At 67.1% G+C, this 54898-nt stretch carries 57 protein-coding genes (2 of these 57 running past the window's edge); 41 read left to right on the top strand and 16 right to left on the bottom strand.

Annotated elements, in window-relative coordinates; translation table 11 throughout:
* The 23 genes from AC3FJ6_RS08790 to AC3FJ6_RS08680 form a co-directional block, all read left to right on the top strand.
* Positions 1-558, top strand: the end of a protein-coding gene (locus AC3FJ6_RS08790) for an isovaleryl-CoA dehydrogenase (RefSeq protein WP_153946144.1). 624 nt of this gene lie to the left of the window's left edge; 558 of the gene's 1182 nt are visible here — the last part of the coding sequence; its start codon lies off the left edge, out of view; the stop codon is at positions 556-558.
* 125 nt (positions 559-683) lie between these two features.
* Positions 684-2495: a bifunctional isocitrate dehydrogenase kinase/phosphatase gene (aceK, locus tag AC3FJ6_RS08785; protein ID WP_488771536.1), complete on the top strand. Its 1812-nt coding sequence runs from the start codon at positions 684-686 to the stop codon at positions 2493-2495.
* A complete protein-coding gene (can, locus tag AC3FJ6_RS08780) occupies positions 2492-3163 on the top strand; it encodes a carbonate dehydratase (RefSeq protein WP_092600310.1) in 672 nt (223 codons plus the stop codon). Before aceK ends, can begins: the two co-directional genes overlap by 4 nt.
* 42 nt (positions 3164-3205) lie before the next feature.
* A complete protein-coding gene (locus AC3FJ6_RS08775; protein WP_488771535.1) occupies positions 3206-4396 on the top strand; it encodes an acetyl-CoA C-acetyltransferase in 1191 nt (396 codons plus the stop codon).
* 43 nt (positions 4397-4439) lie between these two features.
* The gene (locus AC3FJ6_RS08770; protein WP_400392438.1) at positions 4440-5120 is read left to right on the top strand and encodes an SDR family oxidoreductase; all 681 of its coding nucleotides are present in this window, start codon (positions 4440-4442) and stop codon (positions 5118-5120) included.
* A 12-nt stretch (positions 5121-5132) separates the two neighbouring features.
* Complete coding sequence (locus tag AC3FJ6_RS08765; RefSeq protein ID WP_488771534.1) at positions 5133-6263, top strand: acyl-CoA dehydrogenase family protein; 1131 nt, start codon at positions 5133-5135, stop codon at positions 6261-6263.
* A 51-nt stretch (positions 6264-6314) separates the two neighbouring features.
* Positions 6315-6974, top strand: a complete 660-nt coding sequence (locus AC3FJ6_RS08760) for a 2-hydroxychromene-2-carboxylate isomerase (RefSeq protein WP_400392444.1) — start codon at positions 6315-6317, stop codon at positions 6972-6974.
* Positions 6971-7657, top strand: a complete 687-nt coding sequence (locus tag AC3FJ6_RS08755; protein ID WP_488771533.1) for an HAD family hydrolase — start codon at positions 6971-6973, stop codon at positions 7655-7657. Before AC3FJ6_RS08760 ends, AC3FJ6_RS08755 begins: the two co-directional genes overlap by 4 nt.
* The gene (locus AC3FJ6_RS08750) at positions 7654-8088 is read left to right on the top strand and encodes a YchJ family metal-binding protein (RefSeq protein ID WP_488771532.1); all 435 of its coding nucleotides are present in this window, start codon (positions 7654-7656) and stop codon (positions 8086-8088) included. The genes AC3FJ6_RS08755 and AC3FJ6_RS08750 overlap by 4 nt, the downstream gene beginning before the upstream one ends.
* A gap of 70 nt (positions 8089-8158) precedes the next feature.
* Positions 8159-9766: a carboxyl transferase domain-containing protein gene (locus tag AC3FJ6_RS08745; RefSeq protein WP_400392452.1), complete on the top strand. Its 1608-nt coding sequence runs from the start codon at positions 8159-8161 to the stop codon at positions 9764-9766.
* A gap of 46 nt (positions 9767-9812) precedes the next feature.
* Positions 9813-10739 (top strand): dienelactone hydrolase family protein, encoded by a 927-nt coding sequence (locus AC3FJ6_RS08740; protein ID WP_488771531.1) that lies wholly within the window; start codon positions 9813-9815, stop codon positions 10737-10739.
* A 23-nt stretch (positions 10740-10762) separates the two neighbouring features.
* Entirely contained in the window at positions 10763-11551 is a 789-nt protein-coding gene (locus tag AC3FJ6_RS08735) for an enoyl-CoA hydratase/isomerase family protein (protein WP_153946135.1), read from the top strand.
* Positions 11552-12014: 463 nt separating this feature from the next.
* Positions 12015-13385, top strand: coding sequence for an adenosylmethionine--8-amino-7-oxononanoate transaminase (gene bioA, locus AC3FJ6_RS08730; protein WP_488771850.1), 1371 nt, complete (start codon positions 12015-12017; stop codon positions 13383-13385).
* Positions 13375-14595, top strand: coding sequence for an 8-amino-7-oxononanoate synthase (gene bioF / locus AC3FJ6_RS08725; protein ID WP_488771530.1), 1221 nt, complete (start codon positions 13375-13377; stop codon positions 14593-14595). Before bioA ends, bioF begins: the two co-directional genes overlap by 11 nt.
* Positions 14592-15341, top strand: a complete 750-nt coding sequence (bioD, locus tag AC3FJ6_RS08720) for a dethiobiotin synthase (protein WP_488771529.1) — start codon at positions 14592-14594, stop codon at positions 15339-15341. Before bioF ends, bioD begins: the two co-directional genes overlap by 4 nt.
* A 37-nt stretch (positions 15342-15378) precedes the next feature.
* Positions 15379-16419, top strand: coding sequence for a biotin synthase BioB (gene bioB / locus AC3FJ6_RS08715; protein WP_153946131.1), 1041 nt, complete (start codon positions 15379-15381; stop codon positions 16417-16419).
* A gap of 66 nt (positions 16420-16485) precedes the next feature.
* Positions 16486-18537 carry an acetyl/propionyl/methylcrotonyl-CoA carboxylase subunit alpha gene (locus AC3FJ6_RS08710; protein WP_400394560.1) on the top strand — a complete coding sequence of 684 codons (2052 nt, stop codon included), beginning with the start codon at positions 16486-16488 and terminating at the stop codon, positions 18535-18537.
* Positions 18538-19073: 536 nt separating this feature from the next.
* On the top strand, positions 19074-20015 hold the full coding sequence (locus AC3FJ6_RS08705; RefSeq protein ID WP_488771528.1) for a 2-hydroxyacid dehydrogenase: 942 nt from the start codon (positions 19074-19076) through the stop codon (positions 20013-20015).
* A 65-nt stretch (positions 20016-20080) separates the two neighbouring features.
* Positions 20081-21013 (top strand): hydroxymethylglutaryl-CoA lyase, encoded by a 933-nt coding sequence (locus AC3FJ6_RS08700; protein ID WP_488771527.1) that lies wholly within the window; start codon positions 20081-20083, stop codon positions 21011-21013.
* Between the two features lie 18 nt (positions 21014-21031).
* The gene (locus tag AC3FJ6_RS08695) at positions 21032-21535 is read left to right on the top strand and encodes a YbaK/EbsC family protein (RefSeq protein ID WP_488771526.1); all 504 of its coding nucleotides are present in this window, start codon (positions 21032-21034) and stop codon (positions 21533-21535) included.
* A complete protein-coding gene (locus AC3FJ6_RS08690) occupies positions 21532-21783 on the top strand; it encodes a DUF1289 domain-containing protein (RefSeq protein ID WP_153946126.1) in 252 nt (83 codons plus the stop codon). Before AC3FJ6_RS08695 ends, AC3FJ6_RS08690 begins: the two co-directional genes overlap by 4 nt.
* Positions 21780-22724, top strand: coding sequence for an MBL fold metallo-hydrolase (locus tag AC3FJ6_RS08685; RefSeq protein WP_488771525.1), 945 nt, complete (start codon positions 21780-21782; stop codon positions 22722-22724). The genes AC3FJ6_RS08690 and AC3FJ6_RS08685 overlap by 4 nt, the downstream gene beginning before the upstream one ends.
* 2 nt (positions 22725-22726) lie before the next feature.
* Entirely contained in the window at positions 22727-23278 is a 552-nt protein-coding gene (locus tag AC3FJ6_RS08680) for a GNAT family N-acetyltransferase (RefSeq protein WP_488771524.1), read from the top strand.
* 354 nt (positions 23279-23632) lie between these two features.
* Here the strand turns inward: AC3FJ6_RS08680 and AC3FJ6_RS08675 are convergent, their stop codons facing one another.
* From AC3FJ6_RS08675 to AC3FJ6_RS08650, 6 genes are all read right to left on the bottom strand, one after another.
* Positions 23633-25816 (bottom strand): TonB-dependent receptor, encoded by a 2184-nt coding sequence (locus AC3FJ6_RS08675; RefSeq protein WP_488771523.1) that lies wholly within the window; start codon positions 25814-25816, stop codon positions 23633-23635.
* A gap of 108 nt (positions 25817-25924) precedes the next feature.
* Entirely contained in the window at positions 25925-26353 is a 429-nt protein-coding gene (locus tag AC3FJ6_RS08670; RefSeq protein ID WP_488771522.1) for a hypothetical protein, read from the bottom strand.
* The gene (locus AC3FJ6_RS08665; RefSeq protein ID WP_488771521.1) at positions 26343-27539 is read right to left on the bottom strand and encodes a GTP-binding protein; all 1197 of its coding nucleotides are present in this window, start codon (positions 27537-27539) and stop codon (positions 26343-26345) included. The genes AC3FJ6_RS08670 and AC3FJ6_RS08665 overlap by 11 nt, the downstream gene beginning before the upstream one ends.
* Before the next feature lie 217 nt (positions 27540-27756).
* Positions 27757-28443: an RNA polymerase-binding protein DksA gene (gene dksA, locus AC3FJ6_RS08660; RefSeq protein ID WP_228771094.1), complete on the bottom strand. Its 687-nt coding sequence runs from the start codon at positions 28441-28443 to the stop codon at positions 27757-27759.
* A gap of 354 nt (positions 28444-28797) precedes the next feature.
* A complete protein-coding gene (locus AC3FJ6_RS08655) occupies positions 28798-29889 on the bottom strand; it encodes a CobW family GTP-binding protein (protein ID WP_488771519.1) in 1092 nt (363 codons plus the stop codon).
* Between the two features lie 56 nt (positions 29890-29945).
* On the bottom strand, positions 29946-30479 hold the full coding sequence (locus tag AC3FJ6_RS08650; protein ID WP_488771517.1) for a Fur family transcriptional regulator: 534 nt from the start codon (positions 30477-30479) through the stop codon (positions 29946-29948).
* Positions 30480-30675: 196 nt separating this feature from the next.
* Here AC3FJ6_RS08650 and AC3FJ6_RS08645 point away from each other — a divergent pair, with 196 nt between their 5' ends.
* The 4 genes from AC3FJ6_RS08645 (at position 30676) to hslU (ending at position 34952) form a co-directional block, all read left to right on the top strand.
* Entirely contained in the window at positions 30676-31587 is a 912-nt protein-coding gene (locus AC3FJ6_RS08645; RefSeq protein WP_488771515.1) for an alpha/beta fold hydrolase, read from the top strand.
* Between the two features lie 240 nt (positions 31588-31827).
* Positions 31828-32814, top strand: a complete 987-nt coding sequence (locus tag AC3FJ6_RS08640) for a tripartite tricarboxylate transporter substrate-binding protein (protein ID WP_488771513.1) — start codon at positions 31828-31830, stop codon at positions 32812-32814.
* A 250-nt stretch (positions 32815-33064) separates the two neighbouring features.
* Positions 33065-33601, top strand: a complete 537-nt coding sequence (gene hslV, locus AC3FJ6_RS08635; RefSeq protein WP_092602898.1) for an ATP-dependent protease subunit HslV — start codon at positions 33065-33067, stop codon at positions 33599-33601.
* Positions 33602-33620: 19 nt separating this feature from the next.
* Complete coding sequence (hslU, locus tag AC3FJ6_RS08630) at positions 33621-34952, top strand: ATP-dependent protease ATPase subunit HslU (RefSeq protein WP_153949916.1); 1332 nt, start codon at positions 33621-33623, stop codon at positions 34950-34952.
* Positions 34953-35040: 88 nt separating this feature from the next.
* Here hslU and AC3FJ6_RS08625 read toward each other — a convergent pair whose 3' ends face one another.
* A complete protein-coding gene (locus AC3FJ6_RS08625; protein ID WP_488771510.1) occupies positions 35041-35610 on the bottom strand; it encodes a YcnI family copper-binding membrane protein in 570 nt (189 codons plus the stop codon).
* 299 nt (positions 35611-35909) lie between these two features.
* Between AC3FJ6_RS08625 and AC3FJ6_RS08620 the strand changes: the two genes are divergently transcribed.
* Positions 35910-36236, top strand: a complete 327-nt coding sequence (locus tag AC3FJ6_RS08620; RefSeq protein WP_488771508.1) for a hypothetical protein — start codon at positions 35910-35912, stop codon at positions 36234-36236.
* A gap of 37 nt (positions 36237-36273) precedes the next feature.
* Here the strand turns inward: AC3FJ6_RS08620 and AC3FJ6_RS08615 are convergent, their stop codons facing one another.
* Both AC3FJ6_RS08615 and AC3FJ6_RS08610 read right to left on the bottom strand, forming a co-directional pair.
* On the bottom strand, positions 36274-36888 hold the full coding sequence (locus tag AC3FJ6_RS08615; protein WP_092602904.1) for a response regulator transcription factor: 615 nt from the start codon (positions 36886-36888) through the stop codon (positions 36274-36276).
* Complete coding sequence (locus tag AC3FJ6_RS08610; RefSeq protein ID WP_488771506.1) at positions 36888-38261, bottom strand: ATP-binding protein; 1374 nt, start codon at positions 38259-38261, stop codon at positions 36888-36890. Before AC3FJ6_RS08610 ends, AC3FJ6_RS08615 begins: the two co-directional genes overlap by 1 nt.
* Before the next feature lie 192 nt (positions 38262-38453).
* On the opposite strand from AC3FJ6_RS08610, the gene AC3FJ6_RS08605 reads away from it, so the two are divergent.
* Complete coding sequence (locus AC3FJ6_RS08605; protein ID WP_488771504.1) at positions 38454-38951, top strand: copper chaperone PCu(A)C; 498 nt, start codon at positions 38454-38456, stop codon at positions 38949-38951.
* 57 nt (positions 38952-39008) lie between these two features.
* Here AC3FJ6_RS08605 and AC3FJ6_RS08600 read toward each other — a convergent pair whose 3' ends face one another.
* Positions 39009-39950 (bottom strand): LysR family transcriptional regulator, encoded by a 942-nt coding sequence (locus AC3FJ6_RS08600; protein WP_153949911.1) that lies wholly within the window; start codon positions 39948-39950, stop codon positions 39009-39011.
* 63 nt (positions 39951-40013) lie between these two features.
* Positions 40014-40235 (bottom strand): cysteine-rich CWC family protein, encoded by a 222-nt coding sequence (locus tag AC3FJ6_RS08595; RefSeq protein ID WP_400392873.1) that lies wholly within the window; start codon positions 40233-40235, stop codon positions 40014-40016.
* Positions 40236-40392: 157 nt separating this feature from the next.
* Here AC3FJ6_RS08595 and argB point away from each other — a divergent pair, with 157 nt between their 5' ends.
* The 6 genes from argB to AC3FJ6_RS08565 all read left to right on the top strand — a co-directional run bounded on the left by argB (position 40393) and on the right by AC3FJ6_RS08565 (position 46081).
* On the top strand, positions 40393-41310 hold the full coding sequence (gene argB, locus AC3FJ6_RS08590) for an acetylglutamate kinase (protein WP_066735077.1): 918 nt from the start codon (positions 40393-40395) through the stop codon (positions 41308-41310).
* A 71-nt stretch (positions 41311-41381) separates the two neighbouring features.
* Entirely contained in the window at positions 41382-42416 is a 1035-nt protein-coding gene (locus AC3FJ6_RS08585; protein ID WP_488771501.1) for a pyrimidine 5'-nucleotidase, read from the top strand.
* Positions 42413-43069, top strand: coding sequence for a nucleoid occlusion factor SlmA (slmA, locus tag AC3FJ6_RS08580; protein ID WP_153949909.1), 657 nt, complete (start codon positions 42413-42415; stop codon positions 43067-43069). The genes AC3FJ6_RS08585 and slmA overlap by 4 nt, the downstream gene beginning before the upstream one ends.
* A gap of 286 nt (positions 43070-43355) precedes the next feature.
* Entirely contained in the window at positions 43356-44528 is a 1173-nt protein-coding gene (gene metX / locus AC3FJ6_RS08575) for a homoserine O-succinyltransferase MetX (RefSeq protein ID WP_488771498.1), read from the top strand.
* Positions 44525-45133, top strand: coding sequence for a methionine biosynthesis protein MetW (gene metW, locus AC3FJ6_RS08570; RefSeq protein ID WP_488771497.1), 609 nt, complete (start codon positions 44525-44527; stop codon positions 45131-45133). Before metX ends, metW begins: the two co-directional genes overlap by 4 nt.
* Before the next feature lie 129 nt (positions 45134-45262).
* Positions 45263-46081, top strand: coding sequence for an acyl-CoA thioesterase (locus AC3FJ6_RS08565; RefSeq protein WP_488771496.1), 819 nt, complete (start codon positions 45263-45265; stop codon positions 46079-46081).
* Between the two features lie 50 nt (positions 46082-46131).
* Here AC3FJ6_RS08565 and AC3FJ6_RS08560 read toward each other — a convergent pair whose 3' ends face one another.
* On the bottom strand, positions 46132-47412 hold the full coding sequence (locus AC3FJ6_RS08560; RefSeq protein ID WP_153949905.1) for a muropeptide transporter: 1281 nt from the start codon (positions 47410-47412) through the stop codon (positions 46132-46134).
* A gap of 117 nt (positions 47413-47529) precedes the next feature.
* On the opposite strand from AC3FJ6_RS08560, the gene AC3FJ6_RS08555 reads away from it, so the two are divergent.
* Together AC3FJ6_RS08555 and AC3FJ6_RS08550 are read left to right on the top strand one after the other, a co-directional pair.
* Positions 47530-48465, top strand: a complete 936-nt coding sequence (locus tag AC3FJ6_RS08555) for a M48 family metallopeptidase (protein WP_488771849.1) — start codon at positions 47530-47532, stop codon at positions 48463-48465.
* 110 nt (positions 48466-48575) lie between these two features.
* Positions 48576-49040 carry an excinuclease ATPase gene (locus tag AC3FJ6_RS08550; RefSeq protein WP_488771495.1) on the top strand — a complete coding sequence of 155 codons (465 nt, stop codon included), beginning with the start codon at positions 48576-48578 and terminating at the stop codon, positions 49038-49040.
* Positions 49041-49136: 96 nt separating this feature from the next.
* On the opposite strand, the gene argC is transcribed toward AC3FJ6_RS08550, so the two are convergent.
* A complete protein-coding gene (gene argC, locus AC3FJ6_RS08545) occupies positions 49137-50084 on the bottom strand; it encodes an N-acetyl-gamma-glutamyl-phosphate reductase (RefSeq protein WP_488771494.1) in 948 nt (315 codons plus the stop codon).
* A gap of 200 nt (positions 50085-50284) precedes the next feature.
* Here argC and AC3FJ6_RS08540 point away from each other — a divergent pair, with 200 nt between their 5' ends.
* Together AC3FJ6_RS08540 and AC3FJ6_RS08535 are read left to right on the top strand one after the other, a co-directional pair.
* Positions 50285-50545, top strand: a complete 261-nt coding sequence (locus tag AC3FJ6_RS08540) for a type II toxin-antitoxin system MqsR family toxin (protein WP_488771492.1) — start codon at positions 50285-50287, stop codon at positions 50543-50545.
* Positions 50546-50580: 35 nt separating this feature from the next.
* A complete protein-coding gene (locus AC3FJ6_RS08535; RefSeq protein WP_487523332.1) occupies positions 50581-50982 on the top strand; it encodes a type II TA system antitoxin MqsA family protein in 402 nt (133 codons plus the stop codon).
* 45 nt (positions 50983-51027) lie between these two features.
* Here the strand turns inward: AC3FJ6_RS08535 and AC3FJ6_RS08530 are convergent, their stop codons facing one another.
* Complete coding sequence (locus AC3FJ6_RS08530) at positions 51028-51804, bottom strand: exodeoxyribonuclease III (RefSeq protein WP_488771491.1); 777 nt, start codon at positions 51802-51804, stop codon at positions 51028-51030.
* Positions 51805-51834: 30 nt separating this feature from the next.
* Here AC3FJ6_RS08530 and pyrE point away from each other — a divergent pair, with 30 nt between their 5' ends.
* On the top strand, positions 51835-52512 hold the full coding sequence (pyrE, locus tag AC3FJ6_RS08525; protein ID WP_066730642.1) for an orotate phosphoribosyltransferase: 678 nt from the start codon (positions 51835-51837) through the stop codon (positions 52510-52512).
* 58 nt (positions 52513-52570) lie between these two features.
* Entirely contained in the window at positions 52571-53902 is a 1332-nt protein-coding gene (locus AC3FJ6_RS08520) for a DUF3734 domain-containing protein (protein WP_400391759.1), read from the top strand.
* A gap of 43 nt (positions 53903-53945) precedes the next feature.
* On the opposite strand, the gene AC3FJ6_RS08515 is transcribed toward AC3FJ6_RS08520, so the two are convergent.
* Positions 53946-54755: a polyphosphate kinase 2 family protein gene (locus AC3FJ6_RS08515; RefSeq protein WP_488771490.1), complete on the bottom strand. Its 810-nt coding sequence runs from the start codon at positions 54753-54755 to the stop codon at positions 53946-53948.
* Between the two features lie 77 nt (positions 54756-54832).
* Positions 54833-54898, bottom strand: partial view of a diaminopimelate epimerase gene (dapF, locus tag AC3FJ6_RS08510; RefSeq protein ID WP_488771489.1) — the final stretch only. 801 nt of this gene lie beyond the right edge of the window; only the last 66 of its 867 coding nucleotides appear in the window; the start codon falls outside the window, past its right edge — the gene reads right to left on this strand; its stop codon occupies positions 54833-54835.

Genomic DNA, 54898 nt, shown 5'->3' with positions numbered 1-54898 from the left:
GGCATGCGCGGGTCGCACACCGGCGAACTGGTGTTCCAGGACGTGGAGGTGCCGGTGGAGAACATCCTCGGGGCTGAAAACGGCGGCGCCAAGGTGCTGATGAGCGGGCTGGACTACGAGCGCGCGGTGCTGTCGGGCGGGCCCGTCGGCATCATGCAGGCCTGCATGGACGTGGTCACGCCGTATATCCACGACCGCAAGCAGTTCGGCCAGAGCATCGGCGAATTCCAGCTAATCCAGGGCAAGGTGGCCGACATGTACACGACGCTGCAGGCCGCCCGCAGCTACCTGTACACGGTGGGCAAGAACCTGGACGCCCTGGGCACCGACCACGTGCGCCAGGTGCGCAAGGACTGCGCGGCCGTCATCCTGTACACGGCCGAGAAGGCGACCTGGATGGCCGGCGAATCGGTGCAGATCCTGGGCGGCAACGGCTATATCAACGAATATCCGGTGGGCCGCCTGTGGCGCGATGCCAAGCTGTACGAGATCGGCGCGGGTACATCGGAAATCCGCCGCATGCTGATTGGGCGCGAACTGTTCGCGGAGACGATGTAAACCGCGGTAGAACGCAGAAAGTGCTTCATAAGGCGTTCGTGGATGCCCCCCCGGGGGACGCACCCGAACGCCGTTACAATTTCGACTGCCAGCCGTCTCTCGCGCCCGTCCGGAACCTTCGCGTCATGTCCCACTTCCCCAAGCTGCTCGCCTCGCAGATTGCCTACGATGTGGCGCGGACCCTGCTTGACGGATTCGACAAGCACTACCGGCTGTACCGCGAGGCCGGCGTCACGGCCAAGGCGCGTTTCGAGGCCCGCGACTGGCACGGCCTGCAGGCGCTGCAGCGCGACCGCATCGCGTTCTACAACGACCGGGTGCACGAGGCCGTGGTGACGCTGCAGGATGAATACGACGCCGAGCAACTCGACGACGACATCTGGCAGCAGGTCAAGCTGCACTACATCGGCCTGCTGACCAACCACCACCAGCCCGAACTGGCCGAGACGTTCTTCAACTCGGTCTGCACGCGCATCCTGCACCGGTCGTACTTCAACAACGACTTCATCTTCGTGCGTCCGGCCGTCTCCACCGAGTACATCGAAAACGAGGAATCGCCCACCCGGCCGACCTACCGGGCCTACTACCCGGGCAGCCGCGAGGGCATGGCCGCCTGCTTCGAGCGGATCGTCCACAATTTCCAGCTCGATACGCCGTTCGAGGACCTGAAGCGCGACGTCGGCTATGTCCTGCGCGCGCTCGACGAGCATGCCGGCGAATTCCGCGTGGCGCCGAATTTCCAGGTGCATACGCTGTCGTCGCTGTTCTTCCGCAACAAGACTGCGTTCATCATCGGCCGGGTGCTGAATGGCGACCAGACCTATCCGATGGCGATTCCGGTGATCCACGGGCCGTCCGGCAAGCTGGTCCTCGACACCGTGCTGCTGCGCCCGGAACAGCTGCTGGTGCTGTTCTCGTTCGCGCATGCCTATTTCCTGGTCGACATGGAAATCCCGTCGGCCTACGTGACCTTCCTGGCCGACCTGCTGCCGCGCAAGTCGCGCGCCGAGATCTACACGTCGCTGGGCCTGCAGAAGCAAGGCAAGAACCTGTTCTACCGCGACTTCCTGCACCATCTGCAGCATTCGTCGGACAAGTTCGTCGTGGCGCCCGGCATCCAGGGGCTGGTGATGCTGGTGTTCACGCTGCCGTCGTTCCCCTATGTGTTCAAGGTGATTCGTGATGCATTTCCGCCGCCCAAGGAAACCACGCGCGCGCTCGTGAAATCGAAGTACCAGCTCGTGAAGCAGCACGACCGCGTGGGCCGCATGGCGGATACGCTCGAATACTCGAACGTGGCGTTCCCGCTGTCGCGCTTTGACGATGCGCTGCTGCGCGAGCTGACCCGGCACGTGCCGTCGATGCTCGAATACCAGCGCAGCACCGACGGCAGCGACGAAATCGTGGTGCGCCACCTGTATATCGAACGGCGCATGACCCCGCTGAACATCTGGCTGCAGGAAGGCACCAACGCCCAGGTGGACCACGGCATCCGCGAGTATGGCGACGCCATCAAGGAGTTGATCGCCGCGAACATCTTCCCGGGCGACATGCTCTACAAGAACTTCGGCGTCACCCGGCACGGCCGCGTGGTGTTCTACGACTACGACGAAATCGAGTACCTGACCGACTGCAATATCCGCCGCGTGCCCGAGCCGCGCAACGAGGAAGAGGAAATGTCCGGCGAGGTGTGGTACACCGTACATCCGCACGACATCTTCCCGGAGACCTATCGCACGTTCCTGCTGGGGGACCCGCGCGTGCGGGCCGCGTTCCTGCGGCACCATTCCGACTTCTTTGACGCTGCCATGTGGCAGCAACACAAGGACCGGCTGCTGGCCGGCCATGTACATGACTTCTTTGCCTATCCACAACAAGAACGCTTCATCCATCGCTACGGCGCAGCAACAACCGACGACGCAAGGAGGGCAGCATGAGTGATGCCATCGCCCAATTGTTCCGCAACAATCGCGAGTGGGTTGATCGCGTCAACGCGGAAGACCCCACATTCTTCACGCGCCTGGCCAACCAGCAGGCGCCCGAATACCTGTGGATCGGCTGCTCCGATTCACGCGTGCCCGCCAACCAGATCCTGGGCCTGGCACCGGGCGAGGTGTTCGTACATCGCAATATCGCCAATGTGATCTCGCACAGCGACCTGAATGCGCTGTCGGTGATCCAGTTCGCCGTGGAAGTGCTGAAGGTGCGCCACATCACCGTGGTGGGCCACTATGGCTGCGGCGGCGTGAAGGTGGCGCTCAAGCGCGAGCGCGTAGGCCTGTGCGACAACTGGCTGCGCCACGTGCAGGACGTGGCCGACAAGCATTCGGCCTACCTGGGCACCGTGCTGCGCGAGGACGATGCCCACACGCGCCTGTGCGAGCTCAACGTGATCGAGCAGGTCAACAACATCTGCCAGACCACCGTGCTGCAGGACGCCTGGGACCGGGGCCAGCAGGTGACGGTGCACGGCTGGATCTACGGCGTGTCCGACGGCCTGCTGCGCGACCTGGGCATGGCCGCCAGCAGCAACGAGGAACTGCAGACGCAGATTGCCGCGGCCCTGCAGCAATACGGCGATCCGCCACAAGCATCGATTCGCTGAATTACTACGACTGAAGCCTACCTGCTTCGAGGAGACACAGACATGCAACACCCGAACGACCCGATCGTCATCGTTTCCGCGGCGCGCACCCCGATGGGTGCGTTCCAGAGCGAACTGAGCAGTCTGACCGCGCCGCAGCTTGGCGCGGCCGCCATCCGCGCGGCGGTGGAGCGGGCCGGTATCAAGCCGGAGCAGGTGCAGGAAGTGGTGTTCGGCTGCGTGCTGCCGGCCGGGCAGGGGCAGGCGCCGGCCCGCCAGGCCGCGCTGGGCGCGGGTCTGCCGCTGGACGTCGCCTGTACCACGGTCAACAAGATGTGCGGCTCGGGCATGCGCGCGGCCATGTCGGTCTACGACGGCCTGCTGGCCGGCTCGTTCGACATCGCCGTGGCCGGCGGCATGGAAAGCATGACCAACGCGCCGTACCTGATTCCGAAGGGCCGGGGCGGCTATCGCATCGGCCACGGCATGATCTACGACCACATGATGCTGGACGGGCTCGAAGACGCCTACGACAAGGGCCGCGCCATGGGTACCTTCGGCGAGGACTGTGCCGCCAAGTACCAGTTCACGCGCGAGCAGCAGGATGCCTTCGCGATGGAATCGGTGCGCCGCGCCCAGCGTGCCACCGAGGGCGGCGATTTCCGCTGGGAGATCACCCCGGTCACGGTGTCGGGCAAGGGCGGCGACACGGTCATCGATACCGACGAAGGCCCGCGCCGCATCAAGGTGGACAAGATTCCGTCGCTGAAGCCGGCCTTTGCCAGGGACGGCACGATCACCGCCGCCTCGTCTTCGTCGATCAACGATGGCGCCGCCGCGCTGGTGATGATGCGCGAATCCACCGCGAAGCAGCAGGGCCTGGTGCCGGTCGCGCGCATGCTGGGCCATACCTCGCACGCACAGGCGCCGGGCTGGTTCACGACCGCGCCGGTGGAGGCCATCGCCAAGCTGTACCGCAAGCTGGACTGGACCACCGACAGCGTGGACTTGTTCGAGATCAACGAAGCGTTCGCCGTCGTACCGATGGCTGCCATGCACGACCTCAAGATTCCGCATGACAAGGTCAATATCCATGGCGGGGCCTGCGCATTGGGCCATCCGATCGGCGCCTCGGGCGCGCGCATCATGACCACGCTGATCGGCGCGCTGCGCAAGACCGGCGGCAAGCGCGGCGTGGCCAGCCTGTGCATCGGCGGGGGCGAGGCCACGGCCGTCGGCATCGAAATCGTCTGATCGACACACGCCACAGCAAACGACAACGAGAAGGAGTCTCGCCATGCCTGCCGCGCTCATCCTTGGTGCTTCCCGGGGTCTCGGCCTTGAATTCGTCCGGCAGTACCGTGCCGATGGCTGGCGCGTGGTGGCTGCCGCGCGCAGTGCCGACGGCGTGGCGGCGCTCAAGGCGCTGGGCGCCGAAGCCCACCAGCTTGACCTGACCGACGCCGGTGCGGTGGCGGGGCTGGGCTGGAAGCTCGATGGCGAGTCCTTCGACGTGGCGATCTACAACGCCGGCGTGATCGGCCCGCGCACCGAGGGCGCGCAGCCCATCGCGCAGCCGGAGTTCGATGCCGTGATGCACACCAACGTGCTGGGACCGATGATGGCGCTGCCGCTGCTGCTGCCGTTCGTCGAGACCGGCAACCACGGCCGGGGCGGCGTGCTGGCCGTCCTGTCGTCGAAGATGGGCAGTATCGGCGGCATGGACAGCAATGGCGCGTGGATGTACCGCGTCAGCAAGGCGGCGGCCAACGCGGTGCTCAAGGGCGTGTCGCTGGACGCCCGCCACGCGATCTGCGTGGCGCTGCATCCGGGCTGGGTGCAGACCGACATGGGCGGCCCGAACGCCGACCTGACCCCGCAGCAGAGCGTGGCTGGCATGCGCCGCACGCTGGCTGGCCTGACGCACAACGACAACGGCAGCTTCCACAACTACGATGGCACGACCATCCCCTGGTAAGGACCGACGCTCATGCTGCTGACCCCCGAGCAGGAAATGATCCGCGACGCCGTGCGGCAGTTCGCGCAGGAAGTCATCGCGCCGCAGGCGGCCCAGTGGGACCGCGACAAGACCTTCCCCAAGGACGTGCACAAGGAACTGGCCCGCCTGGGCGCCTACGGCGTGGCGGTGCCCGAGGAACTGGGCGGCGCGGGGCTCGACTACCTGTCGCTGGCGCTGATCCTGGAAGAGATCGCGGCCGGCGACGGCGGCACGTCCACCGTCATCAGCGTCAACAACTGCCCGGTCTGCAGCATGCTGATGGCCTTCGCCAACGACGCGCAGAAGCAGCGTTGGCTGGTGCCGCTGGCCCGTGGCGAGATGCTGGGCGCGTTCTGCCTGACCGAGCCGCATGTGGGCTCCGATGCCTCGGCGCTGCGCACCACGGCCACGCGCGATGGCGATCACTACGTGCTGAACGGCGTGAAGCAGTTCATCACCAGCGGCAAGCATGCCGACGTGGCGATCGTGATGGCCGTGACCGACAAGGCGGCCGGCAAGCGCGGCATCAGCGCCTTCCTGGTGCCGACCAGCACGCCGGGCTACATCGTCGCCCGTCTGGAAGACAAGCTCGGACAGCATTCGTCCGATACGGCGCAGATCGTGTTCGAGGACTGCCGCATTCCGGCCGACTGCCTGCTGGGCGAGGAAGGCGCCGGCTACAAGATGGCGCTGTCGGGGCTGGAAGGCGGCCGTATCGGCATCGCGTCGCAGAGCATCGGCATGGCGCGCGCCGCGTTCGACGCGGCACTGGCCTATGCCAAGGAGCGCGAGAGCTTCGGCCAGCCGCTGTTCCAGCACCAGGCCGTGCAGTTCCGCCTGGCCGACATGGCCACCCGGATCGACGTGGCACGGCAGATGGTGTGGCACGCGGCATCGCTCAAGGACGCCGGCCGGCCGTGCCTGAAGGAGGCCGCCATGGCCAAGCTGTTCGCCAGTGAAATGGCCGAGCGCGTCTGCTCGGATGCCATCCAGGTGTTCGGCGGCTACGGCTATGTGAACGATTTCCCGGTCGAACGGATCTATCGGGATGTGCGGGTGTGCCAGATCTACGAAGGCACCAGCGACATCCAGAAGATTCTGATCGCCCGCGCGCTTGGATGACAGACCAGCCGTTCCCCCAAACCGTCGCCCCCTGAACCGGAGCCACCCGCGATGACCGCACCGATCGATTTCTACTTCGACTTTTCCTCGCCCTACGGCTACTTCGCCAGCACCCGCATCGACGAACTGGCCCAGAAGTATGGCCGGGGCGTGATGTGGCATCCGGTGCTGCTGGGCGTGGTGTTCAAGACCACCGGCTCGTCGCCGCTGCCGTCGATTCCGCTCAAGGGCGAGTACTGCTGGCGCGATTTCGAGCGCACCGCGCAGTTCCACGGCATCGAGTACAAGCGCCCGACGCACTTCCCGCTACCGACGCAGCACGCCGCCCGCGCCATGCTGTGGCTGCAGAACCACCACGGCGCCGACCTGGCGGCCGCCTTTGCCAAGGCGGTGTACCGCGCGCTGTTCGTCGACGACCTGAACATCGCGGAGCCGGCCGAACTGGCAAAGCTGGCCGAGGCGCTGGGCGTCGATCCGGTGGCGATGAACGAAGGCGCCACGAGCTACCCGATCAAGGACCAGCTCAAGGCCGAGATCGACGTGGCGATGGCCAAGGGCGTGTTTGGCTCGCCGTTCGTGATCATCGACGGCGAACCGTTCTGGGGCTTCGACCGTTTCGACCAGATCGAGGCCCACCTGAAAAGCCGGCGGCAGACCGAACTGCGCGCCGTCGGCGGCAACGAACTCAACAAGGAAAAGAAACCCGCATGACCGCAGCAAACCAGGTCGCACGCTTCGATTGCGTGATCTTCGACTGTGACGGCGTGCTCGTCGACAGCGAGCCGATCGTCCATCGCGTGCTGAACCGCGTGCTCAACGAACTTGGCATCGAGATCACGCTGGAGGAATCGATGAAGTGGTTCCTCGGCCGCGCGGTGCGCGACGAGCTTGGCAATATCGAGGCGCGGCTCGGCAAGCCGCTGCCGCGCAACTTCCTGTCCGAATGGTTCGTCCGGCGCGATGCCGCGCTGATCGAGGAACTGGAAGCGGTGCCGCATATCCGCCAGACGATCGAGGCGATCAAGGCAAGCGGCCTGCCGGTGTGCGTGGCATCGGGCGCGGACCGCATCAAGGTCAAGCTCCAGCTGACGCATACCGACCTGCTGGGGCTGTTCGTCGATCCGCACGACCAGCGCGAGCACATCTTCTCGGCCACCGAAGTGGAGCACAGCAAGCCCGCGCCGGACGTCTACCTGCTGGCCGCACGCACGATGGGCGTGGAACCGTCGCGCTGCGCCGTGGTGGAAGACAGCCCCACCGGCGCCACCGCCGGCGTGGCCGCGGGCATGACCGTGTTCGGCTATGCCGCGCGCACCGACGCCGACGAACTCCGGGCGGCGGGCGTAAAGACCATCTTCACCGACATGCGCGACCTGCCGGAGCTGATCGCATGACAAGGAAACGCCAGTCCGGTGCCGGCGTGGAGCCTTGCCCCTGCGGCAACGGCGCCTACGCCACATGCTGTGGCCGCTTTCATCGCGGCGAGGCGGTGCCGCCCACGGCCGAGGCGCTGATGCGCTCGCGCTACAGCGCCTATGTGCTGGGCGACGAAAGCTGGCTGCGCCAGACCTGGCATGTGTCGACATGTCCGCAGGACCTGTCCGCCGATGCCGGCACGCGCTGGCTTGGGCTGACGGTGAAGTCCCACGCGCAGCAGGACGACACGCATGCCACGGTGGCCTTCGTGGCGCGCTACAAGGTGGGCGGGCGCGCGTACCGGCTGGAAGAGCTGAGCCGCTTCGTCTTCGAGCCGCGCGAGCCCGGCACCCCGGCCCGCTGGCTCTACGTGGATGGCGACCTGAAGGAACAGGAAGGAAAGGAATGACGTGCGGCGCCCGCGCGGCGCACGTTACCGGCTGAACTGGCACGACAAGCAAGAGAACACAGGAAGAGACATGCCCACGCTGGAAACCAAACTGAACGCACGCTCGGAATCGTTCAAGGCCAATGCCGAGGCCATGCAGGCGCTGGTGGCCGACCTCAGGCAGAAGATCGCCAGGCTGGCCGAAGGCGGCGGCGAGGATGCCCGCGCCAAGCACCTGGGGCGTGGCAAGCTGCTGCCGCGCGACCGCGTGCAGCAACTGCTCGATCCGGGCACGCCGTTCCTGGAGCTGTCGCAACTGGCCGCGTACGACATGTACGACAATGCCGCCCCGGGCGCGGGCGTCATCACCGGCATCGGCCGCGTGGCCGGGCAGGAGTGCGTGATCGTCTGCAACGACGCCACGGTCAAGGGCGGCACCTACTACCCGATGACGGTCAAGAAGCACGTGCGGGCGCAGGAGATCGCCGAGCAGAACAACCTGCCGTGCATCTACCTGGTGGACTCCGGCGGCGCGAACCTGCCGAACCAGGACGACGTGTTCCCCGACCGCGACCACTTCGGCCGCATCTTTTACAACCAGGCGAACCTGTCGGCCAAGGGCATCCCGCAGATCGCCGTGGTGATGGGCTCGTGCACGGCCGGCGGCGCCTACGTGCCGGCGATGAGCGACGAGTCGATCATCGTCAAGAACCAGGGCACGATCTTCCTGGGCGGCCCGCCGCTGGTGAAGGCCGCAACGGGAGAGGAAGTCAGCGCCGAAGACCTGGGCGGCGCCGACGTGCATACGCGGCTGTCCGGCGTGGCCGACTACTTTGCGCAGAATGACCACCATGCGCTGAGCCTGGCCCGCAATATCGTGCAGCACCTGAATCGCCGCAAGCCGGACCAGATCCGCCTGCACGAACCCCAGGAGCCGCTGTACCCGGTGGAAGAACTCTATGGCGTGATCCCCACCGACACGCGCAAGCCGTACGACGTGCGCGAGGTCATCGCGCGCATCGTCGACGCATCGGAATTCGACGAATTCAAGGCGCGCTACGGCACCACGCTGGTCTGCGGCTTCGCACGGATCTGGGGCTACCCGGTGGGCATCATCGCCAACAACGGCATCCTGTTCTCGGAGTCGGCGCTCAAGGGCGCGCACTTCATCGAACTGTGCTGCCAGCGCAAGATCCCGCTGGTGTTCCTGCAGAACATCACCGGCTTCATGGTAGGCCGCAAGTACGAGAACGAAGGCATCGCCCGCAACGGCGCCAAGATGGTGACGGCCGTGGCCACCGCCCAGGTGCCCAAGTTCACGGTCATCATCGGCGGCTCGTTCGGCGCCGGCAACTACGGCATGTGCGGCCGCGCCTATTCGCCACGCTTCCTGTGGATGTGGCCGAACGCGCGCATCTCGGTGATGGGCGGCGAGCAGGCGGCCAGCGTGCTGGCCACGGTGCGCCGCGACGGTATCGAAGCGAAGGGCGGCCAGTGGAGCGCCGACGACGAAGAAGCGTTCAAGGCGCCGATCCGCGACCAGTACGAGCGCCAGGGGCATCCGTACTACGCCAGCGCGCGGCTCTGGGACGATGGCGTCATCGACCCGGCGCAGACGCGCACCGTGCTGGGCCTTGGTCTTTCCGCCAGCCTCAATGCGCCGATCGGCGACATGAAGTTCGGCGTGTTCCGCATGTAGTTTTTTATTGGCTGATCGGTTTTTTTCTGGAAGGTTGGTTGTTGTCATGTCCCGAGTTGTCCCCACCACCTGCCGCGCAGTGGTTGCGCTGGTCGCGCTGGCCTTCACCGTCGGGTGCGGCCCGGCCATCGCGCAGGTGGCGATGCCGGCGCAGTCGGTCGAGCAGGTGGTGATGGTGCCGAAGGTGGGAATGGACGCCACCGTCGACCTGGAAACCACGATCTTCCGCCCGGCCGGCGAGGGTCCGTTTCCGATGGTGGTGATCAACCACGGCAAGGCGCCGGGCAAGCCCGTGTTCCAGGGCCGTGCGCGCTTTGCGGCGCAGACCGCCGAGTTCGTGCGGCGCGGCTATGTGGTGGCGCTGCCGATGCGGCAGGGGTTTTCCAAGTCGGGCGGCCAGTACGTGGGCGGCAGTTGCGACGTGCGCCGCAACGGCATGATGCAGGCCGAGGATGTGGTGGCCGCGCTGGACTACCTGGTGCAGCAGCCCTATGTTGATGCCACGCGCATCGTCGTTATCGGCCAGTCGCATGGCGGGCTGTCGACCATGGCGCTGTCGGCCATCGGCTACCCCGGCGTGGTGGGTGTGGTCAATTTCGCGGGCGGCCTGCGCAACGACAACTGCGTGGGCTGGGAGAACAACCTGATCGACGCGTTCGGGGATTACGGGCGCGGGGCGCGCTATCCGTCGCTGTGGATCTACGGCGACAACGACAGCTACTGGCCGTGGCCGCTGCCCGAGCGCATGTTCAACAGCTACAAGGCCAACGCGAGCGGGGCGGCAAAGGATGCGCGCTTCGTCGATGTGGGCGAGTTCGACGGCGATTCGCACCGCCTGTTCAGCAACCGCGCGGGCGTGGCGGTGTGGCTGCCCGAGGTGGACGCGTTCTTCCGGCAGCTGGGTTTGCCGTTCGACGAAATACCCGAACGGACCCAGCCCGCCAGATCGAAGACCGCCGGCCAGACATCCTGACAATCGAAGAACCCGGAGGAGACATGCAATTCACGACGCTTTCAGTGACCGCCGAGCGCCATATCGCCACGGTCACGCTGAACCGGCCCGATGTCCGCAATGCGTTCAACGAGACGGTCATCGCCGAACTGACCGGCGCCTTCCGGGCGCTGGGCGACACCCCCGAGGTGCGCGCAATCGTGCTGACCGGCAACGGCCCGGCCTTCTGCGCCGGCGCCGATCTGAACTGGATGAAGAAGATGGCCGGCTACTCGGACGACGAGAACCGTGCCGATGCGCTGACGCTGGCGCAGATGCTCCACACGGTCTGGGTCTGCCCCAAGCCGGTGATCGCGCGCGTGCAGGGTGACACCTACGCCGGCGGCATGGGCCTGGTGGCCGCCTGCGACATCGCGGTGGCGTCGGCCACGGCCAACTTCTGCCTGTCCGAGGCGAAGCTGGGCCTGCTGCCGGCCACGATCAGCCCGTATGTGATCCGCGCGATGGGCGAGCAGGCCGCGCGCCGCTACTTCATCACGGCCGAGCGGTTCGATGCCGCCGAGGCGCTGCGCCTGGGCTTCCTGCACGCGGTGGTGCCGCCGCAGGACCTGGACGAAAAAGTGGCCGAGATTGCCGCCACGCTTGCCGGCAACAGCCCCAACGCCGTGCGCGAAAGCAAACGACTGGTGCAGGAAGTGGCGGGGCGCGAGATCGACAGCGACCTGCTGGCCGACACCGCCAACCGCATCGCCGCCATCCGCGCGTCGGAAGAAGGGCGCGAAGGCGTACGGTCGTTCCTGGAAAAGCGCGCCCCATCGTGGAAGCCGCAGTAGGGGGATGGCGGATCTGCTCCCCTCTCCCACTTGTGGGAGAGGGGTTGGGGGAGAGGGTGAGCCGCGCAAGATTCGACGGTGGCAATTTGAACCGCAATGCCCTCTCCCCCGCCCCTCTCCCGCTGTGCGGGAGAGGGGAGAACGCCAGCAGCGTTTCATCGTCACATTTTTTAACCCCCATTTACCAGACGTTACCCGCGAGAAGCAGGATTCCAGGTGCCATGCGCGGCACGGCAGCCAGCAACATCGCGCTATTTCGCTCAACCTGACGCCAACGCGCTGACAGCGCCTGGTTTGCCAAGACAAGACGGACCTTCCTAACATGAGCCTCCCCAATCCGCCCGCAGCCCCAGCGCGTCCCGGCCTTGCCGTGACCGGCGCCGGCATGGGCGGACCTGGCAATCAAAGGAGGGTCCCCTTGACACATCCTGTCCCCAATCCCGCCGGCGTAGCAGCCGATGACATGACGCTCGCGGCACGCAGCCAGCGGGCTGTCTGGCATCCGTGCACGCGCCTGCGCCCCGATGCGGCCGCCAACGAGCCGCCGCTGGCCATCGCCCGTGGCGAAGGGCCGTGGCTGATCGATGCCAATGGCCGCCGCTATTTCGACGCCATCAGCTCGTGGTGGGTCAACCTGTTCGGCCACGCCAACCCGGCCATCAACGCCGCGCTGGTCGCGCAGCTGAACACGCTCGAACACGTGATGCTGGCCGGCTGCACCCACGCGCCGGCCGTGGAACTGGCCGAACGGCTCGAAGCATTGACCGGCGGCGTGCTGGGCAACGCGTTCTATGCGTCCGATGGCGCCTCCGCAGTGGAAATCGCGCTCAAGATGAGCTTCCACTACTGGCGCAACACGGGCCTGTCGGCCAAGCGCGAATTCGTGTGCCTGCGCCATGGCTACCACGGCGAAACCGTGGGCGCGCTGGCCGTGACCGACGTGGAGATCTTCCGCGACGCCTACGACCCGCTCACGCGCCGCGCCCATGTGGTGATGTCGCCCGATGCGCGGCAGGCCGGTCGTGGCGAATCGGCCGCCGACGTGGCCCGGCGCGCACTGGCCGAACTGGAAACCCTGCTGCGCGAGCGTGCCGGCCAGATTGCCGCGCTGATCGTCGAGCCGCTGGTGCAGGGCGCCGCCGGCATGGCGATGTACGACCCGTCGTACCTGGAAGGCGCCCGCGCGCTGTGCGACCGCTACCGCGTGCACCTGATCGCCGACGAGATCGCTGTAGGTTGCGGCCGCACCGGCACGTTCTTCGCCTGGGAGCAGGCCCGCGACGGCGATCCGGTTCCGGCGCATGCCTGGCCCGACTTCCTGTGCCTGTCCAAGGGCATTACGGGCGGCTACCTGCCGCTGTCGCTGGTGCTGTCGCGCCCGGAAATCCAGCGGGCCTTCGTGGCCGACGACATCGCGCGCAGCTTCCTGCATTCGCACTCGTACACGGGCAATCCGCTGGCCTGCCGCGCCGCGCTGGCCACGCTGGACCTGTTCGATGACGACGACGTGCTGGCCCGCAACCGCGAGCGCGCGCAATGGCTGGCTGACGCGATGGCCGGCATTGCCGCCGATCCCCGCGTGTCCCATGTGCGGCAGCGCGGCATGATCTGGGCCGCCGATATCGAACCGGAGGCGGCCGGCACCGACTTTGCCGCGCGCTTCCACCTGGCTGCGCGCGAACGCGGCGTGCTGGCGCGGCCCATCGGCAATACGCTGTACGTGATGCCGCCCTACGTGTTCGACGCCGCGCTGGCCAACTGGCTCGGCACGCAACTGCTGGACACGCTGCAGGCAGTGCTGGCACCCGCCGAGGAGGCCCGCCATGCTGCTTGAGCACCTGAAACGCGCCGCCGCCGAGCGCGAAGCGCAGTCGCTGACGCGCCGCCGCCGCATCGCGCATACGGCCTGCGCCCCGCACCAGTCGGTCGGGGCCGTCGGCGCCACGCCCACGCCGCTGCTGACCTTCTGCAGCAACGACTACCTGGGTCTGGCCAATCACGCGTCCATCGCCCACGCGCTGGCCGAAGGCGCGCACCGCTACGGCGCCGGCAGCGGCGCCTCGCACCTGGTCAGCGGCCACTCGCTGGCGCACGCCGCGCTGGAACACGTGCTCGCGCGCTGGCTGGCGCCCTATATCCCGCAGGCGCAGGCGCTGTACTTCTGCACCGGCTACATGGCCAACCTGGCGGTGCTGACGTCGCTGGGCACGGCCGAGGCCACGCTGTTCTGCGAGTCGCTCAACCATGCGTCGCTGATCGATGGCGCGCGGCTGGCCCGTGCCGACGTGCAGCGATATCCGCACGGCGACACCCAGGCACTCGATGCGCTGCTGCAGGCAAGCCAGAGCAAGCTGAAGCTGATCGTCACCGACAGCGTGTTCAGCATGGACGGCGACCTCGCGCCGCTGGCCGCGCTGCTGGCACTGGCCGAGCGCCACGACGCCTGGATCATCGTCGACGATGCGCACGGCTTCGGCGTGCTGGGCGACAACGGCCACGGCGTGCTGGAGCATCTTGGCCTGCGCTCGGAACGGCTGATCTATATCGGCACGCTGGGCAAGGCCGCCGGGGTGGGCGGTGCCTTCGTGGCGGCGCACGAGACCGTCATCGAACATCTGGTCAACACGGCGCGTCCGTACATCTATACGACGGCCGCGCCGCCGGCCGTGGCGCACGCGCTGCTGACCAGCCTGGAAATCATCGCCGGCGACGAAGGGCGCAGCCGCCGGGCGCACCTGGCCGGACTGATCGCGCAATTGCGCCAGGGGCTGGCGACGGTGGCCGCGCAGGCCGGCTGGACGCTGGGCGACAGCGATACCGCGATCCAGCCGCTGATCGTCGGCGACAACGCCGCATCCTTGGCGCTGTCGGCGGCGCTGGAAGCCGATGGCATCCGCGTGGGCGCGATCCGGCCGCCTACGGTGCCGGCCGGCACGGCACGGCTGCGCATCACGCTGTCGGCCTCGCATACGGCCGCCGACGTGACGCGCCTGCTCGACGCCATCGCGCGCGCCATGCCGCGCCGGCACAAGGAGGCCGCATGATCGCCAACAAGCCTGAACGCTTTGCCTGCTTCGTCACGGGCACCGATACCGGCGTGGGCAAGACCCACGCCACCGCCACGCTGCTGCACGCCCTGTACGGGGCCGGCTACAGCACGGTGGGCATGAAGCCCGTGGCGGCCGGCGGCGAGTGGCTCGACGACCGCTGGCAGAACGACGATGTCGATCAGCTGCGCGCGGCGGGCTCGGTGATCGTGCCGCAGGAAGAGATGTGCCCGTTCTTCTTCCGCACGCCGGCATCGCCGCACCTGGCCGCCGCGCTGGAAGGCGAGCGCATCACGCGCGGGCCGATCCGCGCCGCGTTCGATTCGCTGTGCACCAAGGCCGATGCGGTGGTGGTGGAGGGCGTGGGCGGCTTTGTCGTGCCGCTGGACGTGGGCGCGGTGCGGTGGAATACCGCCGACCTGGCCGTGATGCTGGACCTGCCCGTGATCCTGGTGGTGGGGGTGCGGCTGGGCTGCCTCAGCCACGCCATGCTGACCGCCGAGGCGGTGCGCGCACGTGGCCTGAAGCTGGCCGGCTGGATCGCCAACCGCATCGACCCCGACATGCTGCTGCTCACCGAGAACATCGTCACGCTGCAGGACGCGCTGGACGCACCGATGCTGGGCGAGCTGCCCTGGCAAGTGGCGCCGGCCGTCGCCGCCCAACACCTGGACCTTGCGCCGCTGCTGGCCAGCATGCCGCCGGTTGCACCGTCCAGCCTCGCCGCGCCGCGTCACGCCTGACCCGCGCATCGTGAAACCGAATACGTATTCCCAGAACATGACCCAAATCGCTGAAACCCAAACCGTCGCCACCATCTCCGCCGAAGCACTGCGCCAGTCGGCCCGCAACATCGCCGCCGCCGCGCCCCGGGAGGGCGACGCCTGGCGCGTGGACGACGTGGCCGCGCTGTTTGCGCTGCCGTTCAACGACCTGCTGTTCCGTGCGCAGCAGGTGCATCGCGAGAACTTCGACGCCAACACGGTCCAGCTGTCCACGCTGCTGTCGATCAAGACCGGCGGCTGCGAGGAAGATTGCGGCTACTGCCCGCAGAGCGCGCACCATGACGCCGGCGTGACGGCCGAGAAGCTGATGGACCTGGAGGCCGTGCTCGATGCTGCCAAGGCAGCCAAGGCCAACGGCGCCACGCGGTTCTGCATGGGCGCCGCCTGGCGCAGCCCGAAGGACCGCCATCTGGAGCCCGTGATCGACATGGTGCGCGAGGTGAAGGCAATGGGCCTGGAAACCTGCGTGACGCTGGGCATGCTCAAGGCCGAACAGGCGCAGCGCCTGAAGGACGCGGGCCTGGACTACTACAACCACAACCTCGATACGTCGCCCGAGTTCTACGGCAAGATCATCACCACGCGCACGTACCAGGACCGCCTGGACACCATCGGCCATGTGCGCGATGCGGGCATCAACGTCTGCTGCGGCGGCATCGTGGGCATGGGCGAAGCGCGCGAGGCGCGGGCCGGCCTGATCGCGCAGCTGGCCAACATGGACCCGTACCCCGAGTCGGTGCCCATCAACAACCTGGTGCAGGTGGAGGGCACGCCGCTGGCGGGCACCGAAGCCCTGGACCCGTTCGAGTTCGTACGCACGATCGCCGTGGCACGCATCACGATGCCGCGCGCGATGGTGCGCCTGTCCGCCGGCCGCGAGGCCATGGACGAAGCGTTGCAGGCGCTGTGCTTCATGGCCGGCGCCAATTCCATTTTCTATGGCGAGAAGCTGCTGACGACCGGCAACCCGCAAGCCGAGCGCGACCGCGCCCTGCTGGCACGTCTCGATATCCGCACCGAAGGTTACGCGGGGTAAGCGACGTACAACCTGCCGATCCGAAGGAGCCTGGCTCGCCTTGACCCGGAGACAAAGGGAGGAGCCATGTTCAACAAGATCCTGATCGCCAACCGTGGCGAGATTGCCTGCCGTGTGGCGGCCACGTGCCGCCGGCTCGGCATTCGTACGGTGGCCGTCTATTCCGACGCCGATGCCGACGCGCGTCACGTCGCGTTCTGCGACGAAGCGGTGCATATCGGCGGTGCGGCCGCGCGCGACAGCTACCTGCGCGCGGACCACATCATCGAGATGGCGAAGGAGACCGGCGCCCAGGCCATCCACCCGGGCTATGGCTTCCTGTCGGAGAACGAGGACTTCGCGCGCGCCTGCGCCGAGGCCGGGCTGGTGTTCATCGGCCCGCCGGCGGATGCCATCCATGCGATGGGCAGCAAGAGCGCGGCCAAGCAGCTGATGGAAAAGGCCGCGGTGCCGCTGGTGCCCGGCTATCACGGCGAAGACCAGGATGCGGCGCTGCTGCGGCGCGAGGCCGACCGCATCGGCTATCCGGTGCTGCTCAAGGCCAGCGCCGGCGGCGGTGGCAAGGGCATGCGCGTGGTGGAGGCGGGTGACGGCTTCGAGGCCGCGCTGGCGTCGGTCAAGCGCGAGGCGTCGGCCAGCTTTGGCGACGACAAGGTGCTGGTCGAGAAATACCTGACGCGCCCGCGCCATATCGAAATCCAGGTGTTCGCCGACACGCAGGGCAACTGCGTCTACCTGTTCGAGCGCGACTGCTCGGTGCAGCGCCGCCATCAGAAGGTGCTCGAAGAAGCGCCGGCCCCCGGCATGACCGAAGAACGCCGCCGCGCGATGGGCGAAGCCGCCGTGGCCGCCGCGCGCGCCGTGGGCTACGTGGGCGCCGGCACCGTGGAGTTCATCGCCAACCAGGACGGTTCGTTCTACTTCATGGAGATGAACACGCGCCTGCAGGTGGAACACCCGGTCACCGAGATGATCACCGGCCAGGATCTCGTCGAATGGCAGTTGCGCGTGGCGGCCGGCGAGCCGCTGCCGCTGTCGCAGGACCAACTGAAGATCGACGGCCACGCGCTGGAGGCGCGTATCTACGCCGAGAACCCGGACAAGGGCTTCCTGCCTTCGACGGGCACGCTGCGCTTCCTGCGCACACCGCCGGCCGTGCAGTTCATGCGCGGCGGCGACGCCCATGGCCCGGCCGGCGTGCGGATCGACGCCGGCGTGCGCGAGGGCGACACCATCAGCCCGTTCTACGACCCGATGATCGCCAAGCTGATCGTCTGGGGCCGCGATCGCGACGAGGCGCTGTCGCGCATGGCGCAGGCGCTGGCCCACTATCACGTGGTGGGCCTGTCCACCAACGTGGCGTTCCTGCAGCGGCTGGTCAAGTCCGAGGCCTTCCGTACCGCCGATCTCGATACGGGCCTGATCGAGCGCAACCAGACCGTGCTGTTCCCGCCGCAGAAGTCGGTCGGCATCGAGGCCATTGCACTGGCCGTGGCGGCGCTGCTCGAACGCGAGACGCGCGAGCGCCGCGTGGACGAGGCCGACCGGCACTCGCCCTGGACCCACGCCGGCGGCTGGCGCCTGAACGCGCGCGACGTGCGCACGCTGTACTTCGAGGGCGCCGGCCACAAGCTGGAAGTGGTACTCAAGGGCGATGCGCGCGCGATACCGGATCAGCGCCGCAACACGCTGATCTACGCCGACCAGGCCGCACCGTTCGCCTACACCTTCAACGCCGACGACATCCGCGTGGATCTGGGTACGCGCCGCACGCACGGCCAGGTGCACCTGGAGGGCGACACCTTCCACGTGTTCCACGCGGGCCGCCATACGGTGCTGGAGTGGCTCGATCCGCTGTCCCACGCCGGAGAAGCCGAGGGCGAGGGCGGCAAGCTGACCGCGCCAATGCCGGGCAAGGTCATCGCCGTGATGGTGGAGCCCGGTAGCAAGGTCACGCGCGGCACACCGCTGCTGGTGATGGAGGCCATGAAGATGGAACACACCATCGCCGCCCCGGCCGACGGCGTGGTCAGCGAGGTGCTCTACGGCGTGGGCGAACAGGTGACCGAGGGCGCCCAGCTGCTGGCGTTCGCGCAGGCGGAAGACGCGACTGCCTGACGGTTTGCTGCCCTCGCGCAGGCGGAAGACGTTGCTGCCTGACGCTTTGCTCCCCTCTCCCGCCTGGCGGGAGAGGGGCCGGGGGAGAGGGCGCGGCGGTGCAAAAGTCGACAAGCCGGCAAGCAGCGCCTCGATGCCCTCTCCCCCCACCCCTCTCCCATTGCATGGGAGAGGGGAGCAAAACCGCCGGTCTCGTGCGCATCGGAGCAGTGACCGAGGGCGCCCAGCTGCTGGCGTTGGCGCAGGCGAATGACGCGACTGCCTGACGGTTTGCTCCCCTCTCCCGCCAGGCGGGAGAGGGGCCGGGGGAGAGGGCGCGGCGGTGCAAAAGTCGACAAGTCGGCAAGCAGCGCCTCGACGCCCTCTCCCCGCTCGCATTGCATGGGAGAGGGAGCAAAACCGCCGGTCTCGTGCGCATCGGAGAGGGGAGCAGAACCGGGACGCGCATCCTCCTGCCGGTAATCGCACACCCGCCCGACGGCGAAACCGAAAGCGCGCATAATCGTTGGCCTAACCCGTATAACGATGGAGTCGAGATGAAGTTGCAGCTGTACGTGCCGGATGGCCGCTACGCGCCGTGGATCGAGGGTTTTGCCGAAGTGTTGCCCGAAGCGCAATGCGTGACCTGGGAGGAAAGCCAGGGCCAGCGCGCGGACTACGCCGTGGTGTGGCGCCCGCCGCTGGAAATGCTGCGCGGCCGCACGGACCTGAAGGCCGTCTTCAATCTCGGCGCCGGCGTGGACGGCATCCTGCGCCTGCGCGACAACGACCCCGAGGCGCTGCCCGCTGGCGTGCCGATCGTGCGCCTGGACGACGCCGGCATGGCCGCCCAGATGAGCGAATACGTGGCCGCCGCCGTGCTGCGCTACTTCCGCAAGCTCGACGCCTACGCCGCGCAGGAACAGGCCGGCACGTGGAAATTCCTGAAGCCGCACCGCCGCGCCGATTTCGCGATCGGCGTGATGGGCATCGGCACGCTGGGCTCGCACATCGCGCGCACGCTGGCCGGCTTCGGCTTCCCGGTGCGCGGCTGGAGCCGGTCGGCCAGGACGGTCGAGGGCGTGCAGTCGTTCCATGGCGCGGACGGCCAGGCGGCGTTCCTGAACGGCCTGAAGGTGCTGGTCAACGTGCTGCCGCTGACGCCCGACACCGAGGACATCATCGACACCGGCCTGCTGTACAAGCTGGCCAGGGGCGCCTACGTGATCAACGTGGCGCGTGGCCAGCACCTGGTGGAAGCCGACCTGCTGGCGGCGGTGCAGGAGGGGCAGATCGCAGGCGCCACGCTGGATGTGTTCCGCACCGAGCCACTACCGGCCGACCATCCGTACTGGCAGGAGCCGCGCATCACGATCACGCCGCATATTTCTGCGCTGACGCTGCGCGAGGACAGCATCGCGCAGATCGCCGGCAAGATCCGCCTGCTGGCGCAAGGCAAGCCGATTGCCGGCGTAGTGGACCTGCAGCGCGGCTACTAGACCACGGCCGGCCCAGGAACGCCACGGCGGCAGGACAAGAGGACAGAGGGACCGAGGAGACAAGCATGACCATCCCCCAATACGTGAAGATCGTCGAAGTGGGGCCGCGCGACGGCCTGCAGAACGAGAAAGCGATGGTGCCAGCCGACGTCAAGGTGGCGCTGATCAACAAGCTGACCGACGCCGGCTTCGTCAATATCGAGGCCGCGTCGTTCGTGTCGCCCAAATGGGTGCCGCAGATGGCCGACGGGGCCGAGGTGATGGCCCGCATCGAACGCCGGCCCGGCACGCTGTATTCGGTGCTGACGCCGAACATGAAGGGCTTCGAGGGCGCGGTAGCGGCCAATGCCGACGAGGTGGTGATCTTCGGCGCGGCCAGCGAGGCGTTCTCGCAGAAGAACATCAACTGCTCGATCGCCGAGTCGATCGCGCGTTTCGAGCCGGTGGCAGTCGCCGCCAAGGAGGCGGGCATCCGCCTGCGCGGCAGCATCTCTTGCGCGCTGGGCTGCCCGTACCAGGGCGAGGTGCCAGTGCATGCCGTGGTCGATGTGGTGCGCCGCATGCGCGAGCTGGGCTGCGACGAGATCGACATTGCCGACACCATCGGCGTGGGCACGCCGCTGAAGGTGCAGGAAGTGATGCGCGCGGCGTCGGCCGAATTCGCGATCGACCGGCTGTCCGGGCATTTCCACGACACCTACGGGCAGGCGCTGGCGAACATCCTGGCCAGCCTGGAAGTGGGCATCGCCATCTTCCACGCATCGGTGGCGGGCCTGGGCGGCTGCCCCTATGCCAAGGGCGCCACCGGCAACGTGGCCACCGAAGACGTGCTGTACATGCTGCAAGGCATGGGCTTGCACACCGGCATCGATCTGGAGGCCGTGGTGCGGGCCGGCGACTATATCTCGCAGGCCATCGGCCGGGCCAACAGCTCGCGCGTGGGCAAGGCGCTGCTGACCAAGTGGGCGGCGGCGGCCGACGCCACGGTCTGTGTCTGAACCAGGAGAACAACAAGCATGAGCGAAAATCCGACGCTTCCCGAATCCGCGCAACGCGTGGCGGACCTGCTGGCCGGCATCGGCCACGACCGGCCGGTGGTGATGCTGCCGGCCACCGGCAAGACCTCGGCCGAGGCCGCTGCCGGTCTGGGCTGCACCGTGGCGGAGATCGCCAAGTCGATTATCTTCCGCCGCGTGGAGGACGATGTGCCGGTGCTGGTGATCGCCAGCGGCAGCAATCGCGTGGACGAATCGAAGGTGGAAGCCCGCGTGGGCAAGCTGGGCAAGGCCGACGCGAAGTTCGTGCGCGAGAAGACCGGCTACGCCATTGGCGGCGTCTGCCCGATCGGCCATGCGGTGAAGCCGGTGATGCTGCTGGACGCCGACCTGTTCCGGTACGACAGCGTGTGGGCCGCTGCCGGCCATCCCCATGCGGTGTTCAACCTGACGCCGCAACAGCTGCAGGCCATGACCGGCGCCGAAGTGGCCGACGTGGCGCAAGGCCCGCAGGCCCAGGCATGACGCCCGCCCGTCGCCGGCTGCTGGCTGACCTGGTGCGCGGTGCGGCGGCGGCGCAGATCGTGTCGCCGGTGCCGTCACCGTGCCGCAGCATCTGCAAGATGGACCGCGACAGCGGTTACTGCGAGGGCTGCCTGCGGACCATCGCCGAGATCGCCGCCTGGTCAGGTGCCGATGACGAAGAACGCCGCCGCGTCTGGGCCTTGTTGCCGGCGCGCGTGCCGCAGCTTTGCGAAGGCAGCGCGGCATGAGCGCGGCAAGCGCGGGGGTGCGGTTGGGGCTGCCCGCCACGATGCGCGTCTTCGAACGCGGCTGGCTGTCCGCGAACAACGTGCTGTGGATCGACGATGCCACGCAGGACACCACAGTGGTCGATACCGGCTACGTCACCCATGCCGCCCAGACCGTGGCGCTGGTGGAAGCCGCGCTCGACGGCCGGCCGCTGCGGCGCGTGATCAACACCCATCTGCATTCCGACCACTGCGGCGGCAACGCGGCGCTGCAGCAACGCTGGCAACCGCGCACGGCCATCCCTGCCGCCGAGGCCGCGGCGGTCTCGGCCTGGGACGCCGATGCGCTGACCTTCGACGCCACGGGCCAGCAGTGCGCGCGCTTCACGTTCGACGACGTGCTGCACGACGGCGACACGCTGCGGCTGGGCGGCATCGACTGGCACGTGGTCGCCGCACCGGGGCACGACCCGCACGCGGTGATGCTGTTCGCGCCGGCCGAGCGCATCCTGATTTCGGGCGACGCGCTGTGGGAAAACGGCTTTGGCGTGATCTTTCCCGAGCTTGACGGCGAAAGTGGGTTTGCCGAGCAGGCAGCGGTCCTGTCGCGGATCGACACGCTGGACGTCCGGCTGGTGATTCCCGGCCATGGCCGCCTGTTCGACGATGTGGCCGGCGCCGTGGCCCGTGCGCGAAGCCGGCTCGACTATCTGCGGGCCGATCCGCTGCGCAACGCCACGCACGCGATGCGCGTGCTGGCCAAGTTCAAGCTGCTGGAAGCCCAGGCACTGCCGCGCGACGCGCTGTTCGCCTGGTTCGCCGCCACGCCGCTGATGCAGCGCATGCATGCGCGCTTTACGCCTGGCCAGTCGCTGGAAGCGGTGTTCGACCAGACCCTGCTGGCGCTGGAAAAAGTGGGCGCGCTGCAGCGTGACGGCAACCTGGTGGCCAACCGGGACTGACCATGCAGCCGCTGCGCAGCCAGGCGTTCCAGCTCAGGCCGTTCCGGGCCAGCGACGAGGCCCAGTTCGTGATGGCGGTGCGCGAGTCGATGCCGACGGTGGGGCTGTGGATGCCGTGGGCGCGGGCCGACTACAGCATCTACGATGCGCGCGAGTGGTTCGATCGGTGCGCAATGATGATGGATGAGGGCGCGGCGTACGACATCGGCGTGTTCTCGCCCGATGGCCGCGAACTTTACGGCGGCGTGGCCATCAATCAGATCCGCCGCGAGGACAACACGGGCAACCTGGGCTACTGGATCCGCCAAAGCCAGCAGCACAAGGGGCTGGCTTCGGGCGCGGCGGCCATGATGGCCTGCTACGGCTTTCACACGCTAGGGCTCACGCGGCTGGAGATCGTGGCAGTCGAGACCAACCTCGCAAGCCGCGCCGTCGCCGAGAAGATCGGTGCCGCGTTCGAGTGCATCGCCCGCAATCGCCTGATCCTGCGCGGGCGGCCCGTGCCGGCGGCGGTGTATTCGCTGGTACCCGAGTCATTTTCGATGGGGCGATAGCGCCAGTAGGGCGTTCGCACACTGCCGGTTTGCTCCCCTCTCCCATGCAATGGGATCGAGGCCCCGCTTGCCGACATGTCGTTAATCGAAGCGCCGTGCCCTCTCCCCCGGCCCCTCTCCCGCGATGCGGGAGAGGGGAGCAAACCGAGCCGCGGCAATTGCGTCCGCGTCCCGATCCGCAAGCTGCCCGGTTTGCTCCCCTCTCCCATGTAATGGGAGAGGGGTTGGGGGAGAGGGCATCGAGGCCCTGCTTGCCGACATGCCGTCAAGTGAAGCGCCGCGCCCTCTCCCCCGGCCCCTCTCCCGCCTCGCGGGAGAGGGGAGCAAACCAGCCGGCCAGCCGCAATGCAGCCGTCAGAACTGCGTCCGCATCCCGATCCGCACGCTGCGGCCGGGTAGTGGCGCGATATCGCGCAGGATCGACGTGGCGCTGCGTGCCTCGGTGTTGGTCAGGTTGTCGCCGCGGACATAGAACAGCGTCTGCGTGCCCGACAGCTTCATCTTGTAGGTCAGCGCCACGCCCAGCATCGTGTACGCGTCGGTCGGCGTATCGCCGGTCGGCACACGGCTCTGGCGCGCATTCCAGTCCACGTTGACGCGGGCGCCCCACGGGCCGGCGGCGTAGACCAGCGACCCGCCCAGGCGCAGCGGCGACAGGCGCGGCAGCGGCTGGCCGTTGCTGCGGTTCTCGCCATGGACGTAGTCGGCGCGCGCTTCGAAGTCGAGCGAATCGCTGGTGGTGAGCATCTTCTGCAGCAGGCGCGTCTTGCCTTCGGCCTCGAAGCCGTACAGCGTGGCGGGTACCCCCGCGTACTGGAGTTCGGGCAGCGCGCCGTCGCTGCCGGCGGCCACCACGTTGCCTTCGGCGTCGCGATAGCCACCCGTGTTCAGCAGCGCCAGGTAGTTCTGGAAGCGGCTGTAGTAGCCCGACAGGCTGCCGCTATGGTTGCCCTGCTTGAAGCGCATGCCAAGGTCGATCGACGTGGCGCGTTCCTTGGCGGCGTTCGGGTCGCCCACTTCGAACGATCCCGTGGCCAGGTGCGGGCCGTTGGCGTACAGCTCGTAGAACGTGGGCGCGCGCTCGGTGTACGACAGGTTCGAGGTGACCGTCCAGACCGGGTTGAGCTTGTAAAGCAGGCCGGCCGATGCGCTGCCGGCGTTGAAGCTGCGCTCGGCATCGCTGAAGCGGTCGTTGCCGTTGGCGCTGGACTTCACCTTGCTGTGGTCCAGGCGGCCACCGAAGTTCAGCTTCAGGTCGCCCGACGGGATCAGCGGCAGTTCCTCGAACACGAAGAACGCGGCGTTGTCGGTGGTCGTGCTCGGCACGAACGCCTCTTCGCCCAGGGCGGAGAAGTCGGTATGGCCGAACTGCGTGCCGATCACGCCGGTCATGTTGCCGATCTTGCCGTGCGTGGCTTCCAGGCGGGCGTCCCAGCCGTGGTTCTTGAAGGTCGTGCCGGTTTCGCCGCCCTCGATCTCGCGGTGCTCGTAGTCGGTGTAGCTGAACTTGCCCTTGACCGATTCGAAGATGCCGTTGGTGGCACTGGCCAGGTTGCGCGACTCGCCCTCCAGCGCAAAGCGGTCCTGGCGCATCTTGATGCGCGCGTGTTCTTCGGCCGGCGTGCCGTAGTCGTTGCGATAGGTCGACCAGTTGGCGCCCACGAAGCCGTCCGCCCACGTGTAAGAGCCGCCCATCGAGCCGCCTTCCTGGTGGGCGTTGGTGTTCGGGATCTTGCCGTAGGCTTCGCTCTCGCCTTCGGGCAGCGGCTGGTTGGCGCGCTGCGTGCCGCTGCGGGCGTAGCCCGGAATCCGCAGGTCGCTGGTCTGGCGCACGAAGGCATCGGCGTGCACTGCGAACTTGCCGTTGCCGGCTTCCAGCAGGCCGCTGGCATTGCGGCCCTTGTCGCCGCCAATGGTGCCGCTGACGTCGGCCGCGCCGCTGACGCCGGTAATCGGATCGCGCGGAATGCGGTTGTCGATCACGTTGACCACGCCGCCCACGGCGTTGCCGCCGTACATCAGCGCGGCCGGGCCACGCACCACTTCGATCTTCTCGGCCACGAGCGGGTCGATGGGCACCGCGTGGTCATAGGACAGCGTGGAGGCGTCCAGCGTCGAGCCGCCGTTCTGCAGCACCTTGATGCGGTCGCCGTCCAGGCCCCGGATGATCGGCCGGCTGGCGTTCGGGCCGAAGTAGCTCGATGTGACACCCGGCATGCTGTTCAGCGTTTCGCCGAGCGTGCTGGCCTGGCGCACGGCCAGCGCGTCGCCGCCCAGCGTGGACACCGGGGCGACCATGTCGTTCAGGTCGCTGCCGAGCGGGTTGGCGGTGACCACCACTTCCTTCAGTGTCGGGGTGGCGGGCTGCGCGGCAGGTTGCTGTGCGGCGGCGGCCGGTGCGGCCGGTTGGGCCTCGGGGCCGGCCGGAGCGGCGGCCTGGGCGATGGCGTGCGAGGACAGGCCCGCGGTGATCAATGCGGCAAGTGCCGCCAGCGGGGTGCGGCGCACCGCCAGAGTACGGTTGGAGTTCGAGTACATGGCTCGCGATTCGAATTCGGTATGGGCGGGCGCGGCCACGGCAATGCGGGGCGCGCCCGGTCAGGCGTGCGCGGGCGCGGGGTGTCACCCCGCACACGCGGCTGCAAGTCAGGCGAATGCGAACGCGGCCGGCGGGGCGCGGGACTGGAAGGCGTGGGCCGCGGGCAGATCAGGCCAGCGGTAGGCCAGGTTGGCCGGCTTGACCGGCTTGCCGAAGGCGAGCGACGGCAGCACGAAGCTGCCAAAGTGGGTGTCGGCCAGCGTGGCGCCGTCGAACAGCACGCACGAGTGGAGGCCGATTTTCAGCGAAAACGGTTCGGCATGGCCCGCGTCGGCGGCGCCATCCGTGGCATCGGTGGAATCGGTGGATTGCAGCTGTGCGGCGGCCTGCGGGGCGTTCAGCAGCCCGCCGTGCACCACGCGGTGGACCAGGCCCACGTGCTGCGCCAGCAGCAGGCACGCAACCAGGCACAGCGCCGGCCAGAAGCCGATGCCACGCGCGCGCCAGCGAGAGAGGAGCGGGAACTCAGTGCGCATGCCCGCAGTCGCACGGCCCGTCGCCATGCTCATGGTCATGATCGTGACCGTGGTCGTGGTCGTGGCCATGATCGTGATCGTCGTCGAACGCATCGCCCCAATCCGGGAACGGATCGGGATACGCCGCCCAGGCCTCGGGGCCGGCCGCCATTTCGTCGTCGGTCAGCAGGCAGGTGTCCAGGCGGGCTTCCAGCGCGGGCGCGTCCAGGTCGGCGCCGATCAGCACCAGTTCCTGGCGGCGATCGCCATAGGCGGCGGGCAGGCCGTCTTCGAGCAGATCGGCCTCGATGGCGGCGCGGGCCAGGCCCTCGGCCGGCCATTCCTCGGCATCGATCGCGGCCCACCACGCACCGGCCGCGCCAGGGCGGCAGACACCGCCGGCCTGGCTCCAGTCGCCGGCAATGTCCATGCGGCTGGCCAGCCAGAACAGGCCCTTGGAACGCAGCACGTCGCCGTGCTCACGCATCCATTCGGTGTGGATCAGGTCGGCAAACCGCTGCGGATGGAACGGGCGCCGGCGGCGGTACACCAGCGTGGCAATGCCGGCGGCATCGGGCACCGCGTCGTTCTGCAGCGCCGCCTGCCATCCGGCCGCGTTGGGCGTGGCTTCCATGTCGAAGCGGCCGGTGCCCAGGACCTGCCCGGCTGGCACGTTGCCATGGCTGGCATCGACAATGCTGGCGCGCGGGTTCAGCGCGCGCAGCACCACGTGCAGGCGGCCCAGTTGGCCGGCGTCGACCAGATCGATCTTGTTGATGACGATGACGTCGCAGACTTCGATCTGGTCGATCAGTACGTCCACCACCGTGCGGTCGTCGTCATCATGGGCGGCCAGCCCGCGCGCCGACAGGAAGTCGGCGTCGTGATAGTCGGTCAGGAAGCGGCTGGCATCGACCACGGTCACCAGCGTGTCCAGGTGCGCCACGCCGGGCGACTGCTCGCCGTGGGCGTCCTCGAACGCGAAGCCTTCGGCGATACCGAGCGGTTCGTCGGTCGGATCGGCCTCGATCACGGCGAAATCGTACTGGCCCGTGTGGGCCAGCCGGTCCACTTCGGCCAGCAGGTCGGCACGGCTGTCGACCACGGCCAGGCGTACCCCGGGCTGCGACATCAGTTGATGCAGCAGGGTGGTCTTGCCGGCGCCGGTAAATCCGGACAACACGGTGACGGGCAGGCGAGCGGCCATGACGAAAGGACGTTGTTATTGCAACAAAGTTGCGACTGTAGCAGAAAGCCGGCTGCGGCAACAGGCTGGCGGTATTCCGCAATGGTAGTGCCGTAGCCGTGACGCCACAAAGGCAATTGCAATCGGGACGATGCGGGCGCGCAAAGCAAAACGGCCCGGAAGACCGGGCCGTTGGGCGTCGGAGCGGGTCAGCCGCGCGGGTGACCGCCGGAGACGATCAGTCGCCGAACAGCTTCTGGCGCAGTTCGCGGCGCTGCTGGGCTTCCAGCGACAGCGTGGCGGTCGGGCGGGCCAGCAGGCGCGGCACGCCGATCGGCTCGCCGGTTTCCTCGCACCAGCCGTAGTCGCCGGACTCGATGCGCTGCAGCGACTGCTCCACCTTCTTCAGCAGCTTGCGCTCACGGTCGCGCGTGCGCAGTTCGAGTGCGTGTTCTTCTTCGATCGTCGCGCGGTCCGCCGGATCCGGCACGATGACCGTCTCGCGCAGGTGTTCCGTGGTCTGGTCCGCATTCTTGAGGATCTCGTCGCGAAGCTGCTCAAGGCGATTCTTGAAGAAGGCGAGCTGCGCCTCGTTCATGTAATCCTTGTCGCTCATCTTCAGGATTTCAGCTTCAGTCAGAAGTTTGTTGCTGCTCATGGTTCCTGCTGATTCTCTTGTTGATGCGACCGGCGGCGTCTTCGTCCGCTCGGGTGCAGTGGCCGCCCGCTTGCGCGGAGCGGCTGTTTCACTCTGGCTGGCTGCAGTCTTGCTGCTTCGCGTGCCTCCCTTGGCCTCGCCCGCATCGGCGTGCGCCGTACTGCCGCGGGGAGCTGGCGTCGCCTTTTCGGGCGGCGCCTTGAGCGTCTCCGCCGCAGCGGTACCTGTCTTGCTGCGGCTTTCCTTGGTCTTTGTTGCGGCTGTCATGGGGACACCTCTCTCAACGCGTCGAAGAGTGACGGCGCATCGATCGTTGGTCCCCACGCGGAGGGCGGTCTCCGCACGAAGCCAACGACCGCGCCTGCTGGCGGCTGTGCCTCATGCTGACGACGACCGCCGCCCTGCAAATACCGGCTACGCCCAGAGGTGCGCCGCCCGTATCAAATCCGGCCTATTGTACTTGAACAAATTTTTCGGAGATATGGGAGAAAGACCGACAAGAGACAGGAGTTTTCCCGATATTCCCACCCAAGGGGAGGGTAGCGGGCGCTGCCGGGGGTGGCCCGGCGCCCGGCCGCCCAAGCGGCGGCGGGCGCACCTGGCGGCGCGCCCGGGGGGAAGTCAGGCCAGGCAGGCGGCCAGGCCCTTCAGGATGGCGTCGCGCGGCAGGTCCACGCCGATGAACACCATCTTGGTGCCCGGGGTTTCGTCTTCCCACTTGGCGCCCACGTCACTGCCCATCAGCTGGTGCACGCCCTGGAACACCACCTTGCGGTCCACGCCTTCCATATAGAGCACGCCCTTGTAGCGCAGCAGCTTCTCGCCGTAGACCGACAGGATGCCCGACAGGAATTCCTCCAGCTTGCCGTAGTGGAACGGCTTGTCGCTGCGGAAGACGAACGACGCGATGCGGTCGGTGTGGTGATGATGATGATGGTGGTCGTGCGCGTGGCCATGGCCATGGCCGTGATCGTGGTCGTGGTCGTGGTCGTGGTCGTGGCCGCAGTCGGTGCCGCAGTGCTCGCCATGCTCGTGGTCATGGTCGTGCGCGTCGGCGTGCAGGAATTCCGGGTCGATCTCCAGCTTCTCGTTCAGATTGAAGCCGCGCAGGTCGAAAATCGTGTCGATCGGCGTTTCGCCAAAATCGGCCGTGCGGATCGGTGCGCGCGGGTTCATGTGCTTCAGGCGGTGCCGCAGGTCGTCGATGGCGGCCGCGTCGACCAGGTCGGACTTCGTGATGAAGATCGCATCGGCAAAGCCCACCTGGCGCTGGGCCTCTTCCTGCTTGTCCAGCTGCAGGTTGCCGTGCTTGGCATCGACCAGCGTGATCACGGCGTCCAGCAGGTAGCGCGAGGCGATTTCCTCGTCCATGAAGAAGGTCTGCGCCACCGGGCCCGGATTGGCCACGCCGGTGGTCTCGATCACCACGCGGTCGAAGTCGAGCTTGCCTTCGTCGCGCTGGGTGACCAGGTCGGACAGCGCCTGCACCAGGTCGCCCCGGATCGTGCAGCAGATGCAGCCATTGCTCATCTGCACGATCTGCTCGCGGCCGTCCTGCACCAGGATCTCGTTGTCGATGTTCTCCTCGCCGAATTCGTTTTCGATCACGGCGATCTTCATGCCGTGCTGCTCGTTGAGGATGCGCTTGAGCAGCGTGGTCTTGCCGCTGCCTAGGAAGCCGGTCAGGATCGTGACCGGTATCAGTTTGGACATATTGTTCTGCTCCGAGGAAAGCCGGGATCGAGAGGTCGCCCGTATCTAATATCTATTCAGTGATCGGCATGGCCGCCGGGCTCCGCGCGAACCTTGCCGCATTCCGCGCAGACCCCGTTGACCGTCAGTTCCACGTGATCGACCGCGAATCCGCTGGGGACCTTCGGCGCCACGGACTTTCCGGCCGATTCCAGGCAGAACGTGCGGTCGCAGCGCGTGCAATGGAAGTGGCTGTGCTGGCGGTGCACTTCGGCGCGCGCGGCCTCGTGCTCCAGCAGCGTGAAACGGAAGACGCGGTCGTTGCCGGCACGCTTCTGCGCCAGGCCCTGGTCCACCAGCCAGTCCAGCACCCGGTACACCGTCACGCGGTCCACGTCGCCATCGGCCGGCAGGCGGTCGATCACTTCCTGGTGCGTCAGCGCCGCCTGGGCGTCGATCAGGCACGCCAGGATGGCCACGCGCGGTTGCGTCACACGTGCGCCAAGCTGGCGCAGGCGCGCCTGCGCCGCGTCAAGGCGGCCGGCGTCGGCGCTGGCGTCGTCGGGCGCGGGCGCGGGCGTGGCGGGCGGATGAGGGGTGGGGCGGTTCATGCCGACGATTTAACCATAGGCCCCGGCGAGTTGCAATTCAGTTGCACAAACAGGGTTTTTGGCCAGGGCGGGAGGCAGCCGGGCGGCGTCCGGGGGGCGCATCGGAAGTCTTTGGGCGGTATCCGGGCAACTTCTGGTCCGCGGAAAAAAGCCTATGATCGGCAGGCAGGCCAGACCACAACCCGGAGACCTTGTCATGCAGAACGACGCCAGCGCGTTGCTGTTTCCCAATTTCGAGTGGTTTCGCCTGAAGGTGGGCGACGTCGAGATAGGGGGCGTCCGGGGCGGCTCGGGGCCTCCACTGCTGCTGTTGCACGGTTTCCCGCAGAGCCATCTGATCTGGCACAAGGTGGCGCCGGCGCTGGCCGACCGCTTCACCGTCATCGCCACGGACCTGCGCGGCTACGGCAGCAGCAGCGCGCCGCCGGGCAGCGCCACCCACGATGTCTACAGCAAGCGCGCGATGGCGCAGGACCAGGTCGAGGTGATGCGCCAGCTTGGCTACCGGCGCTTTGCGCTGTGCGCCCATGATCGCGGTGCCCGCGTGGCGCATCGACTCTGCATGGATCATCCCGACGCGGTCAGCCAGTTGATGCTGCTGGACATCGCGCCGACGCTGGCCATGTACGAGGCCACCGACATGGCATTTGCCGTCGCCTACTGGCACTGGTTCTTCCTGATCCAGCCCGCGCCGTTTCCCGAAACGCTGATCAATGCCGAGCCCGCGTTCCTGATCGAACGGCTGCTGGGGCTGCGGCATCCGGGTGCGGGCCCGAGCCCCTTCGTGCCCGATGCCATGGCCGCCTACGTTGCCGCGATGCGCGAACCGGCGCGCGTGCATGCCATGTGCGAGGACTATCGCGCCGCCGCCACCATCGACCTCGATCACGATCGCGCGGACCGCGAAGCCGGCCGCAAGCTGCAGATGCCGGTGCGCGTGCTGTGGGGCGAGCACGGTGTGGTGGCCCGCTGCTTCGAGCCGTTGCAACTCTGGCAGGAAGTGGGCACAAACGTCACGGGCGGCACGCTGCCGTGCGGTCACTACCTGCCCGAAGAAGCGCCCGAGCCGCTGCGCGAAGAAATCCTCAGTTTCATTACATTCTCGTAAGAAACGCCACTTTCTCGCGGGTTAGCCCCTATATCTGGTGCTTGTTCGCGATTGCTAACATCCACCTCCGGCTCCGCCTGTCGGCGGGGCTGGACGCTGCATGGAATCCATACATCGTGCCGATGGTCAGCGCGTTTTTCCGATATGGATCGACGCGTGCGGGGGTCGCGAACCACGACGAAGCCCGGCGGCACCCACAGCGTTGGAACGGGGAATCCAAGAGGGAACAGGAGAGACGTCATGAAACGAGTTGCATTGAATATTGCAGCCGCGCTGGCCGTTGCCGGCGTGGGTGCCTTCACGGGAGCGCAGGCGCAGGAATACCCGGGCGGCAAGCCGGTGCAGGCGGTGGTGCCGTTTGCCGCGGGCGGCCCGACCGACAAGGTGGCGCGCGAACTGACGATGATCATGTCCAAGCATCTGGGCACGACCATCGTGATCGAAAACCTGGGCGGTGCCGGCGGCACCATCGGCGCCAAGAAGGTGGCGCAGGCCAAGGGCGATGGCTACACGATCCTGATCCACCATATCGGCATGTCCACGGCGCCGGCGCTGTACCGCAACCTGGGCTTCGATCCGCTGAAGGATTTCGAGATGGTCGGTGAAGTGGCCGACGTGCCGATGGTGATGGTGGGCAACAAGCAACTGCCGCCTGCCACATTCAAGGACCTTGTGCCGTACATCAAGGCCAACGCCAGCAAGCTGTCGCTGGCCAACGCCGGCATCGGCTCGGCCTCGCACCTGTGCGGCCTGCTGTTCCAGAGCGCGCTCCAGACAGAACTGACCACCGTGCCGTACAAGGGTACCGCCCCGGCGCTGACCGATATCCTCGGCGGCCAGGTCAACCTGATGTGCGACCAGACCACCAACATCGCCGGCCAGCTGAAGGCGGGCGCGCTGAAGCCGTACGCCGCGATGCAGTCGCGCCGCGTGGAAGCGTTCAAGGACATCCCGACCGCCGCCGAACAAGGCATGCCGGGCGTGGAAGTGAAGATCTGGCACGCCATGTACGCGCCGAAGGGCACGCCGAAGCCGATCATCGACAAGCTGTCCGCCGCGCTGCAGAAGTCGGTGCAAGACCCGACCTTCCGCGCCAAGATGGCGGAACTGGGCGCCGAGGCCGTACCGGCCCAGCGCGCCACGCCGGATTCGCTGCGCACGTTCCTGACGTCGGAAATCAACAAGTGGACGCCGGTGATCAAGAAGGCCGGCGTGTACGCTGACTGATCTGCTGACCGATCAGCCGATTGCCCCCGGGGAATTCCTCCCGGTGCCGAAAAGGCCACGCCATGCGTGGCCTTTTTTCCATTTGCGGGTACCTGCCGCGGCGCGATGTGCTGCCGGCGCCGGTCGGGTCCGATCCGACGTCCGGATCGGCGATTTCCTATATTGGAAGATCGTCGCCGGCATAGCCGCCTCTTGAAAGACGGTCATGTGGCGCCACCTAGCCGCAGAACACCTCTCACGCAAAGGCACCATGGAACAGTATCACGGCACCACCATCGTCAGCGTCCGCCGCGGCAATCAGGTCGCACTGGGCGGTGACGGCCAGGTCACGCTCGGCAATATCGTGATGAAGGGAACGGCCCGCAAGGTCCGGCGCATTTATAACGGCAAGGTGCTGGTCGGGTTTGCCGGCAGCACGGCCGATGCCTTCTCGCTGCTCGACCGCTTCGAGGCGAAGCTGGAGAAATACCAGGGCAACCTGACCCGCGCGGCAGTGGACCTGGCCAAGGACTGGCGTTCGGACCGCGCGCTGCGCCGCCTGGAGGCCATGCTGATCACGGCGGACCGCGACACCACGCTGGTCATCACCGGCAACGGCGACGTGCTCGATCCCGAAGGCGGCATCGCGGCCATCGGTTCGGGCGGCGCGTATGCGCAATCGGCCGCCAAGGCGCTGGTCGAGAACACCGAGCTGTCGCCGAAGGACGTGGTCGAAAAGGCCCTGACCATCGCCGGCGAACTCTGCATCTATACGAACACCAACTTCGTCATCGAGACCATCGACTGACGCGCCCCCACGGATTCCCATGTCGCAAACCATGACCCCGTCGGAAATCGTTTCCGAACTCGACAAGCACATCATCGGCCAGAACAAGGCCAAGAAGGCCGTGGCCGTGGCGCTGCGCAACCGCTGGCGCCGCCAGCAGGTGGAAGAGCCGCTGCGCCAGGAAATCACGCCCAAGAACATCCTGATGATCGGACCCACGGGCGTGGGCAAGACCGAGATCGCGCGCCGGCTGGCCAAGCTGGCCGACGCGCCGTTCATCAAGATCGAGGCCACCAAGTTCACCGAGGTGGGCTATGTGGGCCGCGACGTCGATACGATCGTGCGCGACCTGGCCGAAATGGCCGTCAAGCAGACGCGCGAATCGGAAATGAAGAAGGTGCGCACCAAGGCCGAGGACGCCGCCGAGGACCGCCTGCTGGACGTGCTGCTGCCGCCGCCGCGCGACATCGGCTTCCAGCAGCAGGAGGACAAGGACTCCAACACGCGCCAGGTATTCCGCAAGAAGCTGCGCCAGGGCGAACTCGACGACAAGGACATCGAGCTGGAAGTGGCCGCCGGCATGCCGAACATGGACATCATGGGGCCGCCGGGCATGGAAGACATGACCGAGCAGATCCGCACGATGTTTGCCGGGCTGGGCCAGGGCAAGAAGGCGCGCCGCAAGATGAAGGTCAGGGAAGCATTCAGGCTGCTGATCGACGAAGAGGCCGCCAAGCTGCTGAACGAGGAAGAGCTCAAGCACAAGGCCATCGCCAACGTCGAGCAGAACGGCATCGTGTTCCTGGACGAGATCGACAAGATCGCCAGCCGCAGCGACGTGGGCGGCGGCGAGGTGTCGCGCCAGGGCGTGCAGCGCGACCTGCTGCCGCTGGTGGAAGGCACCACCGTCAACACGAAGTACGGGATGATCAAGACCGACCATATCCTGTTCATCGCGTCGGGCGCGTTCCATCTGTCCAAGCCGAGCGACCTGATCCCCGAACTTCAAGGCCGCTTCCCGATCCGCGTGGAACTGGAATCACTGTCGGTGCAGGATTTCGAGGCCATCCTGACGCAGACCGACGCCAGCCTGACCAAGCAGTACCAGGCGCTGCTGAAGACCGAGGAGGTCGACCTGCAGTTCGCGCCGGACGGCATCCGCCGCCTGGCCGAGATCGCGTTCTCGGTCAACGAGAAGGTCGAGAATATTGGCGCGCGCCGCCTCTACACGGTGATGGAACGTCTGCTCGAAGACCTGTCGTTCCATGCCACGAAGTCGTCGGGCAACACCGTGACGATCGACGCCGCGTATGTGGATGAACGCCTGGGCGACCTGGCGGGCAACGAGGACCTGTCGCGCTACGTGCTGTAACGCCCAGGGCTTCGCCGCAACACAGAAGAGCCGGACAGTTTGCACTGTCCGGCTCTTTTTTTGCCTGCGCAGGGCCGAGCCGCCCCGCTCAGTGCGCGTGGCCGGCGTGCCCGGCATGGGCATCGACCGGGATCACCTCAAGCGCCGGCGCGGGCGACTTCAGCTCGCGCGGGTTCTGGCCTTCGGCCGGAACCTGCGTCCATTCCGACTTGCCGTTCTCGCACTCCTGCACCACCGGGAAGTACAGCTTGCCGCCTTGCTCGGGCAGCTTCATCAGCAGGCGGAACTCGTCGAAATGCTGGTCGGCCAGCGTGTTGCCATACCAGCGGATGGTGCGCACATCGTCCTCGACCGTCTTGCCATGCGAGGCATAGGGCCTGGCCAGCTTCGCGCGCTGGACGTCGAGTTGCCAGCCCGGCTTCGGCTGCGGATGCGCGCCCTGCACGCCCTCGGGGATGGTCACCGTGACCGACTTCGTGGCGCTGCCATTGCAGCCATGGCCCACCATCAGCACGCCCTTGAAGTAGCTGCCGGCGGGCGCCTGCTTCTGTTCGAAGACGATATGGGCAGAGGCCAGCGGCGCGGCGACAAGCAGGGCCAGGGACAGGGCGGTGGGCAGGGCGGAGGGCAGGGCGGCAGCGAGGAGGCGCGGGGTCATGGAGCGGGAGTCGTCCGAGAATGTGACAAAGTGCATCAGTCTAACTTTGCGCACCGGGCGCCGGCGTGCGACGTGGTGCCGCAGCGCGCGGCTGGCGCTCGCGGGTTTTCAAGTCAGCGGTGTTTCACAGGAGGCCCGCCCGTTGCCGCACCCGTAACCCGCGTAAGCATTGGTAAGCACACTGGCGCCGATCCTGAAGAAAATGCGACCCTTGCGCACCTTGTCTGTCACCGTCCTGGTCGATGGGACCGATGCGGGAGCCACCGCATCCTGCGCAAACACCTAAAAGGGAGTCAGCCATGCGTACAACCTTCTTCAAGCGCAACCGCGTGCGCAAGCGCCGGGTGGCCATGGCCGCCACGGGCGTCGTGGCGGCCATTACCGCCGCCACCGTATTTCTCTGCATCCGCCCCGGCGTGATGACCAACGCCCATGCGGCGGCGGTGCCGGCTGCCAACGTGGCCAGGGCCGCGGACCAGACCGAGCGCAGTGCGGTCGTGGCCGCCACGGCCATGGCCTCGGGCGCGCTGGTGACGCTGGCCGACCGCCACGCCAGCGATGCCGTGCGCATGGCCGATGCGTCGGACGACGACCTGGGCTGGGACTACGTGCAACTGCGCCTGTAACACCGCGCGCCAGGCCGGGAAGTCAGTCCAGCCGGAATCAGCGCGATACCGGCCGCTTGCCCAGCTTGCGCTGCAGCGTGCGTCGATGCATGTTCAGCGCCCGCGCCGTGGCGGAGATATTGCCGCCATGCTCGGTCAGCACCCGCTGGATGTGCTCCCATTCGAGCCGGGCCACCGACAGCGGCACCGGTTCTTCCAGCGCGGCCTCGGCCGCCTCTTCCGACACGCCCGCCATCAGCGCGGTCAGGATCGAATCGACGTTGGCCGGCTTGGCCAGGTATTCGTCGGCCCCCTGTTTGACCGCAGCCACGGCCGTGGCAATGCTCGCGTAGCCCGTCAGCACCAGGATGCGTGCGTCGGGCAGCGCCTGGCGCAGCGGCGCCACCAGATGCAGCCCCGATTCGGCCGGCGCGGTGCCGCTGGCCTCCGGCGGCGGACCCAGATGCAGATCCAGCGTGACATAGGCGAACGGCGTTTTCGCGGCCAGGGCCAGCGCGCTGCCGCCGTTGTGCGCCACCTGCACGGCATAGCCGCGGCGCGTCAGCGCACGGGCCAGCGTGCCGGAAAACACCTCGTCGTCATCGATCACGAGGAAGGGCGTGGCGTCGGGTGCAGGTACGGCGGCCAGTGCGTCGGCAGGTGCGTCGGTCATTACGGTTGGAAATCGGATTGCAGGGAGAGCGGGTTTGCGGCCGCGCCGGCCAGCGGCAGGCGCAGCTCTGTCACCGTGCCGCCCGCGGGGTTGTCGAGCCATGCCAGCCCGCCCCCAAGCTGGCGGGCGGCGCTTTGCGCCAGATACAGGCCGATGCCCTGGCCGCCGTGACTGCTGGCCACCGGCGCTTCGCCCAGCTGCGCGCGCAGCGCGGGCGCAATGCCGCTGCCGTGGTCGGTCACGCGCCAGACCAGCGCGTCGTCGTCCACCGATACGGTCAGCGCCAGCGGCGGGGCCTGACGGGCGCCGCCGCCCTCGCCGTACTGGCTGCGCGCGGCGTTGTCCAGCACGATGGTCAGGATCTGGCTCACGCGCGCGGTATCCACGGCCTGCGCCGCGGCATCGGGCAGCACGTCGGCCTGCAGGCTGGCCTGCGGATGGCGCAACTGCCAGCGTTCCACAAACGAAGCGATCCAGGCGTCGATGCGCTGCGGGGCCAGCGTCTCGTGGTCCTCGCGCAGCCGCGCCAGGATCGATCGGCACAGTTCGAGCTGCTGCTCCATCGTGCGCAAATCGGGCAGGTAGCCGGCCACGGCGGTAGCGCCGCGCCCGGCATCCTCGGCATCGGCGCGCAATTCGCCGGCGATCACGGCCAGCGTGGCCAGCGGCGTGCCGATTTCATGCGCCACGGCGGCGGCCTGGTCGTTGAGCGCCTCGACGCGCGCCTCGCGCAGCAGCAGTTCGCGCGCATGGTTGAGCTGGGCGTCGCGCTGGCGCAGCACGTTCGACAGCCGCGCCACGAAGAACGCGATCATCACGGCACTGGCCACGAAGTTCAGCCACATCCCGGCCAGGTGATAGTTCACCGCGTTGTCGGGGTTGTGCAGGTGCAGCGGCAGGTATTCGAGCAGCAGCAGCGAATAGCAGGACAGCGCGTAGACCGCCAGCACCACCACCAGCCGCCACGGCAGGATGGCCGCCGCGATGGCCAGCCCGGGCAGGTAGAACGACACGAACGGGTTGGTGGCGCCCCCCGTATAGAACAGGATGGCCGACAGCGCGGTCAGGTCCACCATCATCTGCACCATCAGCTCGCCGTCGCCGGGCATGGAGCCGCGTGTGGCGTGCCAGCGCAGCCGCGCCACCGAATACAGGTTGAACGCGGCCTGGACCGTGAACAGGAACAGCAGCGGCTTGTACGGTAGCATGATGCCGGCCACCGATTCGCACGACACCAGCAGCATGGCCTGGCCGGCCAGCAGGGCCCAGCGCAGCCAGCACAGGCGGCGCAGGCTGACCAGGCTATGGCGTTGCGCCGGCATGCCGAAGATGGCCGGCAGCGGCGTGGGGGACAGGTCGATCGAGGCGTGCATGGCGCGAGTGTAGCAATGCTGCGGCGGGTTGCCCGTCATGCGACACCGTGCCGCATTCTGGGCCGTGGGCGGGGCTGCCAGACTGTCGGGTTACCGGGCGGCGGACCGGGCGACGGCAGGGTCCGCCCAGCCATGGTCTAATGGTCGCCCCCAATATCGTCGTCTTCGATCCGAATCGTGGAGATGTTTCCCATGCAAGCCAAAATCCGTGCGGCGCGTGCCGCTTCCATCGTCACCCTTGGCCTGGCCGGCCTGCTGGCCAGCGCCCACGCCATGGCGCAGGTCGACGTCAGCGACGCCTGGGTGCGCGGCACGGTGCCAGCCCAGACCGCTTCCGGCGCGTTCATGACGCTGCACGCGCACGACGCGGCAAAGCTGGTGGGCGTGTCGACGCCGGTGGCCACCGCCGAGCTGCACGAAATGAAGATGGACAACAACGTGATGCGGATGCGCCAGATCCAGGCGCTTGACCTGCCGAAGATGCAGGACGTGCAACTCAAGCCGGGTGGCTACCACGTGATGCTGATGGGCCTGAAGCAGCAGCTCAAGGCCGGCGACACGGTGCCCATCACGCTGAAGATCGAGCAGAACGGCAAGGTGACGGAACAGACCGTCAAGGCCGAGGTGCGCGACGTGACCGCGTCGGCCCAGTCGGGTGGCCACGCCGGCCACATGGACCACAAGCACTGACCGGGACCCCAAGCACTGACCGGCCCGGGCCGGCGGCGCCGGGTCTGGCCCGCCGGGTCAGCCGCGCAGGCTGATGGCGGCGGCTTCGGCGTCCGCGTCGGCTGACGTGGCGGCCTCGCGCACGCGTTCGCGCAGCCAGGTATGGCCGGGATCGGCCTCGGCCTTTTCGGGCCAGATCATGCTGTAGCTGAAGCCCGGGATCGTAAACGGCGCCTCGAAGATGGCCAGGCGCGGGTCGGCCAGGGCTTCCAGGCTGCGCCGGGCCGTGGTCAGGACCATGTTGGTGCCGACGATCAGCCCCGGGGCCACGCTCCAGTGCGGCACCGCGCAGGCAATCTTGCGCCGGCCGCCCAGCCGCGTCACGGCGGCGTCGATGGCCTCGCCGCGCTCGGTGGCGGCCGTCACCAGCACATGCGAGCGCGCCAGGTAGGCCACGTGGTCGAGCCGGCCGGTGTCGCGCACCGTGGCTGCATCCACCGCGCAGGCGAAATCGTCATCGAACAGCACCGCCGTACGCACGCCCTCGGGCTCGAACGAGAACGCGGCCAGCGCCACGTCCAGCTCGCCGTCGGCGATCTGCGCGGTCATGGTCTCGCGGCTGGACTGCGTTACCACCAGGTCGATATTGGGCGCCGCCCGGCGCAGGGCGCGCAGCAGGCGGGGCAACACCACCAGGGCGCCATAGTCGGACATCGCCAGGCGGAACGTGCGCCGGGCCGTGGCCGGCTGGAAGCCGCCCGGCCCCAGCAGGATGCGCACCTGCGCCAGCGCCTCGGCCAGCGGGCCGGTCAGCTCGTGGGCGCGCGGCGTCAACACCAGTCCGCCCTGGCCTCGCACCAGCAGCGGGTCGTCCAGCAACTGCCGCAGCCGCGCCAGCGAATGGCTCACGGCCGGCTGGCTCAGCTGCAGCCGCAGCGCGGCGCGCGAGATATGGCGTTCGGCCAGCAATGCTTCCAGCACCACCAGCAGGTTGAGATCGATTCCGCGTAGGCTATTCATGTCGCGAATGTTAAACCGGACCGCGTCCGTTTTGTCATTCGCCGAACGCAGGAGCGAAAATTTTCATGATGAAGCGGGCGGTGTCTCGGCCTGACGACGTTTCAGGCAGTCGGGACACAGGCAATGCCGGCCCGGCACGATCTGGCGCGCCGGCAGCAGCGGCAGGCTGGCGCACCAGCATTCCGGCAGCCCCGCCGCATACCCGCAGACGAAGGCCGCCCCGCAGGCGCTGCAATGTTCCACGGGGCGCAGCCGGCCGGTCTGTATCGTCGAGGGGTCGGTCATGGCGTTGTATCCTTGTTGCATTGCCGCGATTGCAATGCCGCCGCCGGTTTCTTGTAGAATCGGCGCCTGCCCGCAATGCCGGCCCGCCCCGTACCGCCTTGTCAGGCGGACGGTTCGTCATGATACCTGCTCCAGATCACACGGAATGTCCGAAGCCATGAACGCTGACAATCCTGGGCCTGCCACCACGTCGGTAGCGGCCATCGCCCCCTCTCTCAAGGCCGAAATCCTTGCCGAGGCGCTCCCCTACATCCGCAAGTTCCACGGCAAGACCATTGTGGTCAAGTACGGCGGCAATGCGATGACCGAGGAAAAGCTCAAGCACGGCTTTGCGCGCGACGTGATCCTGCTGAAGCTCGTGGGCATGAACCCGGTGGTGGTGCACGGCGGCGGTCCGCAGATCGACGAGGCGCTGAAGAAGGTCGGCAAGGTCGGCACGTTCATCCAGGGCATGCGCGTCACCGACGAGGAAACCATGGAAGTGGTGGAATGGGTGCTCGGCGGCGAAGTCCAGCAGGACATCGTCATGCTGATCAACCAGTACGGTGGCCAGGCCGTGGGCCTGACCGGCAAGGACGGCGGCCTGATCCGCGCCAAGCGCCTGCAGATGCCCGACCGCGAGAACCCGGGCACCTTCATCGATATCGGCTACGTTGGCGATATCGAGGCGATCAACCCGGCCGTGGTCAAGGCGCTGCAGGACGACGCGTTCATCCCGGTGATCTCGCCGATCGGCTTTTCCGACGATGGCCAGGCGTACAACATCAACGCCGACGTGGTGGCTGGCAAGATGGCCGAGATCCTGAAGGCCGAGAAGCTCGTCATGATGACGAACATCCCGGGCGTGATGGACAAGAAGGGCAACCTGCTGACCGACCTGTCGGCGCGCGAGATCGAGGAACTGTTCGCCGACGGCACGATTTCGGGCGGCATGCTGCCGAAGATCTCGTCGGCGCTGGATGCCGCCAAGAGCGGCGTGCATTCGGTCCACATCATCGACGGCCGCATCGAACATTCGCTGCTGCTGGAAATCCTGACCGAACAGGCCTTCGGCACGATGATCCGCTCGCACTGAGCGCGTCCGTCAGGGAGCCCGCCCGGTGCGGGTTCCCGGTCTTCCTCTCCATTCAGGTTCACAATCCAGGCGTGTTTATCCGTCAGCCCACCCAGCGTCGCGGCAGGGATCGCGCACGCCGTCTTACGTCCGGACAGGCTTCCGTCCACCGTCCGCGCCGGCATCTGCTGCGCGACCCGGCAGGAAATGCCTCCGGCGATACGGTGTGGCTGTTCGACCTCGACAACACGCTGCACGATGCCTCGCATGCGATCTTTCCGGCCATCAACCGGCTGATGACCGCTTACGTGGCAAGGGTACTGGGCAGCGACGAGGCCACGGCCAGCCGCGTGCGCGTGGACTACTGGCAGCGTTACGGCGCCACCCTGCTCGGCATGATCCGCCATCACCAGGTGGACCCGGCGGATTTCCTGCGTGCCGCGCATGACTTCCCCGAACTGGCGGACATGGTGCGCGTGCGCCGCGGGCTGGTGGCCGCGCTGCGCCGGTTGCCGGGCCGCAAGATCCTGGTGACCAACGCGCCGCGCGACTACGCGATGGCGGTGATGGCGGTGGCCGGGATCGACCGCTGCTTCGAGCGCGTGGTGGCGATCGAGGACATGTGGGTGCATGGCCATCTGCGGCCCAAGCCCGACCGGCGCATGCTGCGCCGGCTGCTGACGCAGATTGGCGTGGCGCCGCGCCGCGTGGTGCTGGTGGAGGACACCGTGTCGCACCTGAAGCACTATGCGGCCATGGGCATCCGCACGGCGTGGGTCACCGGCTTCCTGCGCACGCTGGCGCCGTCGCGGCCCCATGGGGTGCCGGCCCAGGCTGGCGCCGCACGCGATGCCGCCACGCGCTCGATGCTGTCGGCCGAGGATCGCCAGCATGTGGGCCACACGGCCCAGGAGCGTTCGGTGACGCTGGTCGCGGCCGAGAGCCAGGACCCGTCGGCCGGCCTGGACGGCGAGTCAAGTGCCCGGACTGCGGCAACGGCGCCACAGATGCAGGCCGATCACGCCCCCAGAATGCGTGCCCGCGTGGTGAATCGCCCGGGATATGTGGACATAAAAGTACAATTGATGCATCAACTCCTACGACAAAAGCGGAGAATCGGGTCATGACGCAAACCATCGCTCGCGAGGCAGAGGCTCTCATGCCAGTCGCCCCATCGGCTATCGAGCCGGAGACCCCGGCGCGCAAGCGACCACGCCCGGGCGAACGCCGCATCCAGATCCTGCAGACGCTGGCCGGCATGCTCGAGCACCCGCGCGGGGAAAAGATCACGACGGCCGCACTGGCTGCCAGGCTGTCGGTGTCCGAGGCCGCCCTGTATCGCCATTTCGCCAGCAAGGCGCAGATGTTCGAAGGCCTGATCGGCTTTATCGAGCAGACGGTGTTCGGCCTGATCAACCAGATCACCACGCAGGAAGAACACGGCCTGCGCCAGGTGCAGGCCATCGTGCGCATGCTGCTGACGTTTGCCGAAAAGAACCCGGGCATGACGCGCGTGCTGACCGGCGAGGCTCTGGTGGGCGAGCACGAGCGCCTGCAGGAACGCATCAACCAGATGGTGGACCGCATCGAGGCATCGCTGCGCCAGTGCCTGAAGGTGGCGGTCACGCAGGCCGCGTTTCCGGCCGACGCCGATATTCCGGGGCGCGTGGCGCTGATTACCGCCACGGTGCAGGGCCACTGGCACCGCTACGCGCGCAGCGGGTTCCGCAAGCTGCCGAGCGATAACATCGACGCGCAGCTGCGCGTGCTGCTGGGGTAAATGCCCCGCGCCGGCAAGCGGTCATGCGTGCTGCCGGCGCTTTGCACTATAATGTGCGGGTCGCGCCGATTTGATGACTGGCTTGCGGGCGCGCGGCACCCGGGGAAAATGCTCCGGTTGCCAATATAAATGCGGCTAAAGAGGTTGGGTCGGTGCCTCGCGGATGGATCATCCACGCTCCAGCACCGACACGCGGAATCCCGCGAAAAGCCCGACTTGGCTGCGAACCCTACGCATTGGCCGGTCGGGTTTTTTTTCGCCTGCTGACTTGACGCGGGCCTGCTCCATGACCGATGTCGCTCCTCCCGCTGGTGTGCTCGATGTGCCGACCGATTCCGTCGGCGTCGTCGCGCCCCAGCGCCTGCATTTCGCCGAACCGCTGAAGCTGCGCAACGGCAGCCAGATCGCCGGCTATGACCTGATGGTCGAGACCTACGGCACGCTCAACGCCTCGCGCAGCAATGCCGTGCTGGTGTGCCACGCCCTGAACGCCTCGCACCACGTGGCCGGCATCGCCGCCGACAACCCGCGCGATATCGGCTGGTGGGACAACATGGTGGGCCCCGGCAAGCCGCTCGATACCAACCGCTTCTTCGTCATCGGCGTGAACAACCTCGGGTCGTGCTTCGGCTCGACGGGGCCGATGAGCGCCAACCCGGCCACCGGCGCCCCCTACGGCGCGCTGTTCCCGGTGGTGACGGTCGAGGACTGGGTCAACGCGCAGGCGCGCGTGGCCGACCACTTCGGCATCGATCAGTTCGCGGCGGTGATGGGCGGCAGCCTGGGGGGCATGCAGGCGCTGGCCTGGAGCCTGATGTACCCGGACCGCCTGCGCCACTGCATCGTGGTGGCCTCCACGCCGAAGCTGTCGGCGCAGAACATCGCGTTCAACGAGGTGGCGCGCAGCGCCATCCTGTCCGACCCCGATTTCCACGGCGGCAACTACTACGCGCACAACGTGAAGCCCAAGCGCGGGCTGCGCGTGGCGCGCATGATCGGCCATATCACGTACCTGTCCGACGAGGACATGGCCGAGAAATTCGGCCGGACGCTGAAGGCCGAGGACATCCAGTTCTCGTTCGACGTCGAATTCCAGGTGGAAAGCTACCTGCGCTACCAGGGCGACAAGTTCGCCGAGTACTTCGACGCGAACACCTACCTGCTGATCACGCGCGCGCTGGACTATTTCGACCCGGCGCTGGCCTTCCAGGGCGACCTGACCAAGACCATGGCCCAGACGCACTCGAAGTTCCTGGTGGTCAGCTTCAGCACGGACTGGCGTTTCGCGCCGAACCGCAGCCGCGAGATCGTCAAGGCGCTGCTCGACAACAAGCGGCAGGTGTCGTACGCCGAGATCGACGCGCCGCATGGCCACGACGCCTTCCTGCTGGAAGATCCGCGCTATCACAACCTGATGCGCGCCTACTACGAACGCATTGCCGAGGAGATCGGTGCATGAACGCCGCCAATCCCAATATCCTCGCGCTGCGTCCCGACTTTCGCGCGATTGCCCGCTGGGTGGAGCCGAACTCCACCGTGCTCGACGCCGGCTGCGGCGATGGCAGCCTGCTGCGCGTGCTGCAGGACGAGCTGGACGTGAAAGCCTACGGCATCGAGATCCGTGACGAAGAGGTGCTGGCCTGCGCCCAGAAGGGCGTCAACGTGATCCAGCAGAACCTGGAGGGCGGCCTGGCGCTGTTCGAGGACAAGAGCTTCGACACGGTGATCCTGTCGCAGACCCTGCAGACCATCCACAACACGGCGCAGGTGCTGCGCGACACGCTGCGCGTGGGCCGCGAGTGCATCGTGTCGTTCCCGAACTTCGGCTACTGGCCGCACCGGCTGTCGGTGTTCCAGGGCCGCATGCCGGTGTCGGAGGCCCTGCCGTACCAGTGGTACAACACGCCGAACGTGCGCGTGCTGACGATCCGCGATTTCGAGGAACTGGCGCCCAAGGTGGGCCTGCGCGTGCTGGACCGCGTGGTGATGCACGAAGGCGTGACCGTGAACTGGGGCGTCAACTGGCGCGGCAGCCTGGCGGTGTACCGGGTGACGGCCACCTGACATGGCCTTCCCGATTCCGCCCGGCGCGCTGCAGGGCCGAATCGAAGCATCCCTAGCTTGACGCAAGCTTCCGGCGGGCATACCGTACGTCGTTACCGAACGACCGTACTTTTTCCTGTATCCACCGCCATGACGCAAGCGCCCCTGCATCCGCTCGATCACGCCCTGCAACTGGAACCGGCCGGCGAACACCGCTTCCGGGGACATACCAGCCAGGCCTACTGGAACATGATCGGGCCGTTCGGCGGCGCCACGGCGGCAGCGATGCTGCAGGCGGCGCTGATCCATCCCGAGCGGCTGGGCGATCCCAGCGCGCTGACCGTCAATTTTGCCGGCCCGATCGCGGAAGGGGCGTTCGAGATCGTCGCGCGGCCGGCGCGGACCAACCGGTCGACCCAGCACTGGCATCTGGAAGTGCTGCAGAACGGCGAAGTCACCACCACCGGCAGCGCCGTGTTCGCGGTGCGCCGCGAAACATGGAATTGTGGCGAAGCGGCGATGCCGGACGTGCCCGCCGCCCAGACATTGCCGAAAATGGGTGGCTTCGCACCCGTGAAATGGATTAACAGCTATGACATGCGCGCGGTGCGGGGCGCCAAGCCCGCGGCCGCGCCGGGCACGGAGAATCCGGACAGCCTGACGCAATTCTGGATCCGCGACGAACCGGCGCGCACGCCCGACTATGCTTCCGTGGCGGCCTGGTGCGACGCGTTCTATCCGCGCATCTTCCTCAAGCGCGCGGGCTTCGTGCCGGCCGGCACGGTATCGCTGACCCCGTATTTCCACGCCGATGCGGCCACGCTGGCCGCGCTGGACGACCGCCACGTGCTGGGCAGCGCCCAGGCGCGCGTGTTCCGGCAGGGCTTCTTCGACCAGAGCGCCGAGATCTGGAGCCCCGATGGCGCGTTGCTCGCCACCTCGCACCAGATCGTCTATTACAAGGAGTAAGTCCGGGACCTGCGCGGTGCGCCTTGGCCGGGCCGGCCTGGCGCCCTGAACTATGCCGGCCGGGCCGCCGCCGCTTCTGCTGGCTCGCGTGCCTGGGCTTCATAGCGGTGGACGGTGTTGCGCATGCCCCAGAGCAGCGCCACGCCGGGCACGGCCGCGATGACGGTGCCGAGGTAGAACGGCGCCCAGCCCCACGCCTCGACCATGTAGCCCGAGGTCGGGCCCACGTAGACGCGGCCGATCGACGCCAGCGCCGACAGCAGCGCGTACTGCGTGGCCGAGAACGAGCGGTTGCATAGCGTCATCAGCAGCGCCACGAAGGCCGCGGTGCCCATGCCGCCGCAGATGTTCTCCACCGCGATGGTCGCGGCCATGGTCCACAGGTGCGGCGGCGTCACCGCCAGGACCCAGTAGCCCAGGTTCGACACCCCCTGCAGCACGCCGAACAGCATCAGCGACCGATACAGCCCCAGCCGCACCATCAGCGATCCGCCGAACAGCGCGCCGATGATCGTGGCCGCCAGGCCCAGCGTCTTGTTGACGATGCCGACCTCGCCGGGGTCGAAGCCCAGCCCCCGGATCAGGAAGGTGGTCGACAGGCTGCCCGCGAAGGCATCGCCGAGCTTGTACAGCACGATCAGCAGCAGCAGCCACCAGGCGCCCTGGCGGCCGAAGAAGTCGCGCAGCGGGCCGAGTACCGCCTCTTCCAGCGATCTGGGCGCGCGCGCCGGGGTGTCCGGTTCGGGCGCCCACATCAGCGTAAGCAGGCCCACGCTCATCAGCGCGGCCATCAGCAGGTACATGTTCGACCAGCCCAGCACGCGGTCGGCCAGGTAGAGCGCCAGGCCGCCCGACACCAGCATGGCCAGCCGATAGCCCAGCACCTTGACTGCCGCGCCCGCCCCGCGTTCGGCGGGCCGCAGCACGTCGGTACTGTAGGCATCGAACACGATGTCCTGCGACGCGGACAGGAAGGCCACCAGCGTGGCCAGTGCCGCCAGCGCCCACAGCGCCTGGTGCGGCGGGCAGAAGGCCATCGCCGCGATGCTGCCCACCAGCGCCAGCTGGGTCACCAGCAGCCAGCCGCGCCGCCGTCCCAGCATCGGCGGCGTGTAGCGGTCCATCAGCGGGGCCCACAGGAACTTGAAGATATAGGCCTGGCCCACCAGCGAGAAGAAGCCGATCGTCTTGATGTCGAGCCCTTCCACGGTCATCCAGGCCTGCAGCGTGCCCGAAGTCAGTGCCAGCGGCAGGCCGGAGGCAAAGCCGAGCGTCAGCATGGCGCCGATGCGGCGGTTGCGGAAGATGTCGAGATAGGTCTGGAAATTCATGATGGGGTGGCGCCAAGGCTGGCGTGTATTATTGCATCACCCGTTCGCGCTGCCCCCGAACCCGTCACGACTTATTTCGCATCGAGCCCCGCCGTGAATCCCATCATGCCCGAGACCATGCGTCAGTCCTGCCTGCGCGTCATCCTGGCCGCCGTGGCGCTGGCACCGGCGCTGCCCGTGATGGCCCAGGAGGTGGCGCTGGTGGCAGCCCCCGACGATGGCGTGCGCGTGGAGCGGCGCTATTCGAAGGTGCGCGAGATCGTGCCGATGGAAGTCATCGACCAGCAGGCCGCCCGCGAGTACGAACAGGTCAAGCAGGAAGCCATCGCCAAACATACGCTGCTGGACGACGCCGATCCGCAGGTGCAGCGCCTGCGCGAGATCGGCATCCGGCTGCTGCCGCAGACCGTGCTCTGGAACCCGCGCGCAGGCCGCTGGCCGTGGGAAATCAACGTCATCCGCGCCAGGCAGATCAATGCCTTCTGCATGCCCGGCGGCAAGATGGCCGTCTATACGGGGCTGCTCGACGAACTGAAGCTGACCGACGACGAAGTGGCCGTGGTGATGGGCCACGAGATTGCCCATGCGCTGGAAGAGCACGCGCGCCAGCGCGCGGCGCAGGCGGAAATCTCGAATCTGGGGGCCAACGTGGTGTCGCAGCTGACCGGCTTCGGCAACCTGGGCAACATGGACATCGGGTCCAACGCCAAGATGTTGTCGCTGCGGTTCTCGCGGCTGGAAGAGACCGAAGCCGACCTCATCGGCATGGACATTGCCGCCCGCGCCGGCTACGACCCGCGCGCGGCCATCACGCTGTGGCAGAAGATGGGCAAGTTCCTGCAGGCGGGCGACGAATTCTCGTCGACCCATCCGTCGGGCCGCAGCCGCATCGCGGTGCTGGAGGCGCACATGCAAGAGGTGCTGCCGATCTACGCGAAGACCATGAACATGCCGATGGACAAGCTGGCGCCGCATCAGGCCAACATGGCTGGCTTGGCCGGCGCGCCGGTGGACGCTGGCGACGAAGACCAGCGGCGGCCACTAAAAAAGTAAACACTGCAATCTGATTCGTGCGGCGGCGGATCGGGTAGCATCATCCGGGTGGCGTTCGAGGCGCGTGGCGCCGCCGATGCCGAGGATCGACTCAACCAGGGAGAGGCCCCATGAACAAGACATTGCGCAGTGCCCTCGTCGCAACCGCCTTACTGGCATCGGGCGCCGCCAGCGCGGCCGACCAACTCATGAACATGCCAATCGATGCCGCCTTGAAGTCGCCCACGGCGGCGACCCGGATCGACCCGGGCATCCAGATGTCGTGGGGCTTCAACAGGCTCGACGGCGAACAGAATCCGGTGTTGTTCAAGACGGTGAAGCGCGTGCGCCGGCCTGTGAGCCGGGTGCAGGACACGCCTGTGCCGACCGATGCCGAACTGTGCCAGACCGTGTTCGTCGAGGCGCTGCAGGAATTGCAGCAACGGGCCAGAAGCACGGGCAACAACGCCTTGATGGAGATCCGCAGCAACTGGAAGGACGACGAGACGTCGAGCGACAAAACTTATGTGTGCGCCAAGGGCGCGGCCTATATCGGCGTCGCGCTCAAGGCCACGCTGGTCAAGGTGGGGGGCTGATCCAAGCCTGCCGCCAGCCAGGCGCCCCATGAAAAAACCGGCTCCACGGAGCCGGTTTTTTTGTGCCTCACGCGCTCGCGTGCGGCCTTCAAGCCTTCAAGCCTTCAGGCCGCTGGCTTCGTCCGCGCCGATTCGCACGTTCATGCACTGTACCGCCGCGCCCGCCGCACCCTTGCCCAGGTTGTCCAGACGGGCCACCAGGTTCAGGCGCTCTTCGTTACCGAACACGAACAGGTCCACCCGGTTGGTGTCGTTGCTGGCCTGGACGTCGAAGAAACCGTGGTCCAGGTTGTCGTCGCTGTTGTACGGATGCACGCGGACAAACTGCTCGCCCTCGTAGTGCTTGCGGTAGATGTCGAGGATGGCTTCGGCATTGGCCTGCGTGCGCAGCAGCGACGGATACACCGGCACCGTCACCGACAGGCCCTTCAGGAAGTTGCCGACGATCGGGTTGAAGATCGGCGCCTGGGCCAGGCCTGCCTGCACGCGCATTTCCGGCAGGTGCTTGTGCGCCAGTCCCAGCGCGTACGGACGCGGGCTGTTCAGCTTCGGGTTACCGCCGGCTTCGAACTCGGCAATCATCGACTTGCCACCGCCGCTGTAGCCGGTCAGCGAGAACGCCGAGATCGGGTAATCGGCCGGCATCAGCCCCGCTTCCACCAGCGGACGCACGGCCAGCACGAAGGCGCTGGCGTGGCAGCCCGGCACGGCGATGCGGTTGCTGGCGCGAATCTTCTCGCGCTGGCCGCGGGTCAGTTCGGGCAGGCCATAGGCCCAGCTGTCGGTGGTGCGGAACGCCGTGCTGGCGTCGATCACGCACGTGTTCGGATTGGTGACCAGCGACACGGCCTCGCGCGAAGCCACATCGGGCAGGCACAGGAAAGAGACGTCTGAGGCATTCAGGAAGCGTGCTCGCTCCTGCGGGTCCTTGCGCTTGTCATCGGCAATGCGCAGCAGCTCCACATCGGAGCGACCCGAGAGATAGTCAAGCAACCGGAGACCGGTGGTGCCTTCCTGACCATCGACGAACACTTTGAAAACCATGGCGGACTCACTATGAAAAATGCGAAGAGTCTCCTGTCCTTGGGGGCGGAGAACCTGCATTGTAGCGAGATTGACTGCCGGACGCAGGGTTTACGCCAAAAGAGGCGTGTTGGCGGGGCAGCGTTCCGGGTTGGTGAAAAATAACCAACTAGGTTAATCTCGCATGGAGAAATCGACGGCGCATTACAAGCTGGCCCCAGGTGAGGGCGTTGATTGCCGAAAGGCGGGTCGTGTTCACGGCATCGGCCGCTCAAGGACACCAGGCCATGTCGATGTCGCGTGCCGAAGCGTTGGCGGTGGTGGACAAGCTGGGTTCCGCTGACTTCTACAAGAGCATGACGACGTATCGGGACCACCGCGTTTGGCAGGATGTGTATCACCCACGCACACCCTATGGGAGCCTTTACGTGAAATTGACCGTTCGGGACGACTTGCTGGTGGTGTCGTTCAAGATACGGTGATGGCGGGCCGGCAACGGCCGAGGAACGGAAACGAAATGAAATGCCCTGAATGTGGCGGCGCCGAGCTGGTCAAGGGACGGCGTGATCTGCCCTATGCCTATCGCGGCGAGTCGACAGTGTTCGAGGACGTGGACGGCGAGTGGTGTCCGCTCTGCGGCGAGGGGATTCTTTCCCGAGAGGCGCATGAGAGGCTGGACGACCTTGCCCTGGCCTTCAACAAGCAGGTCAATGCGTCCCTTGTCGATCCCACCTTCATCATCGCAGTCCGCAAGAAGCTGCATCTGGACCAGAAGGAGGCCGGCGAAATCTTCGGCGGCGGTGTGAACGCGTTTTCGCGTTACGAGACTGGCCGCACCAAGCCGCCGCTGGCCCTGGTCAAGCTTCTGAAACTACTCGACCGCCACCCGAACCTGCTCGACGAAATCCGATCCATCTGAGATCGGAAACTGTCAGCCGCCCCAGCCTTGCGCCAGTGCGCCCCATCACAACGGAAAGTCGTAGTCGATCGACAGCGGGGCGTGGTCGCTGAACTTCTCGTCCTTGTAGATGGCGCTGGCTTTGGCCGTGGCGGCAATCCTGGCGGTGGTCAGGTGGTAATCGATGCGCCACCCGACGTTCTTGGCGTAGGCCTGGCCGCGGTTGCTCCACCAGGTGTACTGCTCTGGGCGCGGGTCGAGTTGCCGGAACACGTCGACGTAGCCGTGGGTGTCGAACAGGGCGCCGATCCACGCGCGTTCCTCGGGCAGGAAGCCGGAGTTCTTGAGGTTGCCCTTCCAGTTCTTGATGTCGATTTCCTTGTGGGCGATGTTCACGTCACCGCACAGGACGATTTCGCGGCCGGTGGCCTTCAGTTGCAGCAGGTGGGGCAGGAAGGCTTCCATGAAGCGGAACTTTGCCGCCTGGCGCTCTTCGCCGCTCGATCCGGACGGCACATAGACCGAAATGACCGCAAGGTGCGGATACTGCACTTCCACGTAACGCCCCTCGGCGTCGAATTCGGCACAGCCGAACCCCGTGACCACGCGTTCGGGCTGGTGGCGTGTGTACAGGCCCACGCCGCTATAGCCCTTCTTTTCGGCGTAGTGGAAAAAACCGTGATAGCCGTGTGGCGCCAGAAACGCCTCGGTCATGTCGGCTTGCTGCGCCTTGAGTTCCTGGACGCAGACCATGTCGGCGTTCTGCTTGCCCATCCACTCGAAGAAGCCCTTCTTGTGGGCCGAACGGATGCCGTTGAGGTTGGCGCTGATAATCCGTAACATCTCGGGAAATTTTGAATTCAGAGAGAAAAGATGACGCAGCAGACGACGCCGGCCGACCTGAGCCAGACCTTTATCCGCTTTGCACTGGATGCAGGCGTGCTGTCTTTTGGCGAGTTCGTGACCAAGGCTGGCCGCAAGTCGCCGTATTTCTTCAACGCAGGCCTGTTCAACCAGGGTGCGATGCTGGGCCAGGTGGCGCAATTCTACGCGAAGACCCTGATCAACTCGGGTCTGCAGTTCGACGTGCTGTTCGGGCCGGCCTACAAGGGCATCACGCTGGCGTCGGCGACGGCCGTCGCGCTGGCCGGCATGGGCCGCGATGTCGGGTTTGCGTACAACCGCAAGGAAGCCAAGGACCATGGCGAAGGCGGCACGCTGGTGGGCGCCAAGCTGCAGGGCAAGGTGGTGATCGTCGATGACGTGATCTCCGCCGGTACCTCGGTGCGCGAGTCGATGCAGATGATCCGCGCCGCCGGCGCCGAGCCGGCCGCCGTGCTGATCGCGCTGGACCGCATGGAAAAGAGCGGCACCGCCGACAACATCGGCACCCATTCGGCCGTGCAGGACGTGCAGCGCGAATACGGCGTGCCGGTGATCGCCATCGCGTCGCTGAAGGACTTGCTGGCCTATCTGGATGCCTCGCAGGATCCGGCGCTCGGGAACTCTCGCGACGCGGTTGCAGCCTATCGTCAGAAGTACGGCGTCTGACAGTTGTGTTGCACACGGCCCCGCCTGGGGCCGTTTTCATTTTCAGGGGAGCAGGGGCGTGGCGGAAAAGCGGCGGCAGAACCAGGAAGCGATCCAGCGCGAGATTGGCGAACAGGGCGCGCCGCCCCAGGATTCGGCGGCCGATGCCGCCACACCGTCCAAGGCCAAACGGCCCGCAAACCGCCGCAAGGCGCTGCCGCGCGAACATTGCGCGCCGGACGCGCCGCCGCACGCGGGCCCGGCCCATGAAGCCTACGCCATCCGCGCGCTGGTGCTGCAGGGGGGCGGGGCGCTTGGTTCCTACCAGGCCGGCGTCTACCAGGGGCTGGCCGAAGGCGGCATTCATCCGAACTGGATCGCCGGGATTTCGATTGGCGCCCTGAACGCAGCGGTCATCGCCGGCAACCCGCCCGAAACGCGGGTCGCGCAACTGCGGGCGTTCTGGGAATACATCTGCGCCCAGCCGTGGCTGCCCGGCCTGCCGCTGGACCTGCTGACGGAGGCCGCGCCGATGTGGCCGGAGCCCATGCGCATCTGGTTCGACGGGATCAACGCCACGCGCGCACTGCTGGAAGGCCAGCGCGGCTTTTTCTCGCCGCGCAATATCGCCGATCTCTGGTCGCGCTTCGACGATCCGGGCAGCGCCAGCTATTACGACACTGCGCCACTCAAGGCCACGTTGGAGCGGTTTGTCGACTTCGACCGGATCAACAGGCCGAAGGAAATGCGCGTGTCGGTGGGGGCGGTCAATGTGCGCACCGGCAACTTCGCGTACTTCGACAACACTCGCATGACGCTGCGCGCGGAGCATTTCATGGCATCGGGCGCGCTGCCGCCGGGCTTCCCGGCCATCGAAATCGATGGCGAGTATTACTGGGATGGCGGGCTGGTATCGAACACCCCGCTGCAGGAAGTTCTGACGGCCCAGCCACGGCGCGACGCACTGATCTTCCAGGTGGACCTGTGGAGCGCGCGCGGCAAGCTGCCGCATAACCTGCTGGACGTGGCCGAGCGCCAGAAGGACATCCAGTATTCGAGCCGCACGCGCGCCATCACCGACGCCATGCGTGAACAGCAGAACTATCGCCGCATGCTGAGTGAACTGATGGCGCTGGTGCCGCCATCAAAGCGCGACGACGCGTGGTACAAGCGTGCCGCCGAGCACGCCTGCGACGCGCGCCGCAACGTGATCCAGCTGATCTATCGCGACAAGAGCTTCGAAGGCAGCGCCAAGGATTACCAGTTTGGCGTTTTGACGATGCACGAGCATTGGTCCAGTGGGCTCGACGATATCCGTGACACGCTCAAGCATCCGCACTGGCTGGCCATGCCCGGCCCCGAACGCCCGTTCGTCACCCACGACGTGCATCGCGGCAACGGCGACGGCTGATGCCGGGGCCCGCCATGACGCGGCCCCTGCGCTTACTTGACCCTTACTCGACCACGACCTTGGCCAGCTCCGGCTTGGGGGGCGGGTAATCGGGCCGCAGCTTGTCGAAGGTGGCCCGCAGAATCTCCGCCACCATCAGGTTGCGATGGCTCTTCGAGTCGGCCGGCACGATATACCAGGGCGCCTCGGGCGCCGCCGTGGCCGCGATGGCGTCTTCGTAGGCCTGCTGGTATTCCTTCCAGAACTTGCGTTCGGCCAGGTCCTGCATGTCGAACTTCCAGTGCTTCTGCGGATCGGCGATCCGTTCCTCGAGCCGCTGCTTCTGCTCGCCCTTGGATATATGCAGGAAGCACTTGACGATGGTCGTGCCCGTCTCCACCAGCATCTGTTCGAATTCGCGGATCTGCCGGTAGCGCCGTTTGCATTCGGCTTCGTCGATCCAGCCGTGCACGCGCGTGATCAGCACGTCTTCGTAGTGGCTGCGGTTGAAGATCACGATTTCGCCCTTGCGCGGCACCTGGGCATGCACGCGCCACAGGTAGTCGCGCGCCAGTTCCTCGGGGGTGGGCGCCTTGAAGCTGGCGACGCGCACGCCCAGCGGATCGAAGCTGCGGAAGACCGATCGGACAGTGCCGTCCTTGCCGCTGGTGTCCATGCCCTGCAGCACGATCAGCAGCTTGTGCTTGTGCTCGGCGTAGAAGATGTCCTGCACGGCATCGAGCTGGCCGCTCAGTTCGGCCAGATGGGCGTTATCGGAAGTCTTGTTGCCGGTGGACAGCGGCTTGCTGGCGGCGTCGAAGGCGGCAAGTTTGAACTGCTTGCCCGTGGTGATGCGGAAATCGTCCAGGCTCATGGGCTCTCCGGTGGCGGGACCGGTGTCGTCCCGCGTTCCACACGGCCCCCGCCAGGCGCGGGGGCGAGCCCTTATGGTCAGGCAGGGAGCGTCGCCAGGTCAATAGACCCTTCGAACACGGTCGTCGCCGGACCGGTCATCTG

The organism is Cupriavidus sp. 94F1 (genome assembly GCF_057798875.1).
Note: the sequence above shows the minus strand (reverse complement) of the source record. Positions and strands in the feature narration are given on the sequence as shown.

Bases quoted from the DNA above. Each gene is read 5' to 3' on its own strand.
- aceK (WP_488771536.1), top strand. From the start codon at position 684: ATGTCCCACTTCCCCAAGCTGCTCGCCTCGCAGATTGCCTACGATGTG.
- can (WP_092600310.1), top strand. From the start codon at position 2,492: ATGAGTGATGCCATCGCCCAATTGTTCCGCAACAATCGCGAGTGGGTT.
- AC3FJ6_RS08775 (WP_488771535.1), top strand. From the start codon at position 3,206: ATGCAACACCCGAACGACCCGATCGTCATCGTTTCCGCGGCGCGCACC.
- AC3FJ6_RS08770 (WP_400392438.1), top strand. From the start codon at position 4,440: ATGCCTGCCGCGCTCATCCTTGGTGCTTCCCGGGGTCTCGGCCTTGAA.
- AC3FJ6_RS08765 (WP_488771534.1), top strand. From the start codon at position 5,133: ATGCTGCTGACCCCCGAGCAGGAAATGATCCGCGACGCCGTGCGGCAG.
- AC3FJ6_RS08760 (WP_400392444.1), top strand. From the start codon at position 6,315: ATGACCGCACCGATCGATTTCTACTTCGACTTTTCCTCGCCCTACGGC.
- AC3FJ6_RS08755 (WP_488771533.1), top strand. From the start codon at position 6,971: ATGACCGCAGCAAACCAGGTCGCACGCTTCGATTGCGTGATCTTCGAC.
- AC3FJ6_RS08750 (WP_488771532.1), top strand. From the start codon at position 7,654: ATGACAAGGAAACGCCAGTCCGGTGCCGGCGTGGAGCCTTGCCCCTGC.
- AC3FJ6_RS08745 (WP_400392452.1), top strand. From the start codon at position 8,159: ATGCCCACGCTGGAAACCAAACTGAACGCACGCTCGGAATCGTTCAAG.
- AC3FJ6_RS08740 (WP_488771531.1), top strand. From the start codon at position 9,813: ATGTCCCGAGTTGTCCCCACCACCTGCCGCGCAGTGGTTGCGCTGGTC.
- AC3FJ6_RS08735 (WP_153946135.1), top strand. From the start codon at position 10,763: ATGCAATTCACGACGCTTTCAGTGACCGCCGAGCGCCATATCGCCACG.
- bioA (WP_488771850.1), top strand. From the start codon at position 12,015: ATGACGCTCGCGGCACGCAGCCAGCGGGCTGTCTGGCATCCGTGCACG.
- bioF (WP_488771530.1), top strand. From the start codon at position 13,375: ATGCTGCTTGAGCACCTGAAACGCGCCGCCGCCGAGCGCGAAGCGCAG.
- bioD (WP_488771529.1), top strand. From the start codon at position 14,592: ATGATCGCCAACAAGCCTGAACGCTTTGCCTGCTTCGTCACGGGCACC.
- bioB (WP_153946131.1), top strand. From the start codon at position 15,379: ATGACCCAAATCGCTGAAACCCAAACCGTCGCCACCATCTCCGCCGAA.
- AC3FJ6_RS08710 (WP_400394560.1), top strand. From the start codon at position 16,486: ATGTTCAACAAGATCCTGATCGCCAACCGTGGCGAGATTGCCTGCCGT.
- AC3FJ6_RS08705 (WP_488771528.1), top strand. From the start codon at position 19,074: ATGAAGTTGCAGCTGTACGTGCCGGATGGCCGCTACGCGCCGTGGATC.
- AC3FJ6_RS08700 (WP_488771527.1), top strand. From the start codon at position 20,081: ATGACCATCCCCCAATACGTGAAGATCGTCGAAGTGGGGCCGCGCGAC.
- AC3FJ6_RS08695 (WP_488771526.1), top strand. From the start codon at position 21,032: ATGAGCGAAAATCCGACGCTTCCCGAATCCGCGCAACGCGTGGCGGAC.
- AC3FJ6_RS08690 (WP_153946126.1), top strand. From the start codon at position 21,532: ATGACGCCCGCCCGTCGCCGGCTGCTGGCTGACCTGGTGCGCGGTGCG.
- AC3FJ6_RS08685 (WP_488771525.1), top strand. From the start codon at position 21,780: ATGAGCGCGGCAAGCGCGGGGGTGCGGTTGGGGCTGCCCGCCACGATG.
- AC3FJ6_RS08680 (WP_488771524.1), top strand. From the start codon at position 22,727: ATGCAGCCGCTGCGCAGCCAGGCGTTCCAGCTCAGGCCGTTCCGGGCC.
- AC3FJ6_RS08675 (WP_488771523.1), bottom strand. From the start codon at position 25,816: ATGTACTCGAACTCCAACCGTACTCTGGCGGTGCGCCGCACCCCGCTG.
- AC3FJ6_RS08670 (WP_488771522.1), bottom strand. From the start codon at position 26,353: ATGCGCACTGAGTTCCCGCTCCTCTCTCGCTGGCGCGCGCGTGGCATC.
- AC3FJ6_RS08665 (WP_488771521.1), bottom strand. From the start codon at position 27,539: ATGGCCGCTCGCCTGCCCGTCACCGTGTTGTCCGGATTTACCGGCGCC.
- dksA (WP_228771094.1), bottom strand. From the start codon at position 28,443: ATGACAGCCGCAACAAAGACCAAGGAAAGCCGCAGCAAGACAGGTACC.
- AC3FJ6_RS08655 (WP_488771519.1), bottom strand. From the start codon at position 29,889: ATGTCCAAACTGATACCGGTCACGATCCTGACCGGCTTCCTAGGCAGC.
- AC3FJ6_RS08650 (WP_488771517.1), bottom strand. From the start codon at position 30,479: ATGAACCGCCCCACCCCTCATCCGCCCGCCACGCCCGCGCCCGCGCCC.
- AC3FJ6_RS08645 (WP_488771515.1), top strand. From the start codon at position 30,676: ATGCAGAACGACGCCAGCGCGTTGCTGTTTCCCAATTTCGAGTGGTTT.
- AC3FJ6_RS08640 (WP_488771513.1), top strand. From the start codon at position 31,828: ATGAAACGAGTTGCATTGAATATTGCAGCCGCGCTGGCCGTTGCCGGC.
- hslV (WP_092602898.1), top strand. From the start codon at position 33,065: ATGGAACAGTATCACGGCACCACCATCGTCAGCGTCCGCCGCGGCAAT.
- hslU (WP_153949916.1), top strand. From the start codon at position 33,621: ATGTCGCAAACCATGACCCCGTCGGAAATCGTTTCCGAACTCGACAAG.
- AC3FJ6_RS08625 (WP_488771510.1), bottom strand. From the start codon at position 35,610: ATGACCCCGCGCCTCCTCGCTGCCGCCCTGCCCTCCGCCCTGCCCACC.
- AC3FJ6_RS08620 (WP_488771508.1), top strand. From the start codon at position 35,910: ATGCGTACAACCTTCTTCAAGCGCAACCGCGTGCGCAAGCGCCGGGTG.
- AC3FJ6_RS08615 (WP_092602904.1), bottom strand. From the start codon at position 36,888: ATGACCGACGCACCTGCCGACGCACTGGCCGCCGTACCTGCACCCGAC.
- AC3FJ6_RS08610 (WP_488771506.1), bottom strand. From the start codon at position 38,261: ATGCACGCCTCGATCGACCTGTCCCCCACGCCGCTGCCGGCCATCTTC.
- AC3FJ6_RS08605 (WP_488771504.1), top strand. From the start codon at position 38,454: ATGCAAGCCAAAATCCGTGCGGCGCGTGCCGCTTCCATCGTCACCCTT.
- AC3FJ6_RS08600 (WP_153949911.1), bottom strand. From the start codon at position 39,950: ATGAATAGCCTACGCGGAATCGATCTCAACCTGCTGGTGGTGCTGGAA.
- AC3FJ6_RS08595 (WP_400392873.1), bottom strand. From the start codon at position 40,235: ATGACCGACCCCTCGACGATACAGACCGGCCGGCTGCGCCCCGTGGAA.
- argB (WP_066735077.1), top strand. From the start codon at position 40,393: ATGAACGCTGACAATCCTGGGCCTGCCACCACGTCGGTAGCGGCCATC.
- slmA (WP_153949909.1), top strand. From the start codon at position 42,413: ATGACGCAAACCATCGCTCGCGAGGCAGAGGCTCTCATGCCAGTCGCC.
- metX (WP_488771498.1), top strand. From the start codon at position 43,356: ATGACCGATGTCGCTCCTCCCGCTGGTGTGCTCGATGTGCCGACCGAT.
- metW (WP_488771497.1), top strand. From the start codon at position 44,525: ATGAACGCCGCCAATCCCAATATCCTCGCGCTGCGTCCCGACTTTCGC.
- AC3FJ6_RS08565 (WP_488771496.1), top strand. From the start codon at position 45,263: ATGACGCAAGCGCCCCTGCATCCGCTCGATCACGCCCTGCAACTGGAA.
- AC3FJ6_RS08560 (WP_153949905.1), bottom strand. From the start codon at position 47,412: ATGAATTTCCAGACCTATCTCGACATCTTCCGCAACCGCCGCATCGGC.
- AC3FJ6_RS08555 (WP_488771849.1), top strand. From the start codon at position 47,530: ATGCGTCAGTCCTGCCTGCGCGTCATCCTGGCCGCCGTGGCGCTGGCA.
- AC3FJ6_RS08550 (WP_488771495.1), top strand. From the start codon at position 48,576: ATGAACAAGACATTGCGCAGTGCCCTCGTCGCAACCGCCTTACTGGCA.
- argC (WP_488771494.1), bottom strand. From the start codon at position 50,084: ATGGTTTTCAAAGTGTTCGTCGATGGTCAGGAAGGCACCACCGGTCTC.
- AC3FJ6_RS08535 (WP_487523332.1), top strand. From the start codon at position 50,581: ATGAAATGCCCTGAATGTGGCGGCGCCGAGCTGGTCAAGGGACGGCGT.
- AC3FJ6_RS08530 (WP_488771491.1), bottom strand. From the start codon at position 51,804: ATGTTACGGATTATCAGCGCCAACCTCAACGGCATCCGTTCGGCCCAC.
- pyrE (WP_066730642.1), top strand. From the start codon at position 51,835: ATGACGCAGCAGACGACGCCGGCCGACCTGAGCCAGACCTTTATCCGC.
- AC3FJ6_RS08515 (WP_488771490.1), bottom strand. From the start codon at position 54,755: ATGAGCCTGGACGATTTCCGCATCACCACGGGCAAGCAGTTCAAACTT.